A 54,883-nucleotide genomic window follows, 5' to 3' on the forward strand; every position below is an offset into this window, starting at 1 on the left:
CCGGATGGGACGATGGACGGGGTCCCTTGCTCTGGAGCGGGCTCGATCACCCAAGGCCTGCGCGGGCTCCCGTCCACCTCCAGCCTCGCCGTCTCAGGCCGTGACGGCAAGGGGAAGATACAAGGCCCTCAGGCCTTTGGTGGGTGGGGGTCCGGGGGAAGGCAAAGCCCTCCACCGCGCGCCCTCACCCCGCGACTTCCACCCCTGCCTCCAGCCCCAGCACCGCTGCCAGCGCCTCCACGCGCCGCAGCACGCTTTCGCCCGCGAAGACGCCGGTGCCTTCGACCAGGCGCAGCATCAGGCGGCCGCCGCGGCGTTCGATTTCGGTGCCGGCCAGCAGTTCCGGGGTGCCGCCGGACAGTGTGTAGGCCAGGCGCAGTGCGGCGCCGAGGGTTTCGGCCCGGCGCACGGCCGCCACATCGAGCAGCACGCGCGCGGCCTGGATGTAGCTGGCATCGGCGGCCGCTTCGTAGCGCAGCGCGACCGCCAGCGCGAGGAAGGCGCGGGCGTGGTGGTCGAGCCCGACGCCCGGCTGGCGCAGCACGCGGAAGTAGGAATGTTCGGCGCGGTAGTCCGGGTGGTCGTGGCTGCCGATGTCGGAGGTCCAGCACGCGGCAATGCGCAGTGCGGCGTCGGCGGGGGATTCGGTTTCGAACAGCCCGTTGGTCCAGCGGGCCAGGGCGGCGGGCAGGCGCGGGTCGCGGCCGAAGCGGGCGGCAAGTTCCTGTGCCGCGGCCGGCAGCGGGTCGGCCTGGCGGGCTTCCGGCGGCAAGCGGCGGGCGTACCAGCCCTCGCGCAATCCATTGGCCGAGAACACCACGCGGCGTGCGCCCGAGGCACGCAGCAGGCGCCGCAGCACCACGGCGGCCCAGGGCAGGTCCACCACCCGCTTGGTGGGCGCGCCGGGCATGCGTTCCAGCGTGCGGCGGGTGGCGGCCATCACCACGCCGGCCAGGTCGCGCGCTTCCTCGCGCATCAGCACGTAGTGATGCACGATCGACAGCGGATACGCGGTCTGGGCGATGTGCATGCGCGCCAGGGCGCGCCAGGCGCCGCCCACCAGGTACAGGTCGCGGCCGGTCGCTTCGGGCAACCAGGGGATCCGGGCGAATTCCTCGTCGGCCAAGGCGCGGCCGCGCTGGACCTCGCCGCCGGCGCGTTCGGCCAGGCGGATGGCGCCGAGCGGCAGGCTGGCGACGCGCCCGGCGCGGCCATGCGCCAGTTCCACCAGTTCGAGCGACCCGCCGCCGATGTCGCCCAGCACGCCGTCGGCATCCGGGAAGCCGAGCAGCACGCCGTCGGCGGACAGGTGGCCTTCCTCGTCGCCGGTGAGCACGCGGATGCGCAGGTCGGGCAGCCGGTCGCGCAGCGCGGCGATGAAGCTGGCGCCGTTGGCGGCATCGCGCACCGCCGCCGTGGCCAGCACCTCGATCGGGTCGGCGCCCATGGCGCGCGCGACGGTGTGGTAGCGCACCATGACGGTCAGCGCCTGGTCGACCGCTTCCTCGTTCAGCCGCCCGGTGGCGACCAGGCCGCGGCCCAGGCCGAGCACCGCCTTCTCGTTGAAGATCGCGAGCGGGTTGCGGCCATGGCCTTCAAAGACCACCAGCCGCACGGAATTGGACCCCAGGTCCACCACGGCGGAGCGTGCGGCGCGGTGCGGCGCGCCGGCCAGCCCGGCCGGTTCGGTCATGGTGCTGTCCATCGGTTCAGTCCTGCACCACGCGGTCCTGCCGCGGCCGCCGCGGCGTGCCCTTGAGCGCGCTGCCGCGGCCCGAGAGCGACGGGTTGGTCATGAAGTATTCGTGCGCCGACACGCCGTTCTCGCCGGCCTTCAGCCGTGTCCAGCCGCCATCGGGGCGCAACTGCCAGGACTGCATGGTGTCCTTCAGGTTCACCACCATGATCTGGTCGAGGATCTGCGCGTGCACGGTGGGGTTCTCGACCGGCACCATCGTCTCGACGCGCCAGTCCATGTTGCGCGCCATCCAGTCCGCGCTGCTGATGAACACCCGCGCGCGGCGCGAGGGCAGCCGGTGGCCATTGCCGAAGACGCAGATGCGCGAATGTTCCAGGAAGCGGCCCACGATCGACTTCACGCGGATGTTGTCGGACAGGCCCTTCACGCCGGGGCGCAGGCAGCAGATGCCGCGGATCACGGCCTCCACCTTCACGCCGGCGCGCGATGCGGCATAGAGCGCGTCGATCAAGGTCTCGTCGACCAGCGAGTTCATCTTGATCCAGATGGCGGCCGGCTTGCCTTCCTTGGCGAAGGCGATCTCCCGTTCGATCAGCGCCAGCAGCGTCGGGCGGATGGTCAGCGGCGCGAAGGCGAGCTTGTCCATCGTCTCGGGCCGGGCATAGCCGGTCATGTAGTTGAACAGCTTGGCGGCATCGCGCGTGAGTGACGGGTCGGCGGTGAAATACGACAGGTCGGTGTAGATGCGCGCGGTGACCGGGTGGTAGTTGCCGGTGCCGAAATGCGCATACGAGCGCAGCTGCGCGCCCTCGCGCCGCACCACCAGGCTGACCTTGGCGTGGGTCTTCAGCTCGACGAAGCCATAGACCACCTGCACGCCGGCGGCTTCCAGTTCACGCGCCAGGGCGATGTTGCGTTCCTCGTCGAAGCGCGCCTTCAGCTCGACGATGCCGGTGACCGACTTGCCGGCCTCGGCGGCCTCGATCAATGCCTTGGCGATCGGGCTGTCGCGGGTGGTGCGGTACAGCGTCTGCTTGATGGCCACCACGTTCGGGTCGCGCGCCGCCTGGCGCAGGAACTGCACCACCACGTCGAAGGATTCGTAGGGGTGGTGGACGACGATGTCCTTCGCCTTGATCGCCGCGAAGCAATCCCCGCCGAAATCCAGGATGCGTTCGGGAAAGCGCGGCGTATAGGGCGTGAACAGCAGGTCCGGCCGGTCGTCCACGATCATCTGCGTGAGGTCCGACAGGCCGAGCAGCCCGTCCACGATGAACACCTCGCTGCGCTGCGCCTCCAGTTCCTCGGCCACGAAGTCGAGCATGTCGACCGGCGTGGCGGCGGTGACCGACAGGCGGATCGGCCGGCCGCGGCGGCGGCGCTTCAGCGCGGTCTCGTAGGATCGGACCAGGTCCTCGGCCTCTTCCTCGAATTCCACGTCGGTGTCGCGGATCACGCGGAACAGGCCGGTCTCGGCGGGGATGAAGCCGGGGAACAGGCGGTCGAGGAACAGCAGGATCAGGTCTTCGAGCTGCACGAAGCGGATGGCCGGCGCGCCGTCGCGGCCCGGCAGCCGGATGAAGCGCTGCACCTGCGGCGACAGCGGCAGCAGCGCGCGCATGGTGCCGCCATCCTCCTCGCGCACCAGCTTCAGCACCATGCACAGCGACAGGTTCGAGATGAACGGGAAGGGATGCGCCGGATCCACCGCGAGCGGCGTGAGCACCGGAAAGACCCGGTCCATGAACCAGCCTTCCAGCCAGTCGCGATCGGCGGCGTCCAGTTCCGCCGGTTCGCACAGCGTCACGCCGGAGGCGCGCATCAGCCGGCACAGCTCCTGCCAGGCATCCTGCTGGGCGCGGATCAGCGCCTGCGCCTGGTCGTGGATGGCCGCGAGCTGCTGCGCCGGCGTCTTGCCGTCGTGGCTGAACTTGCCGATGCCCGCGCGGTCCTGCCCGACCAGCCCCGCCACGCGCACCGAATAGAATTCATCGAGGTTGGAGGCGGAGATCGCCACGAAGCGCAGCCGTTCCAGCAGCGGGTGGCGCGGATTGGCGGCTTCCTCCAGCACACGCTGGTTGAAGGCGAGCCATGACAGCTCGCGGTTGATATAGCGCGCGGGGCTGCCCAGCAGCGCATCGGCGGCCTCGGGCGCGGTGGCGGCAAGCTGGTCCATGCCGCCAGACTACAGCAGCACGGGTGCGGGCGGGGAGGGCGCGGCGGAAAATGTCTGCGGTCCGTCATCGCCCGGCGTGTCGCCGAAGCCCTCCCACCCGGCCAGGGCGGCGCGCGCCAGCGGGCGGCTGACCGGCGCGCGCGCGATCAGCGCGGCGCGATCGAGCCGTGCCACCGCCTCGGCCAGCGCGGCGGCCTCCCGCGGGAGGCGCGCCAGCAGCCAGGCCTGGACATCCGGCGCCACCCGCAGTTGCCGGTCGGCGAACAGCTTCGCCAGCAGCGCCGCCAGCAGCCCGTCGCCCGGCGGGGCGATGCCGATCGCGGTGATGGCGCGCAGCCGGCTGGCCAGGTCGGGCAACACGACGGGCCAGCGCGACGGCGCCTCGCGCGCCAGCAGCAGCAGGCCCTCCCCGCGTTCGGCGCACAGGTTCACAAGGTGCAGCAGGGCGGTCGGCTGCGGCACCGCATCGGCGTCGTCCAGCACGGTGCCGCCGGCGGCGGGCGGCGGCAGGCCGCGCAGCGCGGGGCCGTCGATCCGCCGCCAGCCGCGCGCCGCGGCGAAGGCGCGCCCCAGATGGGACTTGCCCACCCCCTCCGGCCCGAACAGCGCGAGCCGCCCGGCGGGCCAGCCGTCGGGCCGGTCGAGCCAGGCCAGCGCCGCGGCATTCGACCCATCCTCGAGGATATCGGCGCGATCGCAGGAAGCGACCAGCGGCAGCGGCAGGATGAACTGCCGCGGCGCGCGGGGGGGCGGGGGCATCGGCGCCTCCTACATCCCGGTCCGCGGCGGGTCGAGGTAGAGCGGGCTTTCAAGGTAGCGCCGCAGCCAATAGCGCGCCACCACGCCCAGCGCGGCGGCCATCGGCACCGCCAGCAGCACGCCCAGGAAGCCGAAGGCCACGCCGCCCGCGAACAGCGCGAAGATCACCCAGACCGCGTGCAATTCGACCCGGTCGCCCAACAGGTAGGGGTAGATGACGTAGCCCTCGATGGTCTGGCCGACGATGAAGATCGCGACCACCAGCATCACCTCGTTCCAGGTGCCGAACTGGCCCATCGCCAGCAGCACGGCCGAGGCGAAGCCGGTCAGCGACCCGACATAGGGGATGAAGGTCAGGATGCCCGACATCAGCCCGATGGTCAGGCCGAGTTCCAGCCCCACCAGCTGCAGCGCCACCGCATAGAACACACCGAGCGCCGCGCAGCACAGCAACTGCCCACGCAGCCAGGCCGACAGCACGCGGTCGGTGTCCCGCGCCAATTGCCGCAGCACCGCGGCATTCTTGCGCGGCAGCCAGGATTCGATGCGCCCCAGCATGGCCGGCCAGTCGCGCAGCAGGTAGAAGGCCACCACCGGCACCACCACCACCAGCGTGAACACCTGGAACAGCGCGAAGCCGCCGCCGATCAGCCGCGTCGCGGCGGTCACCACCCAGGACAGCATCGCGCCCGCCTGGTTCACCGCCATGTCGCGCAGGCGCTGGTCGACCATGTCGGGGCCCAGCGTCTCCTCCAGCCGTTGCAGCCCGTCGCGCAGCAGCGTGCCCAGGCCCGCGGCGTAGGTCGGCAGCCGCTGCACCAGGATGCCGATCTGCGCCAGGATCAGCGGGTAGAGCAGCAGCATCGCCACCAGCCCGAGCGCCATCAGCAGGAAGATCAGCGCGAAGGCGCCCATGCTGCGCCGGATGCCGACGCGCGTCAGGCGCGTGGCCAGCGGATCGAGGAAATACGCGATCACCATGGCCAGCACGAAGGGCGTCAGGATGCCCTGGAACAGCCACAGGCTGAACAGCAGCGCGGCGCCGAAGCCCACCAGCAGGCCGGTGCGCTGCGCCTTGGTCGCGGTGCGCGGTGCGGACGGTGCGGGGAAGCGCCCGGCGGCGGGTGGCGCGGCGCGCGGCGGGTCGGTTCGCGCGGGCGGCGCGCCTTCGGCCCGCGTGGGCGGCGTGCCGCTCATGCGCCGCCCCCCGCCGTCAGCCGTGCCGCCTGCACCACATAGGCCGCGCCGGAGGCCAGCGTGGTCACCGCCACCACCACGATCATGCCCTCCAGCAGCCAGGGCGCCGAAAGGTCGAACCCCGCCAGCAGCAGCGCCAGCGCGGCCAGCGCGATCTGCGCGAAGGTATTGGCCTTGCTGACCATCAGCGGGCGGATGCGCGCCGGCATCCCCAGCATCCACAGCGTGATGACGCCGCCCACGATCAGCAGGTCGCGGAACACCACCAGGATCGCCAGCCAGTCCGGCAGCACGCCGATCGCCGCCAGCGTCACATAGACCGAGACCAGCAGCGCCTTGTCGGCGATCGGGTCGAGCAGCGCGCCGACCGCCGATCGCGCATTCCACACCCGCGCCAGCCAGCCATCCACCGCATCCGAGATGCCGGCCCCCACGAAGACCAGGAAGGCGATGTCGAGCCGGTGGCGCAGCATCAGCCAGACCGCCGCCGGCACCGCGCACAGCCGCGCGAGCGTGATGAGGTTCGGCACGGTGAGCAGCCAGGCGCCATGGTCGGCCGGGCCGGCCCCGTCCGGGCGCCCCCCCGGGTCAGGAGCGTCCGCCAAGGCCCACGCGCCAGGCATCGCCGGGCGCTCCGGAGCCGGGGCTCATGGTCAGGCCCTGGCGGGCGAGTTCCTCGGCGGCCACCGCCGGCGGCGCGCGCAGCCCCAGCCGCAGCCGCGCGCGGTCGGTCGAGATCGCCACCACCTCCAGCCGCGCCGTATTGGCCACCAGGCGCCGGCGGATTTCGAGCCATTCGTTGAGCGAACCGTACAGCGCCACGGCCTCGATGGTGGCGGCGGCGGGCCCGGCGGCGACCGGGCGCGGCGGCGGGTCGCCCGGGGCACCGGGAGCGCCGGGCGCGGCCGGCGTGCCGCCCTCCGCGGTGGCGCTGCCGCCGGTGATGGCGCGCACCCGGCCCGGGTTGAAGTTCACCGTGATGCGGCCGGTGTAGCGGGTGGGCGAGGTGCGCTCTTCCTCGATGATGATGGAGGTCACCATCGATTCGATCTGCTGGTCGGACAGCGACCGCGTGACCCCGGCGGCCGAGGCGATGCGATCCCAGGCCGCGCGGCGGCCGGCCACGAAGGCGCGTTCGCGGGCGATCACGCCGTTCTCGGCGGTGGCTTCGGCCGGCACGCCGCGCTGGCTGTAGGACACCGCGGCCGGCGCCTCCTGCGCATGGGGGGCGGCCGGCAGCGCGCAGGCCAGCATCACGGTTGCGAGGATCGCCGCCGCATGGTTCTTTCCGCGCGCCCGCGCGGGGCGGGTCCTGACCGGCATGACCTTCATCATTCCTCATCGACGGCCGGTCGATGGCCGTCCGCATTCCACTCAACAGGCGGCCCAAGGCCGCCCTGCGCCGCGCCGACGCGGCGCCACTGCCCTGCCAGATACCCGATCGGAGGCCGCCCTGACCAGTTCCCCGTCCGCCCCCCCCACCGGCCTGACCTACCGTTCCGCGGGCGTCGACATCGAGGCCGGCGACGCGCTGGTCGATGCCATCAAGCCGCTGGCGAAGTCGACCGACCGGCCGGGCACCATGGGCGGCCTGGGCGGCTTCGGCGCGCTGTTCGACCTGAAGGCGGCCGGCTTCACCGACCCGGTGCTGGTGTCTTCCACGGATGGCGTGGGCACCAAGCTGCGCGTGGCCATCGATGCCGGGCTGCATGCCACGGTCGGCATCGACCTGGTGGCGATGTGCGTCAACGACCTGGTGGTGCAGGGCGCCGAGCCGCTGTTCTTCCTGGATTACTTCGCGACCGGCGCGCTCGATGTCGCCTCGGCCAGGCAGGTGGTGGCGGGCATCGCCGAGGGCTGCCGCATCGCCGGCTGCGCGCTGGTGGGCGGCGAGACCGCCGAGATGCCCGGCATGTATGCCAAGGGCGACTACGACCTGGCCGGCTTCTCGGTGGGTGCCGCGGAACGCGGCGCGCTGTTGCCGCGGGGCGATGTCGGGCCGGGCGACGTGGTGCTGGGCCTGCTGTCGTCGGGCGTGCATTCCAATGGCTTCTCGCTGGTGCGGCGCATCCTGGAGCGCGGCGGTGCCGGCATGGGCGCCCCTGCGCCCTTCGCCGCGGGCCGCACGCTGGGCGAGGCGCTGCTGGAGCCGACCCGGATCTATGTGAAGCCGCTGCTGGCGCTGCATCGCGCCGGGCTGGTCAAGGCGGCGGCGCATATCACCGGCGGCGGCCTGCCGGGCAACCTGCCGCGCGTGCTGCCCGAGGGCACCGTCGCCGTGCTCGATGCCGGCGCCTGGGCGCCGCCGCCGGTCTTCGCCTGGCTGGCCCGCGCCGGTGGGGTCGCGGCCGAGGAAATGCTGCGCGTGTTCAACTGCGGCATCGGGATGGCGCTGGTGGTCGAGGCCGGGAATGCCGAGGCCGCCACGGCGCTGCTGGAAGCCGCGGGCGAGACGGTGCGCCGCATCGGCGTGATCGCGGCGGCGCCCGGCGCGGCGGCCGTGCGGATCGACAACCTGCGCGCCGGCTGGCCGGCGTGACACCAGCCGGCGCGGCGGGCCGCGCGCGTGTGGCGGTGCTGATCTCCGGGCGCGGATCCAACATGGCGGCGCTGCTGGCCGCCGCCGCCGCGCCCGACTACCCCGCCGAGATCGCCCTGGTGCTGTCCAACCGCGCCGATGCGGCGGGCCTGGCCCATGCCGCCGCCCGGGGCGTGCCGACCGTGGTGGTGGAAAGCCGCGCCTTCCGCGGCGACCGCGCCGGGTTCGAGGCGGCGATGGAGGCCGAACTGGCGCGCGCCGGCGCCACCATCATCGCGCTGGCCGGCTTCATGCGGGTGCTGACCGAAGGCTTCGTGGCGCGCTGGGACGGGCGGCTGATCAATGTCCACCCTTCCCTGCTGCCGGCCTTCCCGGGGCTCGACACCCATGCCCGGGCGCTGGCGGCCGGGGTGCGCCTGCATGGCTGCACCGTCCACCTGGTCAGCGCCGGCGTCGATGAAGGCCCGATCCTGGCCCAGGCCGCCGTGGCGGTCCTGCCCGACGACACCGAGGCCAGCCTGGCCGCCCGCGTGCTGGCCGAGGAGCATCGCCTGTATCCCGCCGCCCTGGCCTGGCTGGCGGCAGGACAGGTGCGTGTTTCCGGCGGCATCGCGCGGGTGGATGGGGCGGCTGCGGCGGGCGGCAGCCTCGTGAACCCCTTGCCGGCGGCGCCGGGGCTTTCTAAAGGCTGATGCAGCATCGCGTGGTTGGGGGCGTAGCCGTGGCCGAACAGCAGACCTATGAATTCGTCGAAGTGAAGGCTGGCGACATCCTGGCCGAGCGGCAGGCCGAATGGGCCGGGTTCACGACCTTCATGACCTGGGCGGTCGGCGTGATCGTCGTGTTGCTGGTGCTTCTGTACCTGATCTGGGGCTGAACGCGCCGCTGGCGGCGCGGCGCGCGCCGGTCAGGGCCTGAAGGCACCGGGGCGGCCCAGCAGCCAGCCCTGCAGCGCATCGACCCGCGCATCGCGCAGCGCCCGCATCTGATCGGCCGTTTCGACCGCCTCGGCCACCGTGATCGCGCCAAGGGCATGTGCCATGTCGACCACCGCGCCGACCAGGGCGCGGGAGCGCTCCGCGCCGGGGTCGGTGCCGTCGAGCCCCGCGGTCAAGGCGGGATCGAGCTTCACCGCCGCGAAGGGAATGTCGCGCAGCACCCGCGCCGACCCATGCGCGCCACCGAAATCGTCGATCGCAAGGCTGAGCCCGAGCCCGCGCAACGCCGCGGCGAGCCGGCAGGCCCCCGCCAGGTCCTGGGTGACCGCCGCCTCGGGCAGTTCGAGCGACAGGCCGCGCGGATCGACGCCGGTCGCCTCGATGGCGGCCCTGACCATCGGCGCCGCATGGCCGGTCAGGACGCCGGCCATGGAGACGTTGAGCGCGAGGTACGGCCCGCCGCGCGGCCAGCCCGCGCGCAGCCGGAAGCCATGCACCAGCACCCAGGCATCGAGCGCCACGCCGCGGCCCACCGCCTCGGCCGCCGCGAGTGTCTCGCGTGGCGGGATGGGGCCGAATTCGGGGTGGTCCCAGCGCAGCAGCGCCTCGTAGCCGACCGGGTCCAGCGTGGCGGCGGCGCAGATCGGCTGCAGGTCCAGCCGCAGGCCCGCCCCGCCCGCCGCCAGCGCATCGGCCAGGCGCGCCCCGAGATCCTCGGCCGCGACCCGCTGCGATGCCGCCTGGGGCAGGATGCCGTCCATGCCGTTCCTCCTGGTGCCAGAGCATCAACCGTTCAGACGGAGTCATCTGAACGGGCAAGGATGCTCGCAAAAACAATGCTCTAGAGCCGTTGCCGTGAGCCACAGCGAACGGCGACGGCTCCAGGCCGGCCATCAGGCACCGGGGCGCGTTAACGGCCCGTCAGCGCCGGAATGCACGGACGCGTGCACCAGATCATGGCGCGGCCGCGCGCCGTCGTGCGGGATGGCCCGGCGGGCACGCAGGCCCGCCAGGCAGGAGACCGACATGGCGATCATCAACGGCATCGTGCGTGGCATCATCACCGGCACGATGGACCCGACGCGGGGCGGGCGGATCTTCGTGCAACTGCCCTCGCTGGGCAGCGGCGGCGCCTGGGCCGCGGTCTGCCGGCCGGTGGGCGGGGGCGGTGGGCGCGGCGGCACGCCCGCCGGCGCCCCTGTGGGCGGCGCCGTCTGGGTGGCCTTCGAGAATGGCGACCCGGACCGCCCGGTGGTGCTGGGCCACGCGGACTGACCGCGCGGGCCGACCGCGCGCGGCACGGCCGTGGCCGCGGCGCCGGCGCACAGGCCGGGCCGCGGCGGCGCGTCAGCCGACCAGTTCGGTGCCGGCGAAGAAGTAGGCGATCTCGGCGGCGGCGTTCTCGGCGCTGTCGGAGCCGTGCACGGAATTCGCCTCGATGCTTTCGGCGAACAGCTTGCGGATGGTGCCCTCGGCCGCCTGGGCGGGGTTGGTGGCGCCCATCAGCTCGCGGTTCCTGGCCACCGCGTTCTCGCCTTCCAGCACCTGTACCACGACCGGGCCGGAGACCATGAAGTCCACCAGGTCGTTGTAGAACGGGCGCGCCGCATGCACCTCGTAGAACTTCTTGGCATGGGCGCGCGACATCCACACGCGCTTCTGCGCGATGATGGCCAGGCCGTTCTTCTCGAAGATCGCGTTGATCGCGCCCGTGAGGTTCCGCCGCGTGGCGTCCGGCTTGATGATGGAGAAGGTGCGTTCGATGGCCATGGCGGCTGTCCTCGGGGGTTCTGGAGTCGGGCCGCCGGATAGAAGGGATGGCGGGCGCGCGCAACCCCCGCCACCGGCCGGATGCGGGACCGCCTCGCATCCGGGCCGCGTCAGGCGGCCTGCTGCATCGCCGCCATGTTGATCTCGCGGGCCGCCTTGGTCAGCTTGCCGTCGGCCGCCTTCTCCTCGGCCAGGTTGGCCTCCAGCAGCGCCACGATCTCCGGCTTGCGGCCGGCGCGCGCCCAGGCGATCAGCGCGCCGTAGCGCGCCATCTCGTAGTGCTCGACCGCCTGGGCGCAGGCGATGAGCCCGGCGTCGCGCACGCTGCCGGCCTCGGGCGTGTCGTCCACCAGTTCCACGCATTCCTCGATCAGGCCCTTGATCGCCTCGCAGGTCACGCCCTGCGCGCGGCGGCCGAGCGCGTCGAACACCTGCTGCAGGCGCTCGATCTGGCCCTGCGTCTCGTCGCGATGCGCCAACAGGTCGTCGCGCAGCGCCTCGCTCTCGGCCGCCTTGGCCATCCGCGGCAGCGCCTTCAGGATCTGCCGCTCGGCGAAGTAGATGTCCTTGAGCGTGTGCAGGAACAGGTCGTCGAGAGTCTTCATGGCGGCCATGGGGGGCGCTCCTCGGGGAAGGGTGATGGACGCCGGTGCAACGCCCCGCGCCGGGCCGGGTTGCCTCGGCGGCGGCCGCCATGCGCGCCTGACAAGCCCGGGCCGAGGCGGTAGAAGGCCGCAGCCATGACCGTCCTCGCCATCCGCGACCTGACCATCCGCATCGCCGGCCGCGCGCTGCTGGACGGCGCGAACCTGCAGATCGACATCGGCCGCAAGGTCGGCCTGGTCGGGCGCAACGGCGCGGGCAAGTCGACCCTGCTGCGCGCCATCACCGGCGACTTGCAGCCCGATGGCGGGGAGATCCGCCTGGCGCAGCGCGCCCGCATGGGCCATGTCGCGCAGGAAGCGCCGGGCGGGGATGACAGCCTGCTCGACATCGTGCTCGCCGCCGATACGGAACGTGCGTCGCTGCTGGCCGAGGCCGAGCACACGCCCGACCCGGCGCGCCTGGCGGAGATCCATGACCGCCTGATCGCCATCCGCGCCGACAGCGCGCCGGCGCGCGCGGGGGCCATCCTGTCGGGCCTGGGCTTCGATGCGGCGGCGCAGGCGCGCGCCTCGCGCGAATTCTCCGGCGGCTGGCGGATGCGCGTGGCGCTGGCGCGCGCGCTGTTCACCGAGCCCGACCTGCTGCTGCTGGACGAACCGACCAACCACCTCGACCTCGAAGCGACCATGTGGCTGGAGGCCTGGCTGCAACGCTTCCCCGGCGCCGCCATCGTGGTCAGCCATGACCGCGGGCTGCTGGAACGCTGCGTCGATTCCATCGCGCATCTCGATCAGCAGAAGATCACGCTGTACCAGGGCAACTTCGCCGATTTCGTGCGCATGCGCGCCGAACGCCAGGCGCAGCAGGCCGCCACCAACGCGCGCCTCAGCGCCGAACGCGCGCATATCCAGTCCTTCGTCGATCGCTTCCGCTACAAGGCGTCGAAGGCGCGCCAGGCGCAGTCGCGCCTGAAGGCGCTGGAACGCATGCCGGCGATCGAGGCGGTGGTCGAGGACCACCCGGTCCGCTTCGCCTTCCCCGCGCCCGAGGAGCTCGCGCCCCCCATCCTGTCGCTGACGGGGTGTTCGGTCGGCTATGGCGGGCCGCCGATCCTGCGCGGGCTGAACCTGCGGCTGGACCAGGACGACCGGATCGCATTGCTGGGTGCCAACGGCAACGGCAAGTCCACGCTGGCCAAGCTGATCGCCGGGCGGCTGCAGCCCGAGGGCGGCACCTATTTCCGCACGCGCGCGCTGCGCGTCGGCTATTTCGCGCAGCACCAGGCGGAGGAACTCGACCTCCAGGGCACGCCGCTGACCCACATGCAGGCCGCCCTGCCCAAGGCCACCGAGACCGCCTGCCGGTCGCAGCTCGCGCGCTTCGGCCTCGATGCCAATCGCGCCGATACCCGCGTGGCCGCGCTGTCGGGCGGCGAGAAGGCGCGGCTGCTGCTGGCGCTCACCACGCGCGACGCGCCGCAGCTGCTGATCCTCGACGAACCGACCAACCACCTGGACATCGATGCGCGCGACGCGCTGGTGAAGGCGCTGGCGGATTTCCCCGGCGCCGTCGTGCTGATCACCCACGACCCGCATCTGGTGGAGCTGGTGGCCGACCGCCTGTGGCTGGTGGCCGATGGCGCGGTGACGCCCTTCGACGGCGACCTGGATGACTACCGGGCGCTGCTGGCCGACCGTGCCCGCGGCGGCGCGCGCAACGAGCCCGGCGGGCAGAAGGCCGGCGCGCGGCGCGACCGTGCCGAGACCCGCATCGCGACCGCCCCGCTGCGCGCCCGGGTCAAGGAGGTCGAGGCCGCGCTCGACAAGCTGTCGCGCGAGGACGCGCTGATCAGCAAGCGACTCGCCGACCCCGAGACCTATGCCCGCTTCAAGCCCGAGGACATCACCTGGGCCACCACGCGCCGCGCCGCCATCGCGCATACCGTCGCGCAGCTCGAGGAAGAATGGCTCGACCTCTCGGCGCGCCTCGACGCGGCGTGAGCGGGCCGGCGCGACGTGCCGGGGCCGCCCTCCGCCGCGCCGGTGCTCAGGCGCCGCGCGGCGTCTGCGCGGTGGCGCTGGCGACGATGTGCTCGTCCAGCGTGCGGCGCATGAAGGTCGGCCAGAGCGCCCGCCCGGTGGCGGGTTCGGCCGGCAGGCGGTCCTGCGGGGCCGGGAGTCCGGAGGCCTGGGCGGCCATCCGGGGCGGGTCGATGTGGTCCATCACGCCCTCCATCCAGTCGCAACCTGGACGCTAGCCAAGACTCGCGCCGCGACACAACGAACGCTTGTGTGAGCCCCGCGCAACCGCCGCGCGAATCGGCGTGCGCCACTGCCGGGCGGCAGGTTTCCCCCCGCCGCAATTCCTGCCAGATGGTCGCAGCCCACCGCTGATCTCTCCCGGGAGGAGACCGCCATGATCCGCCGCCGCGCCCTGTTCGCGACCCCGATGCTGGCGCTGCCCGCGGCCGCGCGCGCCCAGGCCTGGCCGGCGCGCCCCGTGCGCATCGTGCTCGCCTACCCGCCCGGCGGGTCGACCGACGTGCTGGCCCGCACCCTGGCGGCCGCGCTGGCCGAGGCGATCCCCGGCGGCACCTTCGTGGTCGACAACCGCCCCGGCGGCGCCGCGGTGGTCGGCACCCAGGCGGTCGCGCAGGCCGCCGCCGACGGCTACACGCTGTCGCTCGGCAACAACCAGACCCATGCCGCCAATGCGGCGATGCTGCCCTCCCTGCCCTTCGACCCGATCGCGGATTTCGCGCCGATCGCGCGCCTGGCCGCCGTGCACCACGCGCTGGTGGTGCCGGCCAACGGCCCGCGCAGCCTGGCCGAGCTGGCCGCGAAGGGCAGGAATGGCGGGCGCGTGACCTACGCTTCCTCGGGCGCGGGGTCCGCCAGCCACGTGATCGCCGAGACCTTCGTGCGCCGCGAAGGCCTGGACGCCACGCACGTGCCCTATCGCGGCGGCGCGCAGGCCACCACGGATACCGTCTCCGGCACGGTGGATTTCTTCGTCTCCACCTGGCCGCAGGTGGTCGCGCTGGTGCGCGACGGGCGGCTGCGCGCGCTGGGCATCGGTGCCCCCGCCCGCCTGCCCGAGACACCGGACGTGCCGACCTTCGGCGAACTCAACGCGCAGGACCTGGCGGTCGATGCCTGGTTCGGCCTGTGGGCGCCCGCGCGCACCGATGCGGCGATCGTGGCCCGGCTGTCGGATACGCTGGTGGGCATCCTGACCCAGCCCGCCATGCGCGAAAGGCTGACCAGCCAGGGCTTCGTGGCGGCGCCGATGCCGGCCGGCCCGTTTGCCGCCTTCCAGCGCGACGAGCTCGCCCGCTGGCGGCGGATGGTGGAGATCACGGGGATACGGCTGCAAGGGTAGCGGCTTCCGCGGAGGGGGCGTCGGCCCCCTCCGGACCTCCCCCGCCAGGGGGCTACGGCCCCCTGGACCGCGGGGATTGCACAACGGCGCAGTCCCGTGCGGGCGGGTCCATCCGCAGGCGCGCGAGCGCGGCGCGCGCGGCGTCGAGCGCAGCGCCGCCGGTGACGCGGGGGCGGCAGGCTTCGGGGCTCGCGCCAGGCGCGGCGCCGAAATCCGCGTGCAGCATGGCCACGGCGCCGGCATTCGCGAAGGCGTGGCGGTTGCCCATGTCGAGGTAGGATTCGCTCGCCGCGCCTTCCGAGACCAGCAGGTCGTGCGCGTCCAGTTCCACGTGGAACCAGGTGACGCGCCCGCGCGCCGGCAGGCGGATGACATGCGTGCCATCGACCAGCAGCCCCGCGGCGACCAGCACGCCGTCCACCAGCAGCCCGTGCTCCGGCGAAACCCGCAGCGGCCTGTGCGGCACGCCGGCGCCCAGCGCACCCGGCAGCACCAGGATCGGCGAGACCTCCAGCGGGCGCGGATGGCTGTCGAGGTCGACGCTGCGATGACCGACCCAGCGCACCGGCTTGACCGGCGCGCCCTGCCCGCCCGCGGTGACCACCAGGTCGCCGGCGCGCAGCGTCTCGACCGCGCGCTCGCCATCGGGCGTCATGATCATCGTGCCCTCGCCGAAGCAGACGATGGGGATGATGTCGCCGTCCTCGAAATACGCGTTCCCGTTGACATTGTTGAAGTACATATCGAAGCCAGCGCCGCTGATGCGGAAATTGTAAGGCAGGTTCTGCCCGCCGATGTTGACCGTATTCGCACCTTCCACGGTGGAGTAGTAGGTTTCGTAATTTCCATCGACGAAAATGGAGTCGACACCACCGCCGGTTCCGTCGAAATACTGTCGACCATTGTTCGGGATATCGAGGAAAATGTCGTTGCCGGCGCCGCCCGACATCAGGTTGTCGCCGCTGCCGGCCGAGATCGTGTCGTTCCCCGCGCCGCCCATGATGGTATCGGCGACCGACCCGCCCAGCAGCAGGTCGCCATCCTCGCCGCCGTCGAGGACATTCTCGTCGGTCCCGCCGACCAGCGTATCGGCGCCGGCACCGCCCACCAGGCTGTCGTCGTCCGACCCGCCGAGCAGCGAATCATTGCCCTCGTTGCCGATCAGCGTGTCGTCGGCGGACCGGCCGCTGATGGTGTCGCTGCCGCCGATGCCGTCGACCCGGTCGGCGACGCCGTCGACGGGCACGGTGTAGAGGTCGTCGAACGGCGTGAGGATGGTGTCGACCATGGCGATACGCCTGCTCCCCTGAACGTCGGGCCGGCGGCGCAGGGCCGGCTCTCGATGGCGCGCGCACCGGGTTCGGCGGGACTTGGCCTGCGACTTGCCCTGTCCGGTACGCTGTCGAACCTACATGATGCGCGCGGCGCGATGAACGCACTATGACGCGATGCCAGGATGGCCGGCGCGCGCCGGGTCGGCGTCAGCCCCGCTTCTCCCACCCCGCCTGGCCCTGCTGCCAATAGGTCAGGGCATGGCCAGCCGCCTTGGCCTTCGACCAGCGCGCCCGCGCGGCCGCCACCGCCGCCTCGTCCCCGCCATCGAACAGGTCGAGCACGCGGTCGTACTCGGCCAGCCTGGCGCTCTCGGCGCCGTCCACCAGCAGCAGGAAGCGCGCGCCATTGCCGGGCGGGGCATCGGCGGTGCCCAGCAGGATCGGCTGGAGCGCGTCGTGCTCGCCGCCCGCCAGGCCATGCGGCAGCCAGTCGGGATCGGTGGCGGTCCATAGCGCGGCGTCGAGCGCGGCGACGCGCTCGGCCTCGCTGGACAGCACGAAGGCGCGCCCGCCGCTGGCCAGGACGCGGCCCAGCAGGCGCGGCAGGGCCTGCACCAGGGGCGTGCGGGTCAGGTGGTAGAAGCCGATCCGGGTCACGGCTCGGCCTCGAAGCGCAGCGCCACCAGGCGGTCGAGCAGCCTGGCGCCGAAGCCGGTCGGCCCCGCCGGGCCGAGCGCATGCGCCTCCTCCGCGCTGTCCACCCCGGCGATGTCCAGGTGCGCCCAGGGCGTGGTGCCGGCGAATTCCCGCAGGAACGCCGCGGCGTGGCAGGCATCGGGCAGGAAGCGCCCGCCCCAGGCGCCCGACCCGGCAGGCGCGCATTGCCGCAGGTCGGCGATGTCGGAGTCGAGCGCCTCGCGATGCGTCGGTCCGATCGGCATGGGCCAGAGCGGCTCCCCGACCGCTTCGCCCGCCGCGGCGGCGCTGGCCAGCAGTGCAGCGTCGCTGCCGAAGATCCCGGCGCGGTGGTGACCCAGCGCGGTGACGATGGCCCCGGTCAGCGTCGCAAGGTCGATCACCGCGCGCGGGCGGAAGGCGGCGATGGCGTGGTGTAGCGCATCGGCCAGCACCAGCCGGCCCTCGGCATCGGTGTCGATCACCTCGACCGTGCGGCGCGATGCCGTGCGGATCACGTCGCCGGGGCGGTAGGCGGCCGCGCCGGTGGCGTTCTCGGCAATGGCGAGCACGGCGACGGCGGGCGCGGGCGAACGCCGCCGCGCCAGCGCCAGCATCGCGCCCGCGCAGGCCGCCGCGCCGGCCATGTCGGCGCGCATCGCCTCCATCCCGGTGGCCGGCTTGATCGAGATGCCGCCGGTGTCGAACACCAGCCCCTTGCCCACGAAGGCCACGGGGGGCAGCGGCAGCGCGCCGCGCCAGCGCAGCACCGCCAGGCGCGGCGGGTCCGCCGCCCCGCCGCCGACCGCGAGCAGCGCGCCGAAGCCGTGGCGCTCAAGCCATTTGCGGCCGTGGATGGTGACCTCGATCCCGTCCTCGGCCAGCGCCTCCAGCCGTTCGGCGAAGCGGCGCGTGGTCAGGTGGTTGGCGGGTTCGGCCACCAGGTCGCGGGCCAGCAGGCAGCCGCCGATGCCGGGCGCGCGGTGCGCGAAGGCGGCCTCGGCTTCGTCGGGCGAGTCGCAGTGCACCACCAGGCGACGGATGCGCCGGGGCAGGTCCCGCGCGCGGTGCCGGTCGAAGGCCCAGGCGCCGAGCGCGATGCCGGCCGCCACCGCCGCGAGCTGCCCGGCCGCCAGCCCGGCGCCGGCCAGCGCGACCTCCTCGCTCGCCCCTGCCGCCAGGGCGGCGGCGGCGCCGGCGCCTTCGCAGGCCAGCGCATCGGGCGCGGTGCCGAGGCCCACCACGAGGCGCCGCGGCGTGCCCGGCAGGTCCACCACCTGCCGCGCCGCGCCGGTGAAGCGCGCCGCGGCGAGTGCCGGCGCCAGCGCGCGCGGCGCCGCGGCGATCGCGTCCAGCGGGACGATGCAGGGCAGGTCCGGCCGCGGCGCGCCGCGGCGGAAGCGGACCGCGATCACGCCCGCGCTCTCAGCCCTCGTAGTGCTCCGCCACCAGGCGGTCGAGCATCCGCACGCCATAGGCGGTGGCGCCCTTGGGCGTGGTGGCGGTGTCCTTGCTGGACCAGGCGGTGCCGGCGATGTCCAGGTGCGCCCAGGGCCGGCCCTGCACGAAGCGCTGGATGAACTGCGCCGCGGTGATCGACCCACCGGGGCGCCCGCCGACGTTCTTCATGTCGGCGATGTCGGACTTCATCTGCTTGTCATAGGCGTCGCCGAGCGGCATGCGCCACGCCGTCTCACCCGTCGCGCGGCCGGCGGCCTCGATGCGGCTCGCCAGCGTGTCGTCGTTGCTGAACAGCCCGGCATGCTCGTGGCCCAGCGCGATGATGATGGCGCCGGTCAGCGTGGCCAGGTCGACCATGAAGCGCGGGTCGAACTTCTCGATGCAGTAGTGGATCACGTCGGCCAGAACCAGGCGGCCTTCGGCGTCGGTGTTGATGACCTCGATGGTCTGGCCCGAGGCCGAGGTCACGACATCGCCTGGCCGCTGCGCGGTGCCCGAGGGCATGTTCTCGACCAGCCCGACGATGCCGACCACGTCGGCCTTCGCCTTGCGTCCGGCCAGCGCGGCCATCAGGCCGATCACGGTGCCGGCGCCGGCCATGTCCCACTTCATGTCCTCCATGCCGCCGGCCGGCTTGATGGAGATGCCGCCGGTGTCGAAGGTGACGCCCTTGCCGATGAAGGCCAGCGGCTTGCCCTTCTTGCCCTTGGGCGCGCCCATCCACTTCATCACCACCATGCGCGGTTCCTGCGCGGAGCCCTGCGCCACGCCCAGCAGCGCGCCGAAGCCGAGCTTCTTCATCTCCTTCGGGCCGAGGATCTCGACCTCGACCCCGAGCTTCGCCAGCGCCCTGCAGCGATCCGCGCAATCGGTGGGCGTCAGCACGTTGGGCGGCTCGCTGACCAGGTCGCGGGTGAGGAAGACGCCATCCGCCACCGCCTGCAGCGGCGCGAAGGCGGCCTTGGCCTTGGCGGTATCCGCGACGGCGACGGCGACGCGCTCGATCTTCGGCTTGTCCTCCTCCTTCTCCATCGTGCGGTAGCGGTCGAAGCGGTAGGATTTCAGCGCCACGCCCATCGCCAGCGAGGCCGCCAGCGCCGGCGCCAGGCCATCGGCGGCGACCATCGCCTCGCGTTCCTGCGCGATGGCGCCGGCCGTGGCGCCGCCGGCGGCCTCGGCACCGGTCGCCATCAGCTCCGCCGCCTTGCCCAGGCCGATCGCCACCACCTTCGACAGCCCGGCGCCGGGCGCCCAGAGCGTCGTGGCCTGGCCCTTGCGGCCCTTGAACTTGGCCGCCTCCAGCCCGCGCGAGATGGCGCCGCCGGTCGCCTCGTCGGCCTGCTTCGCGAGGCCGGCGAGCGGGGCTTCCTCGGCCAGCGGCAGCACGAGGGCGCCGCTGCGCGGCAGGGCGGGTTTCACGAAGGCGATGTCGGGCATGGGAACTCCGGGCGGGCGTCAGCGATATGCGTCACACCTTAGGGTCGGCGTCGCGCCCCGGCCAGGGGCGCGCCCGACAAGGCCGCCCCGGCCAGGGGCGCGCCGGACAAGGCCGCCCCGGCCAGGGGCGCGCCCGACAAGGCCGCCCCGGCCAGGGGCGCGCCCGACAAGGCCGCCCCGGCCAGCGGGGCCCGGGGCTTGCGGCCCCGCCCGGCCGGCGCCACACCGCCGCCATGGATGACGATGCCCTGCTGGCCCTTGCCACCCGCCTGGCCACCGAGGCCGCCGCCGCGATCAACGCCGTGCGCGCCGCCGGCTTCGCGGTCGCGCGCAAGGCCGACCATTCCCCGGTGACCGAGGCCGACCGCATCGCGGAAGCCCTGATCGTCGAGGGCCTGCGCGCCGCCGCCCCCCACATCCCGGTGATTGCCGAGGAGGAGATCGAGGCCGGCACCGCCCCCACCGGCCCCGGGCCCCGCTTCTGGCTGGTCGACCCACTGGACGGCACGCGCGAATTCGCCGCCGGGCGCGACAATTTCACGGTGAATGTCGGGCTGGTGGCGCAGGGCCGGCCGGTGCTCGGCGCGGTCGCCCTCCCGGCGACCGGCGAGGTGTTCTGGGGCCGCGCCGGCGCCGGGGCCTTCAAGCGCGACGCGGCGGGCACGCGCGCGATTTCCGTGCGCAGGATCCCGGACGAAGGGCTGACCGTGATGGGCAGCCACCACTACCAGGACGACCCGCGCATGACGCGCTTCCTGGAGGGGCGGCACGTCGCGCGCATCGTCAATATCGGCTCGGCCGAGAAGTTCTGCCGCGTGGCGGAAGGCAGCGCCGACCTCTACCCCCGCTTCGGGCGCACCATGGAATGGGACACCGCGGCGCCGCAGGCCGTGCTGGAGGCCGCCGGCGGGACCATCCGGCTGCTGCACGGCGGCGGCGCGCTGGGCTACGGCAAGCCGGGCTGGGCGAATCCGGCCTTCGTCTGCGAGGGCCGCGCGTGACGCTGCTGCTGCCCGCACACGACATCGAGCACGCCGCCGCCCTGCTGCGCGACGGCGCGCTGGTCGCCTTCCCGACCGAGACGGTCTACGGCCTCGGCGCCGATGCGCGGAACGGGCGCGCCGTCGCCGCCGTGTTCGAGGCCAAGGGGCGGCCGCATTTCAACCCGCTGATCTGCCACGTCCCCGATGCCGCCGCCGCCTTCGACGAAGCCCTGCCCGACGACCGCGCCCGCGCCCTGGCCGAGGCCTTCTGGCCCGGCCCACTGACGCTTGTGCTGCCGCGCCGCCCGACCTGTCGCGTCGACCTGCTGGCGGGTGCCGGGCTCGACACGCTGGCGCTGCGCGTGCCGGCGCATCCGCTCGCACTCGCGCTGCTGCGCGCCGCGGCGGTGCCGGTGGCCGGGCCCTCTGCCAACCGCTCGGGCCAGGTCAGCCCGACCACCGCGCAGCATGTTCTGGACGGGCTGTCGGGCCGCATCGCCGCCGTGCTCGATGGCGGGGCCTGTGCGGTCGGCGTCGAGAGCACCGTGCTCGACCTCGCGGCCGGCGGTGCGGCGCTGCTGCGCCCCGGCGGCGTGCCGGTCGAGGCGATCGAGGCGGTGATCGGCCCGGTCGCGCGGCCCATCCCGCTCGCTTCCGCGGCGGCGACGCGCACGCTGCGCAGCCCTGGGATGCTGCTGTCGCACTACGCCCCCGCCCTGCCGGTGCGCCTGGACGCCACCGCGGTCGCGCCCGACGAGGCGCTGCTCGCCTTCGGCCCGCCGCTGCCGGGCGCGGGCGCGGTGTGGCAGCTCTCGGCCACGCGCGACCTGCGGGAGGGCGCGTCGCGGCTGTTCGCCGGGCTGCGCTGGCTCGATGCCGAGGGCGCCAGGCTGGGGCTGTCGCGGATCGCGGCGATGGCCGTGCCGCCGGAGGGGCTGGGCGCGGCGATCGACGACCGGCTGCGCCGCGCCGCCGCGCCACGCGGCTGAACGGGGCGCCGCAACTCCGGCGCCGCGCGGGCGTTCGACCAGCGCCGCCCCCGCCCGCCGGAGTTCCCATGCGTTTCAGGATCGGTTGCCGCCTGGCCTACCAGACGGAATCGCCCGTGCCGTTCGTCTTCAACATCGAGGCCCAGTCCTTTCCCGGCCAGGCCATCGAGAGCGAGAGCCTGGTGCTGTCGCCCGATGTCCCGATCGAACGCTGGACGCGCGAGGATCTCGGCAACCGCACCTTCCGCATCATTCCCCCGACGGGGCTGGTGACGGTCGACTACAGCGCGATCGTGGAGATCACGCCGAGCCTGGGCGACGCCGGCGCGGTGCGGGAGATCCCGCCCGGCGCATTGCCGCTGGCGGTGCTGCCGGACCTGTTTCCCAGCCGCTATTGCCAGTCCGACCGGCTGCAACGCTTCGCCATGACCACCTTCGGCGACATCCCGCCGGGCTATGCGCGGGTCAATGCCATCTGCAACTGGATCCACGACTACGTCACCTACGAAGGCGGCGTGTCGGACGCCATGACATCGGCCTTCGACATCGTGACCATGCGGGCGGGGGTGTGCCGGGACTTCGCGCATCTGGGCATCTCGCTGTGCCGCGCGCTGGGCATCCCGGCGCGGTATGTCAGCGCCTATGCGCACCGGCTCGACCCGCCGGATTTCCATGCAGTGTTCGAAGCCTTCCTGGAAGGGCCGGACGGGCCTGCCTGGTACCTGTTCGACCCGACCCGCATGGCGGATGCCGCCGGCCTGGTGCGGATCGGGGTCGGGCGCGACGCGGCCGAGGTCGCGTTCTGCAACGCCTTCGGGGCGATGGAGGCAGGGAAGCCGGAAGTCTGGATCAGCGCGATGGAGGATGCGGGGGACGCGACGGTGCAGGCCGTGAGAGCGGAGGCGTAAGGCCGGGGGGCATGCGTGCCCCCCGGACCCCGCGGGGACTACAGGGCGCGCAAGGCAAGCCAGTCCTGGACCAAACCCGCCACGACATCCGAATTGCGGTCCATCTGGATCATGTGGCTGTTGCCCAGGATGCCCTGCGCGGGCAGGTCCACCACATCGACGGACCCGCCGGCGGCACGCACCGCCGCGGCGAACTCCAGGCCGCGCGCGCGGATCGCCGGCCAGCGCGCATCGCCGGCGATGAAGTCGCCATAGATCATCAGCACCGGCACCCGTGCCAGCGCCGCCACCTTCTCCATCAACCCGGTGGAGGCCGGTTCCACCAACACCAGCGCGCGCACCTTCTCCGGCCATTCCTGCGCGGCGCGCCAGCCGAAGAACCCACCCTGGCTGTGCGCCACCACCACCGACGGCCCGACCCGCGCCAGCAGCGCGCCATACCCCGCCAGCGTCAGCGCATCGGTGGTGGTGAAGCGCGGCACGCAGCCCAGGATGAAATTGCGCCAGGACACGGCATCGGCAGGGAATTGCTGGCCGGGAAACACCCGGCCTTCCTGCGGCGTGCCGGGGCCGATGCGGAACCGCTCCCACGGATTTTCGAGCGTCAGGGTCACCGGCACGCCGCCGGTCTCCTCGGGGATTCGCATCCAGCCTGACCGGCCGCGCTCCACGGCATCGCTGACCACGACCTCCCAGCCGCGGCGCAGGAAGAAGTGCTGCCAACCCTCGCGCCCATCCGGCGTGGTCTCCCAGCAGGCGCCGGTCAGCCCGCCGCCATGCCACAGCATCAGCGGCACCGGCCCGCGCCGCGGCGCGGGTTCCATCACCTGCGCGTAGACGCCGCCGACCAGGTAGGTGCCGTTCGGGTCGATCAGCGCCGGCGCGCTGCCGGGGGTGAAGGTGACCTCGCGCGGCGCCTGGCCGGCCACCACCACCTCCCGCCCGCCGACATGGAAGGACGCCCAGCGCGCGAGGGTGATCGGGGGTGTGTCGGTCATCGTGGTCGCGATCCCTTCGGCGGCAGGGCGAGCATGGCCGGCGCGGCGCGGCCGCTCAACCCGCCCCGGCCCGGCGCGGCGGCCTCCGGCGCCGGCCGCCCCCGCGTGACGCCGCCGCGCCGGCACGCCATGATCGGCGGGCGAAGAACAAACCTCGGGAGACGTTCCATGATGAGCCGCCGCCCGCTGCTGGCCATGCCGCTTGCCGCCCTTGCGGCGCCGCGCCTGGCCGCCGCGCAGTCCCAGCCCGCCGGTGCCTGGCCGAACCGGCCGCTGCGCATGGTGATCCCGTGGCCGCCGGGGCAGCAGACCGACGTCGCCGGGCGGCTGGTCGCGCAGATGCTGACCGAACGCCTCGGCCAGCCGGTGGTGCCGGACAACCGGCCCGGCGCTGGCGGGCAGATCGGCACCAACATCGTCGCCAAGGGCACGCCCGATGGCTACACGCTGCTGGCCGGGTCGCTCGGCCCGATCACCTTCGGCCCGCTGGTCAGCCGGCCGCCCTATGACGTGGAGCGCGAGCTCGCCCCGGTCGCGCTGTACGGCGAGGCGCCCTTCGTGGTGCTGGTGAAGCCGGACAGCCCGGCACGCGACCTGGCCGGGCTGATCGCCATGCTGAAGGCGCGGCCGGGGCACTACACCTATAATTCCTCGGGCGTCGCGGGGGCGCAGCACCTGGTGGCCGCGCTGTTCCTGGCCAAGGCGGGGCTTGAGGCGCTGCACGTGCCCTTCCAGGGCAGCGGGCCCGCGCTGGCGGCGCTGCTCGGCGGCCAGGTGGATTTCGGCTTCGACACGCCGGCGGCGTCGGGGCGGCTGATCAGCGCAGGGCAGCTGCGCGCGCTGGCGGTCACCACCTCGCGCCCCTCCCCGTTGGTGCCCGGCGTGCCGCCCATCGCGCAGGCCGGCGGGCCGACCGACTACCATGTCGATTCGTGGTCGTCCGTGATGGTGCAGACCGGCACGCCGCGGCCGATCATCGACCGGCTGCATGCCGCCATCGTCGAAGGCTTCGGCGGGCCGGATCTGCGCGACCGCTTCGCCAATATCGGCATGGCGGTGACGGGCGTGAGCGGGCCGGATGCATTCGCCGCGCGCCTGCGCCGCGACTGGGCGACCTTCCGCCCGGTCATCGAGCAGCTCGGCATCCGCGCCGAGTGAAGCGTCGGGGCGGGGAGCGATCCCCGCCCCGTGCGTGTCGTGCCGAGGCCGCGAATGCGGCCCGCCGGTGGTCCGGCGAAGCCAAGGAAACCGGATGTTTCCGCCCGGCGATTGAGGGTCTGCAAACGCAGATATCCGCGGTCGACGCAGGCGGCCGTTGATATCAGGGCAGCGTCGCGAGGAAGCGCGCCAGCTCGTCGCGCCAGAACCGCGCATTGCCGGTGGTGCCATGGCCCAGCGTCTCGGCGCTGGCGGGGATCAGCAGCAGCCGGGCGTTCGGGATGCGCGCGAGGGCACGTTCGGTGATGCCGGTCTCGGGCGGGTTGCGTTCGTCATCGGCGGCATTGATCAGCAGCACGCGGGCGCGGATGCGGTCGAGCTTCGGCTCCGGGTCGTAGTCGCGGCTGGCATCCCATTGCCAGATGAAGTCGTTGGCATCGCGCGGCGGCGGCGCACCGAGGCGCTGGTCGACAAGCCGGTCGGCGGCCTCCCGCGTGGGGGCCTGGCGCTGCAGGTTCAGCGTGCCGCCATTGGTGCCGGTGCCGTACATGACATTGGCGATGCGCAGCGATGGCGGCTGGGTGGTGTAGTTGCCCTGCATGTAGGCGGGGTCCTGGCGCACCGTCTCGATCATCAGCCGGCGCATCATCCAGTTGCGCGACGCCATGGCGGTGGGCTGCGACGCCATGGGCACGATCGCGTCCATCGCCTCGGGGAAGTTGGTGGCCCAGCTCCAGGCCATCATCCCGCCCATCGAATTGCCGAGGATCAGCCGCAGCCGCCGGATGCCGAGACCCTCGGTCACCAGCCGGTGCTGGGCGGCGACCATGTCGTCGTAGGTGTAGCGCGGGAAGCCGGCGCGCAGGCCGTCGGAGGGCTTCGACGACGCCCCGGTGCCGATCGAATCCGGGATGATGATGAAGAACCGCGTTGCATCGAGCGGCTGGCCAGGGCCGAACAACTGCCCGCCGAAATTGGCGCCGAGCATCCCGCGCGCCGTGCCGTTGGTGCCGTGCAGGATCAGCACCGCCGGGTTGGTGGGCTCGCCGAGCGTGATGTAGCCCTGGCGCAGGTCCATGGTCTGGCCGGTGTGGAAGCGGAAGCCGGCGGCGGTCCAGCTGGCCTCGCGCGGGGTGGGTTGCGCGGCGGCGGGCAGGGCGGCGAGCAGCAGGGGCAGCAGCAATGCCGCGCGGCGGAGCAGGCGCATGGGTCGGTTCCTCCGGGTTGTCCTTGCCGCCCAGGCTACGCCGGCATCCGACCGGATCGCACCATCCGATCGGATGCCGGCGCGCGCGGCGGGCTCAATCCTTGAAGGGATCGAACTCGCCCGCGCCTGCCATCGCCACGGCGAAGGGCCGCAGCCGGTGCAGCACGCGCACCGTGCCGGCGTGGTGCGCGATCACCTCCGGCAGGCGGCGATAGGCCATCGGGCTTTCATCGAGGTCGCCACCCGACAGCAGCACGCCCCGCCCGCGCAGCCAGTCCTCCATCTGCGCGCGGGAGAAGCGGCGATGCGCCTCGCGGCGACTGGTGACGCGCCCGGCGCCATGGACGGTGGAATGGAACGCGGCGCGCGCGGCCTCGCTTTCCACTCCCTCCAGGATCACCGCGTCGTCGCCCATCGACCCGCCGACGAAGCCGCGCTGGCCCGGGAAGGCCGGCGTGGCACCCTTGCGCACCACCCAGACCGCGCGCCCGCCGTGCACCTCCTTCCACGCGTAGTTGTGGTGGTTGTGGACGCTGTCGGTCACGGCACCGCCGATGATGGCGCGCACGCGCTCCACCACCCATTCGCGGCCCGCATAGGCGTAGCGCCCCGCGAGCTCCATCGCCGCCAGGTAGCGGATGCCGAGCTCCGATGCCTCATCGACCACGGCGGGCGGGACATGCATGCCGTCCTTGCCGCCGGCGGCCTTCAGGTAGCGCGTGGCACTGGTATGCCCGAGCCCGCGCGAGCCGAAATGCACGCCGATCCACACGAGCCCGGCCTCGTCCTCGAACAGGTCCACGTAGTGGTTGCCCGAACCGACCGTGCCGAGCTGCGCGGCCGCCTTCTGCCGGTAGTCCTCCATGCCCGACGCATGCCACGCGTCAGCGTCGTCGAGCAGCGCGTGCTCGACGCGCTCGGCATTGGCGCGCCCGACACCGAAGGAGATCACGCGGCGGATGTCGGCCAGGATCTCCGGCACGCGGTCGCGCACCGCCGCGAAGGGCGTGTCGAGCCGCACCGCCATGTTGCCGCAGCCGATGTCGAAGCCGACGCCGCTGACGCTGACCTGCCCCGCATAGGCGATCACGCCGCCCACCGGCTGCGCGTAGCCCAGGTGCCCGTCCGCGCACAGCACGCCGCCCACCACCGCGCCCACGCGCATGCAGTTGCGCATCTGCGCGATGGTGCCTTCGTCATGCGCGCCGAACACGCTCAGCGGCGCGTCGCGGTAGCCCTCGGGCTGCTCGCCCAGGATGGCGCCGGCGCGCGCCGCGTCCTCGACCTGCTTCGCCGCGAGCGCAGGCGCGCGGAAGCCGGTCCAGGCCGGCATGGTCTTGTCGGGCTTGGCCGGGTTCGGGATGCGGCTGTCGGGATCGAGGCCGGCGGCGATGCACAGCTCGCGCGCACGCGCCTCCAGCGGGTCGGAGGGACGCATCGGATGCACTCCAGGTTTTCAGTCGGGTCGCGGGTGGCGCCCAGGGGCGCCGGGTGTGTCAGGCGAAGGCTATGGATGGCCTGCGTGAGCCGAAGCCGGGCAGGCGCAGCGCCGCTTTCCGTCCGGGGTCTGTCCCGGGCGGTTGGCAGGCGACGGCGCGGAGCACGGTCGACGGCATGGGTGACACACGTTCAACGCGACAGGGTGGATCCCCGCCGCGGGCGCCGCTGATACGCGCGGCGATCGTCGCGAAGCAAGAAAAAAGCGCGGCGGCGGTCAGAGACCGTTTGAGAATGCGCCGAGCGGCGCATTCTGCAGTCCGGCACCGGCCCGCTCAAACGGTCGCTCAGATCATCGCCATGCCGCCATTGACGTGCAGCGTCTGCCCCGTCACCCAGCCCGCCTCGGCGGAAGCGAGGAACACCACCGCCGCCGCGATATCCTCCGGCGTGCCCATGCGCTGCGTCGGGATGCGCGACAGCAGCGCGGTCTTCTGCGCCTCGCCCAGCGCATCGGTCATCGCGGTCTTGACGAAGCCGGGTGCGACCACGTTCACGGTCACGCCGCGCGTGGCGACTTCCTGCGCCAGCGACTTGCTCATGCCGATCAGCCCGGCCTTGGCGGCGGCGTAGTTCGCCTGCCCCGCATTGCCGGTGACGCCCACGATCGAGGCGATCGACACGATCCGCCCGGACCGCTTCTTCATCATCCCGCGCAGTGCTGCGCGCGCCAGGCGGAAGGGGGCGGTCAGGTCGACCTCCAGCACCGCGTTCCAGTCGGCATCGCCCATGCGCAGCGCGAGCATGTCGCGCGTGAACCCCGCATTGTTGACCAGGATGTCGAGCCCACCGGCCGCGGTCTCGATCTTCTCGACCAGCGCGGCGGGCGCGGCGGGGTCGGCCAGGTCGGCGGGGGCCACGATCACCCGCGCGCCGCCGAGCGCCTCCGCCACGCGCGCCAATTCGGCCTCGCGCCGGCCGGTGATCGCGACGGTCGCACCCTGGCGGTGCAGCGCGCTCGCGATCGCCTCGCCGATGCCGCCGGTGGCGCCGGTGACGAGGGCGGTCTTGCCGGTCAGGTCGAACATGCAGGAACTCCGCTCAGGGTGTGTGGACCAGTCGAACGTGCGAAGGCGTGCCCGCGGGCAAGCTGGCGCTTCATGCTGCCCTGTCTGCGCTGTCCGGCATGGCTGCGCAAACCCTCAGGGGTTGAAGCCGCGGGCATTGGGGTCGAAGGACGCCGCGGTGGTCAGGTCGAACCACAGCCGCGCATTGCGCTCCCCCATGCCGTTCAGCGCCGGATGCCGGCCGAGGCCGGGCAGGTAGATCTGGTCCATGAACAGATGCGGCGCTTCCTGCGCGATGGTGTAGGTGCTGCCGCCCGCCGATGCGGTGCGCCCCGGCCCCGCATGGGCGGCCAGCACCACGCCGCGGTTCAGCCGCGCGCGCACGATGATGTCGCAATCCGTCCAGTCCTCGGGCAGGGCCAGCTGGCGGCGCGCGGTATCCACCAGCCGCGAGCCCGTCGCCCGCGCGCGCGACAGCAGGAGCGCCATGCGGTCGTCGTTCATCCACCAGGGCGAATTGAGCAGCGGCAGCAGCGCCTGCGGCCCGGTGCCGAGGTAGCGCGCCGCCGCGAAGCGATAGAGCATGTCGCTCTGCAGCACGAGGCGGCGCTTGATGATCAGGCCGCCGGTCCGCACGTAGTGGAAGCCGCCCGGCGCGGCCGCGTCGGGTGCCGTGACCAGGGTGCGGCGCGGGCCGTGATTGGCGTTGCGCCACTGATAGCCCTCGGCTTCCTGCCGCAGCGTGCTGTTGGTCCACCAGGCTTCGTTCACCGTGGTCATGGCATCCGTGCTCCTTGCTCCGGCCGCACGGTACGCGCGGGGATGCGCGCGCGGCGGTGCCGTGGGTCACGGGCAGGATTAGCGAAGGCGGCGGCGCGCCGCGGTGAAGGATTTCCGACACGCGGCATCAGACCGCCTTCAGGAAGGCCTCGACATCCGCCGGCGTGCCGACCGACAGCGCGCTCGCCTCCGGCGCGTTGCGCTTCATCAGCCCGGTCAGCACGCGGCCCGCGCCCACCTCCACGAAGCGGTCGCAGCCCATCGCGGCCATGGCGGCGACGCATTCGCGCCAGCGCACCGTGCCGGTCACCTGCTTGACCAGCAGGTCGCGGATGGCGGCCGGGTCGGTAGCCTTGGCGGCGGTCACGTTGGCCACCACCGGCACCAGCGGCGCGCGCATCGTGGCACCGGCCAGCGCCTCGGCCATCGCATCTGCTGCCGGGGCCATCAGCGCACAATGGAAGGGGGCGGAGACCGGCAGCAGCATGGCGCGCTTCACGCCGCGTTCCTTGGCGATCTCGATGGCCCGCTCGACCGCGGCCTTCGCACCGGAGATCACCACCTGGCCGCCGCCATTGTCGTTGGCGGCTTCCACCACGGCGCGCTCGTGGGTCTCGGGGTCGGGTGCCGCGGCCTCGCAGATCTCGCGCGCCAGGTCGATCTCGGCGCCCAGCAGCGCGGCCATGGCACCGGTGCCGGGCGGGGTCGCGGCCTGCATGGCATCGCCGCGCAGGCGCAGCAGGCGCGCCGCGGTCGCGACATCGAAGGCGCCGGCGGCGGTCAGGGCGGAATATTCGCCGAGCGAATGGCCGGCCACGAGCGCCACGCGCTGCGCCAGCACGAAGCCGCCCTCGGATTCGAGCGCGCGCACCACCGCCAGCGAATGCGCCATCAGCGCGGGCTGCGCGTTGGCGGTGAGGGTGAGGTCCTCGGGCTGGCCTTCCCACATCAGCTTCGAGAGCTTCTGCGAGAGCGCGTCGTCCACTTCCTGGAAGACATGGCGGGCGGCGGGGAAGGCCTCGGCCAGGTCGCGGCCCATGCCGACGGCCTGGCTGCCCTGCCCGGGGAAGACGAAGGCGAGCGACATTCTGCGGCGTTTCCGTTCGCTTTGGTTCGATGCAGCGGCGCGAATGGGCCGCCCGCCCGCCCGTGTCAATCCGGCAGGCGGCCCGGCGCGGCGATGGCGAGCATGACCTGGCCGATCACGCGCTCGGCGCAGGTGGCGGCGTCGGCGCCTTCGAAGATGCCCGGGCGCATGCCCCACTGGTGGATCGAGAAGATGATGTCGGTGGCGTCGCGGCGCGAGATGCGGCGGAATTCGCCCTGCGCGATGCCTTCGTCGACCACCGCCATCACGACATCCCAGAAGATGGCGAGGTCGGCGGCGTATTCGCGCTCGGTCTCCGGCGGCCAGGACCAGGACAGGCCGGTGATGGCGGCGTACATGCGCGGCTCCGCCAGGTCGCATTCCGCCCAGGTGTGCAGGATGCCGGCCAGGCGTTCGGTCGGCGTGCCGGGGCGCGAGGCCGCCATGCGCGTCGCGGCCAGCTGCTGGTCGTTGAAGTTGCGCAGCACGGCGTACAGCAGGCCCGCCTTGCCGAGGAAATGCGCGTTGATCAGCGACGGCGCGACGCCGGCCTCGGCGGCGATGTCGGTCGAGCTGGTCGCTTCGTAGCCGCGCTCGCGGATCAGCTTCTCGGCGGCTTCGACCAGGCGGGCCATGGTCCGGGTGCGTTGTTCGGCACGCTTGGCGGTGGAACGGCGCCGCGGTGCAGGCGGTATCGACATGGCAGCGTGATGCCTCGGGCAAGTTCGGGGCGCAAGTTTGTTGCCAAGAGTCGTTAATTTCTCTTATTGAATACCCTCAATGAAACACGAATATTTGATTCCTTGACATCGAGAACACGCCGCACTGCGCGCAAACGCGACGCCGGCAGACCGATGCCCCGCCCCGCAGCGCAGGCAGGGGCTGCGTGGCAGAAGCGCGTCGGGGCGCCAAGCCGGGCCACCGCAGCGACGAATCCGATGTTCGGGCTTGCGGGCAACTTCATTGTTGCGTTACATCGAAAATATTCGATGAATTTGCCATCTTCGCCAGATTCGTTTGCCCCGCTCGGAGCCGTTGACGATGCGCGACAAATCCGACCCTGCAACGCTCGCGCGCAGCGTCGCCTTCGCCAAGACGGTGGCCGAGGAACTGCGCGCCCTCGCTGCCGGCGAGAAGACCTGCGGCGAGGGCCTGGTCTGGATGCTCGCGGTGCTCACGACGCGCCATCCCGACCTTGAGCATGCCGTGGCGGTGCGGCGCCTGGTCGCGGCGCTGCTGGTCGAAAGCGGGCCGATGGTCTGGCAGCACGTCCGCGATGGGGCCGGCAGCGTCAGTTGAGCTGTATGCCGGCGTCGGTCACCACCTGGCGCCAGCGCGCCAGTTCGGTCGAGATGGTCTGCCCCAGTTCCGCCGGGGTGCTGGCATCGATGGTGAAGCCGGCGGCGGTCAGGCGCTGCGTCACCTCCGGCAGGCGCAGGGCGGCGGCGATGGTCTCGTGCAGCCGCGCGATCGCCGGCGCCGGGGTGCCCGCCGGTGCCAGGAACGCCGACCACGATGCCGAGACCACCTGCGGGAAGCCGGCCTCGGCCATGGTCGGCACTTCCGGCAGGGGCGCGAAGCGGCGCGGCATGGCGATGGCGATGCCGCGCAGCGCGCCGGAGGCGACATGCGGGCGCACCGTCGCGGCGTTCAGGATCGAGCACTGCACCGTGCCCTGGATCATGGCGGTGACCGCCGGCGCGCCGCCCGAGAACGGCACATGCGTGGCCTGGGTGCCGGTGGCGCGCAGGAACAGCTCCATGCCGAGCTGCTCGGTGGAACCCACGCCGCCGGAGGAATAGGCGGCGCGGCCGGCCTCGCGCTTCAGCCAGTCGATCGTCTCGGCGACGGTGCGCGCGGGGACGTCCTTGTGGACCACCAGCATGTTGGGCACCGACATCGCCAGCGTGACCGGGGCGAAGTCCTTCTCAGGGTCGTAGCCGGGTTGGCGCATGACCGCGGGGTTGATGGTCATGGTGCCGGAGGCAGCGACGATCAGCGTGTGGCCATCGGCCGGCTGCGCCACCACATGGCGCGCGGCGATGGCGCCGGTCGCACCCGGGCGGTTCTCGACCACCACGTTCTGCCCGAGCACCTGTTGCAGGTGCGGCGCCACCAGGCGCGCCACCACGTCGTTCGGCCCACCGGGGGCGAAGGGCACCACCAGCACGATCGGGCGGGTCGGCGCCCAGGCCGCCTGGGCCAGGGCCAGGCGCGGCGCGCCCAGGGCGGCGATCGGCAGGATCATGGCGCGGCGGCGGTTCATGCGTGGTCTCCCGGTGGATGTCCGCGCGATAGCAGCATGAAGCGTGCCGGCGCGCATCCCCGCCGCCGTCGCCGCGCCACGGCAGGCCTTGCGCCCGCCCCCCCACCCGTGCTTTACGCCCCGCTCCCCTGCCGGGCGCGAGGCAATCGCCCGGCTATGCCCGTTTGCGCGCCCCGTCCCGGGGCCAGGGCTGAGCCAGCCAAAGGGAGCTCCCATGCCACTGTACGAATGCGTGTTCATCGCGCGCAATGACATCACCCAGCAGCAGGTCGAGGCGATCGCCGAGCAGGTCGCCGGCCTCATCACCGAAGGCGGTGGCGAGGTGAAGAAGCGCGAATACTGGGGCCTGCGCGGCCTCGCCTACAAGGTGAAGAAGAACCGCAAGGGGCACTACATGCTCCTCGGTATCGACGCGCCGGGCACCGCGCTGCCGGAAGTCGAGCGCCAGCTCGGCCTGAACGAGGACGTGCTGCGCTCCCTGATGATCAAGGTCGAGGCGATCGACGAGGCGCCCTCCGCCGTCCTGGCGAAGCGTGGCGACGACCGCGAGCGCGACCGCGGCTTCCGTGGCCCGCGCCCGGCCGGCCGCTTCGGCTCCGGCCGCACCGGCGGTGGCCGCGAGCGCGGCGACGACCGCGAGGAATTCCGCGCGCGTCCGCGCGACGAGATGGACGGCCCTGGCGGGCACGAGGAGTAAGCCATCATGTCCGATTCCAACGACCTGACCCCCGCCGGCCGCCGCCCCGCCGTTGGCGCGCGCCGCCCCTTCTACCGCCGCAAGAAGTCCTGCCCCTTCTCCGGGCCGCAGGCGCCGAAGATCGACTACAAGGACGTCCGGCTGCTGTCGCGCTTCCTGAGCGAGCGCGGCAAGATCGTCCCGTCCCGCATCACGGCGGTGTCCGGCAAGAAGCAGCGCGAACTGGCCCAGGCCATAAAGCGCGCCCGCTTCCTGGCGCTGCTGCCCTACGTCATCAACGACTGACCAGGCCATGGGCGGCGTGCTGAGCAATCCGCGCGGGCTCGCGGCGATGGCAGGGGGCCTCGCGGCCGCCGTGCTGTCGCTGTGGGCGATGCGCGGGCTACCGCTCGGCTTCGCCGCCTTCTGGCTGACGCCGCTGCCGCTGTTCGCCACGGGGCTGGGCTTCGGCCCGGCGGCCGCGGCGGGTGCGGCGGGGATCGCCGCGGTCATTCACCTCGCCGTCGCGGACATCCTGCCGGCGGCGGTCTTCCTGGTCGCCTTCGGCATCCCGGCGGTGCTGATCGTCGCCACCGGCTTCCGCGAGGGGCGGCTTGACCCGTCGCTGCCGCTGGCCGTCCTTGGCCTGTGGCCGGCGGTGGTCATCATCGGCTGCGGCGTGGCCTTCGCCGGCCTGCCTGGCGGGCTGGAGGGCGCGATGCGCGAGGCGGTCGAACAGGGGCTGCGGCGGATGGGCTCCAGCCCGGCGCAGGTCCCGGTCGACCAGCTGGTGCAGGTGATGGCGGCGGCGCTCGGCTTCTGGGCGGCGGTGTCGCATTCGGTGAATGGCGCGGCGGCGCAGTCGGCCCTTGCGCGCACGGGCTGGGCGCTCGCGCCCTCCCCGCGCTGGAGCGAGGTGCGGCTGCCCGCCTGGTACCCGCCGCTGACCGTGCTCGGCGCCGCGGCCTGGCTCGCCTTCGGGCGCGACGGGGACGTGGTGCTGCTGTCGGTAGTGCTGGTGCTGCTGCTGCCGGTGTTCCTGCAGGGGATCGCCGCGGTGCATCGACGCTCGGCCGGTCGGCCGGGCCGCAACTTCATGCTCGGCGTGTTCTACACCGGGCTGATCATTCTCAGCGTGCCGGCCGCGATCGCGGTGACGGCCTTCGGTTTCTACGAGCAATGGGGGCGGCCCTCGAGCCCGCCCGGAGGCACAACATGATCGAACTCATCCTGATGCAGCGCGTCGACAAGCTCGGCCAGATGGGCGAGCTGGTGAAGGTGAAGCCGGGCTACGCGCGCAACCACCTGATCCCGACCGGCAAGGCGATCCGCGCCAACAAGGACAACCTCGCGCGCTTCGAGCGCGAGCGCGCCCAGCTGGAAGCGCAGAACATCAAGCGCCGCGGCGAGGCCGAGCGCACCGCCGAGCGCGTGGCGGGCCTGTCCATCGTGATCATCCGCCAGGCGGGCGAGAGCGGCGCGCTGTACGGGTCGGTCTCGACCCGCGACATCGCCGATGGCTGCAAGGCCTCGGGCCTGTCGGTGGACCGCGAGCAGGTGATGCTCGGCCAGCCGATCAAGTCGGTCGGCCTGACCACGGTGCAGGTCGCGCTGCACCCCGAAGTCGCCATCCCGGTGGTGGTGAACGTGGCGCGCAGCCCCGAGGAAGCCGAGAAGCAGGCGCGCGGCGAGCGTGTCGAAGCCGAGGACGAGGCCGAGGCCGCGTCGCTCGAAGCCGAGCTGGCCGCCGAACTGGCCGCCGGCCAGGCCGAAGGCGCCTGACGCGCGCGGCGCGGAGGCCGGTCCTCCGCGCCGACCGTGCCGCGCACCGCGCCGGCCCGGCGCGCCCCGCGGCGGTGCGGGCACGACCTTGCCGACCCGCCTTCGCGGGGCTGGCGACCGGCCCGGATCGTCCCGGCGCCCGTGCCCTTGCTGCCAGGCGCGCGCGGTCAGGGCACACCGCCTCATTCGGCCGAACGGTACGATCCGGGTGGATCCGTCCCAGCCTGCCGCCCTGCCCCGTCGTCGGAACCGCATGCGCCTCACCGCCATCGCCATGATCCGCAACGAGGCGGACATCCTTCCCGACTTCCTCGGCCATTGCGCGGCGCTGTTCGACGAGGTGCTGGTGGTCGACCATGCCTCGACCGACGGCACCACCGAGATCCTGGCCGCGGCGGCGGTGCGCATGCCGCTGGTGGTGCGCCGCTACGCCCAGCGCCCCTATGTGCAGTCGCAGCTGGTGACGGCGCTGGCGCAGGAGGCCTTCGCGCGCGGCGCCGACTGGGTGTTTCCCCTCGATGCCGATGAATTCCCGATGGTGGCGGGGCGCGACGACCTGCTGGCGCGCCTGCCGGCCGATGCGGCGGCGGTGCTGTGGCGCTGGCGCAATCTGTGGCCGCTGGGCGACCACGGCTTCGCGGCCTTCGACGCAGCGCGCGACTACGAGAGCCTGCCGCCCGACATCGGCACCACCGTCAAGATCGCCATCGCGCGCCAGGTGCCGGTGCTGCTGCCCGGCTTCGCCATCGGCCAGGGCAGCCACAACGTGGCCGGCCTGCGCGATCGCGCGGGCATGCCCGCCGAGGTCGGGCGGCTCGCGCATATCCCGATCCGCAGCCGCGAACGCTTCGTGATGAAGGCCACCGCCGGCATGAAGGCGGTGGCCGAGACGCCCGCCCTGCCGGCCGGTTCGGCCACCCAGTGGCGCCGCGCGGCCAACCGGCCGGAACGCTTCGACGGCACCGATGGGCTGGCGCGGCTGCGCCGCAGCGCGCTCGCGTATCCGGCCGCGATGGATCCGGCCGCCATCGCCGAGCCCGTCGTGTTCAAGCCCGCCGACCGGCTCCAGGGGCTGCCCGCCGCGCTGCCAGATGCCGCCGCGGTGCTGGCGCGCGAGGCCGCATTGGCCTGGCAGCCGGTGCCCGGGGAACCCTGGCGGATCGCGCTGCGCGACGATGCGCTGGTGCTCGTGCCACGCTGACACCGGCGGCGCGGCGCGGCGCATCGCCGCGGATGCATCCCCGTCATCCCCGCTTTCCACAGGCCGCGCGCGGCGCAGCGCGCCGGTCTAGGATGGCGCCATGAACGAGATCGATCCCGCGGGCAGTTCGCTGCTGGGCCTGTCGCAGCGGCTGCCGCCATCCAACCTGGCGGCGGAGCAGGCGCTGCTCGGCGCGCTGCTGGCCAACAACAAGGCCTATGAGCGGGTCAGCGAGTTCCTCGCCCCCGAACATTTCGCCGACCCGATCCATGGCCGCATCTTCCAGGCCATCCAGCGGCGCGTCGAGGCCGGGCAGCTTGCCGATGTGGTGACGCTGCGGGCGGAATTCGAACATTCCGGGCTGCTGGATGAGGTCGGCGGGCCGGCCTACCTGGCGCAGCTTCTGTCGGCCATGGTCGGCATCATCAATGCCGGCGAATACGGCCGCGTGGTGTTCGATGCCTGGCTGCGGCGGCAATTGATCGACCTCGGCGAAGTGGTGGTGAACCGTGCCTTCGGCGCCGAGGCGGAGCTCGATGCCACGCAGCAGCTGGAAGCGGCCGAGCAGGCGCTGTTCGACCTCGCGAAGGATGGCGCCGCTGGCGAGGGCGGCATGGTCACCTTCGACCGCGCGCTGGCGACGGCGGTGGAGGCCGCGGCCAAGGCCTTCTCCACCCCAGGCGGCGTCTCGGGGCTGAGCACCGGGCTGCGCGACCTGGATGCCAAGATGGGCGGGCTGCACAAGTCGGACCTGATGATCGTCGCGGGGCGGCCGGGCATGGGCAAGACCGCGCTCGCCACCAAGATCGGCTTCGGCGCGGCGAAGGCGATCCTGCGCGAGGCGCGCGATGCCGATCCCAATGCGGTGCCCAAGGGCGGTGTCGCGATCTTCTCACTGGAAATGAGCGCCGACCAGCTGGCGACCCGCCTGCTGTCGGAGGAAGCGCGGATTTCCGGCGACCGCATCCGCCGCGGCGAGATCGGCCAGCGCGACTTCGACCGCTTCGTGGAAGTCAGCCGCGATATCTCGTCGCTGCCGATCTATATCGACGACACGCCGGCCATCACGATCAGCGCGTTGCGGACGCGCTGCCGGCGCCTCAAGCGCACGCGCGGGCTCGATCTTGTCATCGTCGACTACCTGCAGCTGATGCGCCCGGCGGCCGGCACGCGGCCGGAGAACCGCGTGCTGGAGATCAGCATGATCACGCAGGGGCTGAAGGCGATCGCGAAGGAGCTCGCGGTGCCGGTGATCGCGCTGTCGCAGCTCTCGCGCGCGGTGGAATCGCGCGAGGACAAGCGCCCGCAGCTGTCCGACCTGCGTGAATCCGGGTCGATCGAGCAGGACGCCGACTCGGTCATGTTCGTCTATCGCGACGACTACTACCTGATGCAGCGCGCGCCCAAGGAGCTGGCCTTCGACAACAACGACAAGTTCCACGAGGCGGTCGACAAGTGGCAGAAGGACATGGAGCTGGCGCACAACAAGGCGGAACTCATCATCGCCAAGCAGCGCCACGGCCCGACCGGCACGATCAAGCTGTTCTTCGAGGCCGAGTTCACCCGCTTCGGCGACCTCGATACCCATCACGAGGACTCCATGCGTGACTGACGCCCTGGCCATCCGCCCCGCACGGCCCGAGGATTTCGACGCCTGGCTTCCATTATGGGCGGGCTACAACGCCTTCTACGAGCGCACCGGGCCGACCGCCGTGAGCGAGGCGCAGACGCGCACCACCTGGGCGCGCTTCCTCGACGGCCACGAACCCATGGAGGCGCTGGTCGCCGAGCATGACGGCGCGCTGGTCGGCTTCGTGCACATCATCTTCCATCGCAACACCACGATGATGGGCCCGACCTGCTACCTGCAGGACCTGTTCGCCGCGCCGGCACTGCGCGGCAAGGGCGTCGGTCGGGCGCTGATCGAAGCGGCGGCGGCGCGCGCGACGCAGGCCGGCGCGGCGCGGCTGTACTGGCAGACGCAGCAGGGCAATGCGACGGCGCGCCTGCTCTATGATCGCATCGCGCAGAATTCCGGCTTCATCGTGTACCGCATGGACCTGGCGTGAGCCCGCAGACCGGCCAGCCGGTCCTGACCATCGACCTGCCGGCGATCGCGGCGAATTGGCGCGACCTGGCGGCGCGCGGCGCACCCGGCGCGGTGGCGGGCGTGGTGAAGGCGGATGGCTACGGCCTCGGCGCCATCGAGGTGGCGCGCGCGCTGCGCGGCGCCGGCTGCCGTCACTTCTTCGTGGCCTGCCTGGCCGAGGGGCTGGCGCTGCGCGCCGCACTCGGCGCGGGTCCGATGGTCGCGGTGCTGGAAGGCTTCGCGCCGGGCGAGGATGGCGACGCGGGCCTGGTGCCGGTGCTGAACGCGCTGTCGGACGTGGCGGCCCATGCGGCGGCAGGCCGCGCGGCCGGCGTGGCGCGGCGCGCCATCCTGCACCTGGATACCGGCATGGCGCGGCTTGGCCTGGATGCGGGGGAACAGGCGCGGGTCATGCAGGACCACGGGATCCTGGCCGGTCTCGACCTGATCTATGCGATGACGCACCTGGCCTGCGCGGATGAACCGCAGCATCCGATGAACGCGGCCCAGGCGGCGCGCTTCACGGCCGCCTGCGCGGGGTTGCCGGCGATGCGCCGGTCGCTGGCCAATTCATCGGGGATGTTCCTCGGGCCGGGCTTCGGCAGCGACCTCGCGCGGCCGGGCTGCGCGCTCTATGGCATCAATCCCACGCCGGGCGCGCCGAACCCGATGCGCCAGGTGATGCGGCTTGATGCGCCGGTGCTGCAGGTCCGCGATATCCCGGCCGGTGCTTCGGTCGGCTACGGCGCCTCCTGGGTCGCGCAGCGCGCCTCGCGCATCGCCACGGTTGCGGTGGGCTATGCGGATGGCTACCTGAGAAGCCTGTCGGGCCGGGCCATGGGCGAATTCCAGGGCCGGCCCGTTCCCCTCGTGGCACGGGTGTCCATGGATTTGACGACCTTCGACGTGACCGACCTGCCCGACATCGCCGTGGGCCGCCGCATCACCGTGCTGGGTGGCGCGCGCTGCACGCCGGACGAGGCGGCCGCGCGCGCGGGCACCATCGGCTACGAGATGCTGACCGGCCTCGGTGCGCGCTACCACCGCGACTACCTGCGGGGCTGAGGGCTTGAACCTGGTGCTGAACCCCCTGGCCGCGGTCGGGCGCGGCGTGATCGGCGGCTGCCGCAGCGTGGGCGCCGTCGCCCTGTTCGCGCTGGCCGGCGTGTCGCACCTGCTGCGGCCGCCCTTCTACGGCCGGCTGTTCCTGCGTCACCTGGCGGAGATCGCATACTTCTCCCTGCCCGTTGTCGCGCTGACGGCGGTGTTCACCGGCATGGTGCTGGCGTTGCAATCCTATACCGGCTTCGCGCGCTTCAACGCGGAAGGCGCGGTGGCGAACGTGGTCGTGCTGTCCATCACGCGCGAACTGGGTCCCGTGCTGGCCGGGCTGATGGTGGCCGGGCGCATCGGCGCCGCCTTCGCCGCCGAGATCGGCACCATGCGCGTGACCGACCAGATCGACGCGCTGACCACGCTGTCGACCAACCCGATGAAGTACCTGGTGGCGCCGCGGCTGCTGGCGGGCGTGGTGGCGCTGCCCTTCCTGGTGGTGGTGGCCGACATCCTGGGCGTGATGGGCGGTTGGCTGATCGGCACCACGCAGCTCGGCTTCGGCTCGGCGGCGTATCTCAAGGCCACGATGGATTTCCTGCAGGTGTCGGATGTCGTCTCGGGGCTGGTGAAGGCGGCCGTGTTCGGCTTCGTGATCACGCTGATGGGCTGCTGGTGCGGCTACCATTCGCGCGGCGGCGCGCAGGGCGTGGGCGCGGCGACCACGGCGGCGGTGGTGTCGTCGTCGATCCTGATCCTGGCCCTCGACTACCTGCTGACCGCGATGTTCTTCGCGACATGACCGACGCACCACCGAAGATCCGCCTGCGCGGCCTGTGCAAGGCGTTTGGCGACAAGCGCGTGCTGGATGGCGTGGACCTCGATATCCGCGCCGGGCATGGCATGGTGATCCTGGGCGGGTCGGGTTCCGGCAAGTCGGTCACCATCAAGTGCATCCTGGGGCTGGTGCAGCCCGATGCCGGCACCATCGAGGTCGATGGCCGCGACCTGCTGTCGATGCCGCGGCGCGATCGCGAGGCGCTGGCCGACCGCATCGGCATGCTGTTCCAGAACGGCGCGCTGTTCGACAGCCTGCCGGTCTGGGAGAACGTGTGTTTCAAGCTGCTGGCGCAGAAGCGCATCACGCGCGGCGCGGCGCGCGACAAGGCGGCGGAGGTGCTGGCGCAGGTCGGCCTGGCGGCGTCGGTGGGCGACCTGTCGCCGTCCGAACTCTCGGGCGGGATGCAGAAGCGCGTGGGCCTGGCGCGCGCGATCGCGGCCGAACCGGACATCATCTTCTTCGACGAACCGACCACGGGGCTGGACCCGATCATGGGCGCGGTGATCGACGGGCTGATCGTGGATTGCGTGAAGCGCCTCGGCGCCACCGCCGTGTCCATCACGCACGACATGGCGAGCGCGCGGCGCATCGGCGACGACGCGGCCATGCTGCACAAGGGGCGCATCGTCTGGACCGGCGCGGCGGCGGCGCTGGGGGAGACCGGCAATGCGGTGGTGGATCAGTTCGCACGCGGGGAGCGCGACGGGCCGATCCAGATGGAGTTGCGGCGGTAGCGCAGGCGGTCGGCCCCGCGCGCCTGCGCGGCACGCCTCGTGACCCGCGCGCCTGCCCGGCGCGACCCCTTGACCCGCGCGCCTGCCCGGCGCGACCCCTTGACCCGCGCGCCTGCCCGGCGCGACCCCTTGACCCGCGCGCCTGCCCGGCGCGACCCTCCCCTCACGAAGCCCGGCCGCGCCGGCGGAACGGGCCGCATCCGAGGAACGCCGCCCATGACGCTCACGCTCAAGCCGCTCCATCCGCTGTTCGTCGCCGAGGCCACCGGCATCGACCTGCGCGCCCCCATCGGCCCCGACCTCGCCGCCGAGATCCACCACGCCATGGACCGCTACAGCGTGCTGGTCTTCCCCGGCCAGCCGCTGGACGACGAACAGCAGATGGATGTCGGCCGCGCGCTGGGCACGCTGGAAGCCACGCGCGGCGTGGTGGACGCGCACAAGCACCGCCTCAAGCACCAGGAGATGAACGACATCTCCAACCTCGACACTGACGGCAAGCTGCTCGCCGCCGACGACCGGCGGCGGATGTTCGCGCTCGGCAACCGGCTCTGGCACAGCGATTCGTCGTTCAAGCCGACACCGGCGATGTATTCCATGCTGCACGCCCGCGTGATCCCGCCCGATGGCGGCGAGACCGAATTCGCCGACATGCGCGCCGCCTGGGATGCCCTGCCCGAACGCACCAAGGCGAAGATCAAGGGCATGACCACCTGGCATTCGCTGATCTATTCGCGCGCGCAGCTCGGCTTCGACGAATACACGGCGGAGGAGAAGATCGCCTTCGCCCCGGTGCCGCAACGCCTGGTGCGCCGGCATCCGGGGTCGGGGCGCACCTCGCTCTACCTGTCCGCGCATATCGGGCGCATCGAAGGCATGCCCACGCCCGAAGGCATGGCGATGATCCGCGACCTGACGGAACACGCGACGCAACGGGAATTCGTCCACCGCCACCACTGGACCCAGAACGACCTGGTGATGTGGGACAACCGCTGCACCCTGCACCGCGCCCGGCCCTTCGAAGACAGCGTCCACCCCCGCGACATGCGCCGCGTCACGCTGACCGACGTGGCGCCGACACTGGAACAGCAGGCGGCGTGACGACGCGGCGAGGGAGGGCTTTGCCCTCCCCCGGACCCCCACCCACCAAGGGCTTAAGGCCCTTGGAACCCTCGACTTGATCGGAGAGTTTGGGGAAGGGCATCGTCAGTGCCACCGACGCGGCGGTCACGCCATGCCCCTCCCCAAACTCTCCGAATAAGAATCCGCGGTCCAGGGGGCCGTAGCCCCCTGGTGGGGGAGGTCCGGAGGGGGGCAAAGCCCCTCTCCGGCGTTGCCTGCCTTCCCGCCCGCCCCCAGCGGTGCGACATAGCGTCATCGCGAATGGAGGCCAGCCATGGAACGCTACGACCTGATCCTGAGGGGCGGCCATGTCGTCACCCCCTGGGGTGTCGAGGCGGCCGATGTCGCCGTGCGCGACGGCCGCATCGCCACGCTGGGCCACCTGCGCGGCGCCGAAGCAGCCGAGACGATCGACTGCGCCGGCCTGCATGTACTGCCTGGCCTGATCGACCCGCATGTGCATCTGCGCGACCCCGGCGACCCGTCGGTGGAATGCATCGAGACCGGCACCAAGGCCGCGATCCTGGGCGGCCTGGCGGCGGTGTTCGACATGCCGAACACTGCGAAGTCGGTCGTCAGCCGCGACATCCTGGATGACAAGCGCGCCTTCCTCGAAGGCCGCGCCTGGTGCGATGTCGGCCTTTATGTCGGTGCGTCGAAGAAGAACATCGGCGAGTTGGCGGAACTGGAACTGCAGCCGAATGTCTGCGCGGTGAAGGTCTTCGCCGGTTCCTCCACCGGCGACCTGCTGGTCGAAGACGATGCCAGCCTGGAAGCCGTGATGCGCGCCGGCCGCCGGCGCATCTGCTACCACTCGGAAGACGAGTATCGCTTGCAGGAACGCAAGCCGATGTTCACCGTCGGCATGCCGCACCGCAACCACATGGAATGGCGCGATGTGGAAACCGCCATGCTCGGCACCAAGCGGCTGATGGCGATCGCCCGCAAGACCGGCCGCGCCGCGCATATCCTGCATGTCTCGACCGCCGAGGAACTCGCCTACCTGCGCGACTTCCGCGATGTCTGCACGGTCGAGGTGCTGCTCAACCACCTGACCCAAACGGACGAGGCCTATGACCGCCTCGGCGGCTATGCGGTGATGAACCCGCCGATCCGCGACCAGCGCCACCTCGATGCCGCCTGGGCGGCGGTGGCTGATGGCACGGTGGACTGCATCGGGTCGGACCACGCGCCGCATTCGCGCGAGGCGAAGGAACGCCCCTGGCCGAACACCGCCGCGGGCCTCACGGGCGTCCAGACGCTGGTGCCGCTGATGCTGGACCACGTCACCAGCGGCCGGCTGTCGATCTCGCGCCTGGTGGACCTGATGTGCGCGGGGCCGGCGCGCGTCTATGGCGCGCTGGGCAAGGGGCGGCTGGCCGCCGGCTACGATGCGGACTTCACGCTGGTCGACCTCAAGCGCCAGCGCATGATCCGCAACGACTGGCTGGCCACCCCCGCCGGCTGGACGCCTTTCGACGGCACGGTCTGCACCGGCTGGCCGGTCGCCACCATCATCCGCGGCCGCGCGGTGATGCGCGAGGACGAGGTGCTCGGCGCGCCCGCCGGCAAGCCCGTATCCTTCGCCGAGACGCATCGGTGACCGCCGAGGAGGCAATCGCGTCCCGCCGGTCGATCCGCGCCTTCCTGCCCACGCCGGTGCCGCGCGATGTGGTCGAGCGCATCCTCGACATCGCCGCGCGCGCGCCCTCGGGCACCAACATGCAACCCTGGCGCGCCCATGCGCTGGCGGGCGCGCCGTTGCGCGCGCTGGCCGATGCGCTGGTGGCGCAAGCCGCCGCCAAGGTCGAGGCCGAATACCGCTACTACCCGGCGGAGTTCTTCGAACCCTACCTGTCGCGCCGCCGCAAGGTGGGTTGGGACCTCTACGGCCTGCTCGGCATCGCGCGCGGCGAGAGCGGGAAGATGCAGCGCCAGCACGCGAAGAACCTGACCTTCTTCGGCGCGCCGGTCGGGATCATCTTCACCATCGACCGGCGGCTTGAGATCGGCTCCTGGCTCGACACCGGCATGTTCCTCGGCAATGTCATGGCGCTGGCGCGCGCGCAGGGTCTCGACACCTGCCCGCAGGCGGCCTTCGCGCCGCATCACGCGACCATCCGCGCGATGATCGGCATCCCGGAAACCGAGGTGGTGGTCTGCGGCATGGCGCTCGGCCATGCCGACCCGGCCGCGCCGGAAAACACCCTGGTGACCGACCGCGCGCCGGCCGCCGAATTCTGTTCTTTCGCCGGCTGGGACGACCGGTAGTGCACCCGCCGCACCGCGGCACGCGCACGCGGAGATGAGCCCCGCGCACATCCCGGACCCTGTGCGGGAGCTCGGCGGCGCCGGGGTCGGCGCCGCGCAACGGTGCCGGCCAGGTGCTGCGCGGCGAACTCGCCGCCCTTCCGACCCCGCCATGACCGCCGGCGCATGACGTCGCTGACCGGCTCCGCGCTGTGGCTGCGCCTGATCACCATCAGCGCGCTGTGGGGCGCCGCCTTCCCGCTGATCCGCTACCTCGCCGCGCATATGCCGCCCTTCGCCGTCGCCGGCGTGCGCGGCGTGCTGGCGGCCGCCGCGGTCTTCGCCTTCCTGTGGTTCCGCCGCGAGCTCGGCCGGCTGCCGCGCAGCGTGCTGGTCACCGCGCTGGTGCTCGGCGTGCTGAGCGGGGTGATCCCGAACACGCTGATCCCGCTGGCGCTGCAACGGATGGAGGCGGCGCCGGCCTCGCTGGTGCAGGCGGCGGGGCCGCTGATCCTGACGCTGCTGGCCGGCTTGCTGCTGCAGGGCGAACGGCCCACGCCGAGGATGCTGCTGGGCATCGGCACCGGCTTCCTCGGCATCGCGCTGGTGGTGGGATCGGGCGGGCTCGGCGGCGGCAGCCTGTCGGGGGCGCTGCTGGTGCTGGGGGCGACCTTCTCCTACGCGCTCAGCACCATCTGGGTGCGGCGGGCGGATCGCGGGCCGGCGGCGGCGCTGGCGCTTGGCCAGCAGGTGGTGTCCGGCGTGATTTCCGGCAGCCTGGCGCTCAGCGTGGATGGCGCGGGGGCGCTGGTGCAGCCGCCGGAGGTCTGGCTGGTCGCGGCGATTCTCGCGATCTTCGCGACCGCGGTGCCGCTGACCTTGTTCCTGAGCCTCGCGACCCGCGCGCGCGCGGCGGATTCCGCCATGGTCGGCTATATCCAGCCGGTCTTCTCCACCGCCATCGCGGCGGCCTGGCTGGGCGAGGTGCCGACCTGGCATGTCGCGGCCGGCGGGGTGATCGTGCTGGCCTCGGTGTGGCTGGTCACCAGCCGGCGCTGAAGCCTGACGGAACCCGGCGGCGTGGCGGCGCGACCGGCACCAGGCGACAGCGCGGCGGGCGCCGTTTCCGCCCGCCTCGGCGCGCTGCAATGGCGCCAGACCATGGTTCTTTGCGCGCATCCTTACCCGTCCAAACGACTCCGTTTGAACCGATGAAGCCGCAGCCCCCGGGTTTCACCAGCATCTTCGCCCGATGAGGCGATCCCACGCGATCGGGATCTCCTCTCGCCCCTCGCTTTCGCGACCACCTTCACCCGACCAGATGATTCGATCGGATCGGATCTGCCCTAAGAACCGACCGTTTCGCCGGCCGCCCGCCCCTTGGCCGGCATGCGCCCGAAAATCCAGGCCGTCAGCGCCGGCGGCAGGCCCCCCACCAGCCGCGCCATCGCATAGGTCGGCCAGGGATAGGCGATCCGCACCCGCCCGCGCGCGATGCCCGCCAGCGTGCGCCGCGCCGCTTCCTCGGCATCCATCAGGAAGGGCATGGGGAAGGCGTTCAGCGCCGTCATCGGCGTGCGGACATAGCCCGGGCAGACCGCATGGAGGCGGATGCCGCGCTGGCGCTCCGTCGCGTCCAGCGCCTCCGCCCAGCGCTGCACCGCGGCCTTGGTCGCGCAATAGGCCGGCGCGCCCGGCGCCGCCACGAAGGCGGCCAACGAGGCGATGACCGCGACCCGCCCGCGCACCCCGTCGCGCCCGGGCGCCTGCGCCGCCATGGCCTCGATCGCCGGCAGGGCGGTGTTGAGCACGCCGGTCACATTGGTCTCGAAGATCGCGCGCGCCTGCGCCGCGGGTTCGGTGGCGCCGCCGGTGCCCGCCGAGATCCCGGCATTGGCGACCACCAGGTCGAGCCGCCCGGCCCCGCCGATCCACCCCGCCATCGCCGCCGCATCGGTCACGTCCAGCACCGCCGGGCACACCTGCGCGCCCTTGGCCCGGCAGGCCGCGGCGGCGCCCTCCAGCCGGGCCGCATCGCGGCCGGACAGGTGCAGCACCACCCCTGGCCGCGCGCAGGCCTCCGCCAAGGCCCGCCCCAGCCCGGACGATGCCCCGGTGATCAGCACGGCGTCCCAGGCGGCTTGCATCCTGATCCTTCCGGGGGGAGAAGCGGCGCCATGGCCGCACACCCCCTCTCCTCCATGACCGGCTTCGCCCGCGAGGGCGGGGCGCTGCCCGACGGATCCTCCTTCATCTGGGAATTGCGCTCCGTCAACGGCCGCGGCCTCGATGTGCGCCTGCGCCTGCCCAATGGCTTCGACGCGCTGGAATCCGCGCTGAAGGAAGCGGCGGGGCGGGCGCTCAAGCGCGGCAATGTCTCGGCGACGCTGACCGTGAAGCGGGAGGAACGTGCCGGTGCGCGCCTCACGCCCGACCCGGCGGCGCTCGACCAGGCGCTGCGCATCGCTCTCGACCTGGCGGCGCGCATCCCCGGCTGCCCGCCGCCGCGCGCCGAGGCATTGCTGACGCTGCCCGGCGTGCTGCGCGCCGAAAGCGTGGAACCGGACGAGGCGGAGGAGGAGGCGAAGCGCGCCACTATCGCCGCCGCCTTCGCCCGCGTGCTGGAGGGGCTGGTGGCGTCGCGCCGCGCCGAGGGCGCGAAGCTCGCCGAGATCCTGGGCGTGCTGCTGGACGAAGTGGTGGCACTGCGCGACCTGGCGGCGACCGAGGCCGCCGGCCAGCCCGCCCTGCACGCCGCCCGCCTGCGCGACAGCCTCGCCGCCCTGCTGGAGGGCGAGCGCCGCGTCTCCGAGGACCGCCTGGCGCAGGAGGTCGCGCTGCTGGCGACGAAGTCCGACGTGCGCGAGGAGCTCGACCGCCTCTCGGCCCATATCGCCGAGGCGCGGCGGCTGCTGGCCTCGGGCGAGGCGATCGGCCGCAAGCTCGATTTCCTCACGCAGGAATTCGTGCGCGAGGCGAATACCCTGTGCAGCAAGTCGGCCAGCACGGCGCTGACCCGCATCGGGCTCGAGCTGAAGGCGGCGATCGAACGACTGAAGGAGCAGTCGGCCAATGTCGAATGACGCCGCGGCGGCGGATCAGTCCTCCGGCAGGCGCAGCGGCAGCGACGGGTCGCGGTCGACCAGGATGGCGGCAGCCACCTGCAGGGCCACCAGCGCGGTCAGGATGATGGCAAGCGTCGGGTACAGCATCGTGAAGCCTCCTGTGCTGCGTTCCTCCCCAACCCACTCCGGCATCTGGATTGCTGCGACGCACAATACAAGGCGCCCGGCGTCGTGATCGCGCGGCGCGGCCTGTGCCTGGTGCTCGCGGCGGCACCCGGGGCGGGCAAGACCTCGGTATCGCGCGCCCTGCTGCAGACCGAGCCCGACCTCTCGCTGTCGGTCAGCGCCACCACCCGCGCGCCCCGCCCGCGCGAGGAGGAGGGCGTCCATTATTTCTTCAAGTCGCCGGAAGCCTTCGACGCGATGGCCGCCGCCGGCGAATTCCTGGAGCATGCCCGCTTCCTTGGCCGTGCCTACGGCACGCCGCGCGGGCCGGTCGAAGCCGCGCTGGCATCCGGGCGCGACGTGCTGTTCGACATCGAATGGCAGGGCCACCGCCAGATGAAGGCCGTGCTGCCCGAGGATGTGGTCGGCATCTTCCTGCTGCCGCCCTCCCTGCCCGACCTGGAAGCCCGGCTGCGCGGCCGCGGCCAGGACAGCGAGGTCGAGATCGCGCGGCGCATGGCCGCGGCGCGTGAGGAAATCACCCACTGGGATGAATTCGACCACGTGGTGGTCAACCGGGACTTCGACGCGACGGTGGCGCAGGTACGCGCCATCCTGCACGCCGCGCGCACCGAGCGCCGGCGCCAGCCCGGCATGGCCGGCTTCATCGCCGGGCTGCTGGCCGGCTAGGGCAGGTCCCGATCCGATGGACTCAGCCGGTTGGGTGAAGATGGTCGTGACGACAGGCGCCAGGGACGTTGCCGTGGGCCATCGCGACCGGACAGGGCGCTAGCGCGTGGCGATCATCATCGAGATCGTCGCGCCGGTCTTCGCGATCATCGCGCTGGGCTGGGGCGCGGCGGCCTGGAAATGGGTGGACGAGGCCGGCTTCCGCACGCTGATCTGGTTCACCTTCACCTTCGCCTCGCCGGCGCTGCTGTTTGCCGGCGGCACCTCGGGCAATACCGGCGGCGGGCCGGCCGCCTTCGTGTTCTTCCTGGCCGCGCTGGTGGTCTATGGCGCGGCGCTGTGGCTGGCGCTGCGGCATCTGTCGCTGAACCTGGCCGAGGGCGGGCTGTTCGCGCTCAACTGCACCTTCGGCAATACCGTGATGATGGGCATTCCGCTGACCGCGGCGGCCTATGGGCAGTCGGGCCTGGCCATCCTGCTGGCGTTGATCGCGCTGCATTCGATGGTGCTGCTCAGCCTCGGCACCGTGGTGGCGGAGCTTGGCCTGCACCGCCATGCGCCGTTGGGGCGGGTGCTGCGGGCGACGCTCGGCGGCGTGCTGCGCAACCCGATCGTGATGGCGGTGGTGGTGGCGCTGGCCTGGAGCACGCTCGGCCTGCCGGTGCCCTCCGCGATGCGGCGCACGCTGGAGCTGATCGGCGCGTCGAGCCCGCCGCTGGCGCTGTTCTGCCTGGGTGGGTCGCTGGCGTCGTTCCGCCTGGCGGGGTCGCTCGGCGACGTGGCGTGGTCGCTGGTGCTGAAGCTCGCGGTGCTGCCGCTGCTGGTCTGGGGGCTGTGCATCGCCTTCGGGCTCGGTGCGCTGGAGACCGCGGTGGCGGTGACCACGGCGGCGCTGCCCACGGGGGCCAATGCCTTCATGCTGGCGCGGCGCTACGCGGTGGGGGCGGAGCGGTCGGGCGCCACGGTGCTGGTGTCGACCATCGTGTCGGTGTTCACGCTGGCGGCGGTTCTGGCCTGGTTCAGGGGGTGACGCCGTGCTGACGCTGTTCCTCGCCCCCGGGGCGAGTTCCATGGCGCCGCACATCGCGCTGCACGAACTCGGCGCCGCCTTCGATATCCGCGCGGTCTCCCTCGCGCGGCGCGAGCAGCGTGAACCCGCTTTCCTCGCGCTCAACCCCGAAGGCCGCGTGCCCGTGCTGCTGGTCGACGGGCGCCCGCTGACCGAGGTGGCGGGCATCCTGTTCTACCTCGCGCGGCGCCACCCCGAGGCCGGGCTGCTGCCGGAGGGCGGCGCGGAAGCCGAGGCGCATGTCGTCGCCTGGATGTCCTTCCTGGCCGCGACCGTGCATCCGGCGCGGCGGCAGGGGATCGAGGCTGCGCGCGCCGCCTGGGCGATCGCGCAGGCGCGCCTGGCCGGCCGCGCCTGGGCCGTGGGCGATCGCATGAGCATCGCCGACATCCACCTGTTCCGCTTGTTCTGGCGCTTCCGTGGCGGCGCGCCGGAGGCCGCCGCGGGTTTCCCGGCGCTGGCGGCGCACTACGCCCGGATGATGGCGCGCCCCGCCGTGCAGCGGACCATCGCCGTCGAATCCGCGATCGGCTACGAATTGCCGGCGTGACGCACGGCGCGGGCGTCAGCCCGCCGGGGACCGCGCGGCCACCAGCCGCGCCAGCGTGTCGAACTCCGCGACGCTCAGCGTCTCCGCCCGCCGCGCGCCGTCGATGCCCGCCGCCGCCAGCAGCCCCGGCGCGTCACCGAGCGCCTTCAGCGACCCGCGCAGCATCTTGCGGCGCTGGCCGAAGGCCGCCGCCGTGGTGCGCTCCATCGCCGCAAACAGCGCCGGGCCGGGATCCTCGGCATGCGGCACGAAGCCCACCACCGCCGACCACACCTTGGGCGGCGGGCTGAAGGCGCCGGGCGGCAGGCGCAGCAGCAATTCGCAGCGGCACCGCCACTGCGCGAGCACCGCGAGCCGCCCATAGGCCGGCGTGTCCGGCGCGGCGCAGATGCGTTCCGCCACCTCCTGCTGGAACATCAGGGTCATGCCCTCGATCGCCGCGGCGGCGCGCAGCCAGCCGACCAGCAGGGGCGAGGCGATGTTGTAGGGCAGGTTCGCCACGATGCGCCGCGGCGCCGCCAGCAGCGCGGGCGGATCGATGCGCAGCGCATCGCCCTCGACCACGCTGAGCCGGCCTGGATGCGCGGCCTCCAGCGCCGCCAGCGCGGCCACCGCGCGGCGATCGAGCTCCACCGCCACCACGCGCGCCGCGCCGGTCGCGAGCAGCGCGCGCGTCAGCCCGCCCGGGCCGGGGCCGATCTCCAGCACCTGCCGCCCATCGAGGTCGCCGGCCAGCGCCGCGATCCGCCCGCAGACCGCGGGGTCCAGCAGGAAATGCTGGCCGAGCGCCTTGCGCGCATCCAGGCCGTGCCGCGCGACCGTCTCGCGCAGGCTGGGCAGGCCGTCGTCGGTCAAACGATCAGCCGCGCCGCTGGGGCGGCGTGCCGGCGGCGGGCGGCGTGGTGGCGGCGGGGGCCTGGTTGCGGATGTCGATCTGCGCGCGGCGCTGCAGGTCGCGCAGCACCTGGCGGGAGATCAGTTCGACGCGTTCGCGCAACAGCCGGTCGCGTGCCTGTTCGGGGGTGAATTCCGCCAGGTTGCGGGTCTCCCGCGCGCAGACCGCGATGATCAGCACGCCATCGGGCGAGATGATCGGCTGGGTCGGGCGGCCGATCGGCAGGCTGGCCAGCAATTCGCGGAGTTCGGGCGGGTTGATGGTGTCCTGGCGCACCTGGCCGGGGTCGGCCGGGCGTGGCCCGCCGCGCGCCGCCGCCTCCACCTGGTCGCAGCTGCGCGCGGTCTCCGACAGGCGCTGCCCGGCCTCGACCTGGCGCAGCTGCTGGGCGGTGGGCGCGGCCGGGTTCACCTGGCCCTCGAAGGGGAAGAAGGCTTGGCGGAGCGACAGCATGGTGGCGATGTCGCGCCCCGCCGTGCGCTTCTGGCGCAGCTGCGCGATCACGAAGCCGCCGGGCACGCGGATCGGGTTGGAGACCGCGCCCTCGGGCATCTGGCGCACCACCGCGGCCACTTCGGGGTCGAGCCGTTCCGGCTGCACCCAGCCGAGGTCGCCACCCAGCAGCGCGGTCTGCGCCTGGCTGAACTGGGTCGCGACCATCGGGAAGGGCGCGCCCTGGCGCAGGCGCGCGATCACGTCGTCGGCGAAGCGGCGGACCTCGGCCTCCTGGGCCGGGTTGGAGACGGGGATGTAGATCTCGGAGACCAGGAATTCGGGCTGTCCGGTGCGCGCGCGCCCGGCGGCGACATAGTCGTTGATCTCGGCTTCCGAGATCTGCGCCTGATTGCCGAGCTGGCCGCGCAGCAGCCGGTTCCAGCCGATCTGCGCGCGGATCTGGTCGTACAGCACGCGTGGGTCGATGCCCGCGCGGCGCAGGTTCTCCCGCAGGCCGCCGGGCGGCAGGCCGTTGCGGTTCTCGATGTCGCCGACCGTGCCGGCGATGTCGGCATCGGTGACCGGGATGCGGCGGCGCGCGACCTCCTGCGTGCGCAGGCGCTCATCGACCAGCAGGCGCAGGATCTGGTCGTTGGCGCGGCCGGGCGCGTCGCCGGTCATGCCCGCGGTGAGCGCCAGCAGGCGACGGCGGCTCGCGACCTCGTTCGCGGTGATGACATCGCCGTTCACCACCGCGGCGACGCGATTGGCCTGGGCCCGCGCCGGCGCGACCGGGGCGGACAGGCTGATCACCGCCGCGCCCAGCAGGGCCAGGAGCGGTGTGCGGAGGGAGGGGTGCATCGCGACTGTCATGACGCTGCCTTCATACGACCCGGGGCAGGCGCGGGGAAGCGCGCTGCGGCCGGGATGGCGACCCTGCCGCCGGGGCGGGCAGGGCCGGGCGAAACATTTCAGCCGCCCCGGTCAGATGGCCCGGAAGCCCACATCGCCGATGGTCTTGAGGCCGATGCGGAACAGCAGGACCGTATTGGCCGGATACAGGTTGTTGGTCGCCGGATCCTCGGCGAAGCGCTTGAGGAAGCGGGCTTCGAACAGGAAGCACTCGTCCTCGTAGGCGATCGATGCGGTGGCGACGACCGGGCGGTTGATCTCGATGTCGTAGCGGCCGAAGGCGCCGATCCGCCAATTGCCCCATTGCTGCTGGATGCCGAAGGCGACTTCGTTGCGATCCTGCACAGGCGTCAGATAGGGCACCGCGGGCGTATAGAGGTAGCCGGCGGTGAGTGTCGTGCGCGTCTCGAAGCTCACATTGGTCGCGAGGTCCATGAAGCGCAGGTCGCCATTCTCGTTGGCGAAGCGCCCGCGGCCCAGGAATTCCAGCCATGGCGTCGGCATCACCCGCGCCCGCGCCACGTAGTCCGAGGCGCGGTTCTCGACCCCGCTGCCGGCATAGAAAGGCCCGCCATCGCGCTGCGTGCGATACGACGCGCCGGCCAGCCCTTCGATCATGCCGCCATTGGGGAAGTACCAGGCGCCGCGCAGCGCGTAGTCGATGCGCGTGCCGCCTTCCTGGCGGTCGCGGCCATAGAAGCGGTTCAGGCTGAACAGGTTGGCGTCGGTGAATTCGAAGTCGATGCTGTCCTCGTTCGGCACCGAGGACTGGTTGCCGGTGAGCGGCCCGCCGACCACCTGCAGCATGGGTTCGATCACCTGGTGGCCATAGGCGCCGGCCGGGCGGATGAAGGGCATGCGCCAGGCGAGTGCGGCGCGGATATTGGCGCGCGCCGCGGTGCCGTCATTCGCCGTGGTGGAATTGTTCGGCGCGAGCGCGAGGTCGGTGAAGGCATAGGAGGCGATGTCGGACTGCGCCCGCACCGTCCAGATGCCGCCGAGGCGGTCGTTCATCGGCAATTCGTAGCCCAGGCGGAAGGCGCCGCGCTGCGTGTTGGTGCCCTGGCTGCGGAACACCGCGAAGTTCCAGGTGTCGAAGGTCAGCGTGCCGCCCAGCGCATCCACCGGGGCACGCCAATCGAGGTAGATGTTCGGCCCGACCGTCGGGATCAGGCTGGTGTCGTCCGACGGGCGCAACCCCTGGAAGATGCGCGCATCGACGCGCGCATAGGCATCCGAGCCCCAGAACCCCTCGGTGAACACGCTGGAATCGAGCCGCCGGCGCGCGCCGTAGCGATAGATCCGCAGGTAGTCCTCGCTGCTGGCGCGGTTGAAGTCGAAGCCCGCGCGCCAGGTTTCGTCCAACGCGAAGCGCCCGCGCGAGAAGATGTGCCCGGCGAAGCCCTCGGGCGTGTCGTCATCCCCGTTCAGGTAGCCCAGCGAGCCTTCCGCCTCGATCTCGCCGAAGTTGAAGCGGCGGCGATACTCCAGGCCGAGGTTGGGCACCTGCCGCGTCGCGAATTGCGGCCGCAGCACCAGTTCCTGCGTCGGATCGATCGCCCAGTAGTAGGGGGTCTCGACGAAGCCGCCCAGGAAGTTGGTTATGCCGAAGGTCGGGCTGAGGAAGCCCGATTGCCGCGGCGCATCGCCCGCGGGGTGCTGCAGGTAGGGCGTCCAGAAGGTCGGGATGCCGGCGAATTCCACCACCGCGTCGCGGTATCGCGCTTGGCGCCCGGCCTGGTCCAGCGTGGCCGTGCGTGCGCGCACCTGCCACAGGGGCGGCGCGAGCGGATCCTCCTGGCAGGGATCGCAGGAGGAATAGACCACGCGCGAAAGGTCGAAGATGGACCCGCCGGTGCGCCGCGCGCTGTTCGCCGCGACGCGCCCGTTCTGCGCGAGCAGCCCGCGCAAGCCTTCGATCACGCCGTCGCGGAACTGGTTTTCCAGCACCACGCTGTCGGCGAAGATGACCTGGCCGTCGGCCTCGATCAGCTGGACATTGCCGCGCGCGGTGGCGATGCCGGTGTTGCGGTCATAGGTGAATTCATCGGCGCGCACGACGCGGTTGCCCTGCCAGGCCTCGACCCGCCCGCGGGCGATGACCAGGGCGCGATTCTGGTCGTATTCGACTTCCTCGGCGGTGAAGGTGACGGGCTGGTCCTGGGCGGGCGGCGCGGCAGCGGCCGGCGCGGGGGCCGGCTGGCCGGGCAGCACAGGGGCGACATTCTGCGGCGCCACGATCGGCGGCAGCGCGCCCTGCTGGGCCAGCGCCGGCGCCGCGGCGGTGGCCAGCAGGATAACCAGGGCGCCCCGGCGGAACATCACGGTCAGCCATCCTCCAGGTGCAGCAACAGCGCGGTGGCCAGCAGGAAGCCCGCCCCGGCCGGGGCCCAGGCGGCGAAGATCACGGGCAGCGTGCCGGCCTCGCCGAATTCGCCGGTGATCTTGTCCACCACGAACAGCGCGAAGCCGGCGGCCACGCCGCCGCCGATCATCTGCGCCACGCCGCCGCGGCGCGACGAGCGCATGGAAAACCCCGCCGCCAGCAGCGCCATCGCGGCC

The 54,883-nt window shown here is 72.5% G+C and carries 56 protein-coding genes (1 of these 56 cut by a window edge); 29 read left to right on the forward strand and 27 right to left on the reverse strand.

Translation table 11 applies throughout. The features are described 5' to 3' along the window. Positions 1–184: 184 nt before the first annotated feature. From LQ222_RS15780 to LQ222_RS15805, 6 genes are read right to left on the reverse strand one after another with little or no spacing between them, the layout of a single operon-like run. Entirely contained in the window at positions 185–1,705 is a 1,521-nt protein-coding gene (locus LQ222_RS15780) for a Ppx/GppA family phosphatase (RefSeq protein WP_230167787.1), read from the reverse strand. A 4-nt stretch (positions 1,706–1,709) separates the two neighbouring features. Then, positions 1,710–3,875: an RNA degradosome polyphosphate kinase gene (locus LQ222_RS15785; protein ID WP_230167788.1), complete on the reverse strand. Its 2,166-nt coding sequence runs from the start codon at positions 3,873–3,875 to the stop codon at positions 1,710–1,712. Positions 3,876–3,884: 9 nt separating this feature from the next. Further along, a complete protein-coding gene (locus LQ222_RS15790) occupies positions 3,885–4,634 on the reverse strand; it encodes an HdaA/DnaA family protein (protein WP_230167789.1) in 750 nt (249 codons plus the stop codon). Between the two features lie 9 nt (positions 4,635–4,643). Beyond that, entirely contained in the window at positions 4,644–5,831 is a 1,188-nt protein-coding gene (locus LQ222_RS15795; protein ID WP_230167790.1) for an AI-2E family transporter, read from the reverse strand. Next, positions 5,828–6,436 carry a CDP-alcohol phosphatidyltransferase family protein gene (locus LQ222_RS15800; RefSeq protein ID WP_230167791.1) on the reverse strand — a complete coding sequence of 203 codons (609 nt, stop codon included), beginning with the start codon at positions 6,434–6,436 and terminating at the stop codon, positions 5,828–5,830. The genes LQ222_RS15795 and LQ222_RS15800 overlap by 4 nt, the downstream gene beginning before the upstream one ends. Beyond that, positions 6,420–7,154 carry a hypothetical protein gene (locus tag LQ222_RS15805; RefSeq protein ID WP_230167792.1) on the reverse strand — a complete coding sequence of 245 codons (735 nt, stop codon included), beginning with the start codon at positions 7,152–7,154 and terminating at the stop codon, positions 6,420–6,422. Before LQ222_RS15805 ends, LQ222_RS15800 begins: the two co-directional genes overlap by 17 nt. Before the next feature lie 130 nt (positions 7,155–7,284). Between LQ222_RS15805 and purM the strand changes: the two genes are divergently transcribed. From purM to LQ222_RS15820, 3 genes are all read left to right on the forward strand, one after another. Continuing rightward, positions 7,285–8,370 (forward strand): phosphoribosylformylglycinamidine cyclo-ligase, encoded by a 1,086-nt coding sequence (gene purM / locus LQ222_RS15810; protein ID WP_230167862.1) that lies wholly within the window; start codon positions 7,285–7,287, stop codon positions 8,368–8,370. A gap of 62 nt (positions 8,371–8,432) precedes the next feature. Beyond that, positions 8,433–9,062 carry a phosphoribosylglycinamide formyltransferase gene (purN, locus tag LQ222_RS15815; protein ID WP_230167863.1) on the forward strand — a complete coding sequence of 210 codons (630 nt, stop codon included), beginning with the start codon at positions 8,433–8,435 and terminating at the stop codon, positions 9,060–9,062. Between the two features lie 11 nt (positions 9,063–9,073). Beyond that, complete coding sequence (locus tag LQ222_RS15820; protein ID WP_230167793.1) at positions 9,074–9,247, forward strand: preprotein translocase subunit SecE; 174 nt, start codon at positions 9,074–9,076, stop codon at positions 9,245–9,247. A gap of 30 nt (positions 9,248–9,277) precedes the next feature. Here LQ222_RS15820 and LQ222_RS15825 read toward each other — a convergent pair whose 3' ends face one another. Beyond that, entirely contained in the window at positions 9,278–10,069 is a 792-nt protein-coding gene (locus LQ222_RS15825; protein WP_230167794.1) for an EAL domain-containing protein, read from the reverse strand. 265 nt (positions 10,070–10,334) lie between these two features. Here LQ222_RS15825 and LQ222_RS15830 point away from each other — a divergent pair, with 265 nt between their 5' ends. Next, positions 10,335–10,583 (forward strand): phage baseplate assembly protein V, encoded by a 249-nt coding sequence (locus LQ222_RS15830; RefSeq protein ID WP_230167795.1) that lies wholly within the window; start codon positions 10,335–10,337, stop codon positions 10,581–10,583. A gap of 72 nt (positions 10,584–10,655) precedes the next feature. On the opposite strand, the gene ndk is transcribed toward LQ222_RS15830, so the two are convergent. Beyond that, complete coding sequence (gene ndk / locus LQ222_RS15835) at positions 10,656–11,078, reverse strand: nucleoside-diphosphate kinase (protein ID WP_230167796.1); 423 nt, start codon at positions 11,076–11,078, stop codon at positions 10,656–10,658. Between the two features lie 110 nt (positions 11,079–11,188). Continuing rightward, positions 11,189–11,692 carry a ferritin-like domain-containing protein gene (locus tag LQ222_RS15840; protein WP_230167797.1) on the reverse strand — a complete coding sequence of 168 codons (504 nt, stop codon included), beginning with the start codon at positions 11,690–11,692 and terminating at the stop codon, positions 11,189–11,191. Positions 11,693–11,818: 126 nt separating this feature from the next. On the opposite strand from LQ222_RS15840, the gene LQ222_RS15845 reads away from it, so the two are divergent. After that, positions 11,819–13,684 carry an ABC-F family ATP-binding cassette domain-containing protein gene (locus LQ222_RS15845; RefSeq protein WP_230167798.1) on the forward strand — a complete coding sequence of 622 codons (1,866 nt, stop codon included), beginning with the start codon at positions 11,819–11,821 and terminating at the stop codon, positions 13,682–13,684. A 46-nt stretch (positions 13,685–13,730) separates the two neighbouring features. Here the strand turns inward: LQ222_RS15845 and LQ222_RS15850 are convergent, their stop codons facing one another. Continuing rightward, positions 13,731–13,907, reverse strand: coding sequence for a hypothetical protein (locus LQ222_RS15850; protein ID WP_230167799.1), 177 nt, complete (start codon positions 13,905–13,907; stop codon positions 13,731–13,733). Between the two features lie 192 nt (positions 13,908–14,099). Here LQ222_RS15850 and LQ222_RS15855 point away from each other — a divergent pair, with 192 nt between their 5' ends. Then, positions 14,100–15,065, forward strand: a complete 966-nt coding sequence (locus LQ222_RS15855) for a tripartite tricarboxylate transporter substrate binding protein (RefSeq protein WP_230167800.1) — start codon at positions 14,100–14,102, stop codon at positions 15,063–15,065. Positions 15,066–15,117: 52 nt separating this feature from the next. Here LQ222_RS15855 and LQ222_RS15860 read toward each other — a convergent pair whose 3' ends face one another. The 4 genes from LQ222_RS15860 to LQ222_RS15875 all read right to left on the reverse strand — a co-directional run bounded on the left by LQ222_RS15860 (position 15,118) and on the right by LQ222_RS15875 (position 19,912). Continuing rightward, complete coding sequence (locus tag LQ222_RS15860) at positions 15,118–16,353, reverse strand: Hint domain-containing protein (protein WP_230167801.1); 1,236 nt, start codon at positions 16,351–16,353, stop codon at positions 15,118–15,120. A 193-nt stretch (positions 16,354–16,546) separates the two neighbouring features. Beyond that, on the reverse strand, positions 16,547–16,996 hold the full coding sequence (locus LQ222_RS15865; RefSeq protein ID WP_230167802.1) for a DNA polymerase III subunit chi: 450 nt from the start codon (positions 16,994–16,996) through the stop codon (positions 16,547–16,549). Continuing rightward, complete coding sequence (locus tag LQ222_RS15870; protein ID WP_230167803.1) at positions 16,993–18,429, reverse strand: M17 family metallopeptidase; 1,437 nt, start codon at positions 18,427–18,429, stop codon at positions 16,993–16,995. The genes LQ222_RS15865 and LQ222_RS15870 overlap by 4 nt, the downstream gene beginning before the upstream one ends. 10 nt (positions 18,430–18,439) lie before the next feature. After that, a complete protein-coding gene (locus LQ222_RS15875) occupies positions 18,440–19,912 on the reverse strand; it encodes a leucyl aminopeptidase (RefSeq protein WP_230167804.1) in 1,473 nt (490 codons plus the stop codon). Between the two features lie 233 nt (positions 19,913–20,145). On the opposite strand from LQ222_RS15875, the gene cysQ reads away from it, so the two are divergent. From cysQ to LQ222_RS15890, 3 genes are all read left to right on the forward strand, one after another. Then, on the forward strand, positions 20,146–20,913 hold the full coding sequence (gene cysQ / locus LQ222_RS15880) for a 3'(2'),5'-bisphosphate nucleotidase CysQ (RefSeq protein ID WP_230167805.1): 768 nt from the start codon (positions 20,146–20,148) through the stop codon (positions 20,911–20,913). Continuing rightward, on the forward strand, positions 20,910–21,884 hold the full coding sequence (locus LQ222_RS15885) for an L-threonylcarbamoyladenylate synthase (RefSeq protein WP_230167806.1): 975 nt from the start codon (positions 20,910–20,912) through the stop codon (positions 21,882–21,884). Before cysQ ends, LQ222_RS15885 begins: the two co-directional genes overlap by 4 nt. 68 nt (positions 21,885–21,952) lie before the next feature. After that, positions 21,953–22,792 (forward strand): transglutaminase family protein, encoded by an 840-nt coding sequence (locus LQ222_RS15890; protein ID WP_230167807.1) that lies wholly within the window; start codon positions 21,953–21,955, stop codon positions 22,790–22,792. A 38-nt stretch (positions 22,793–22,830) separates the two neighbouring features. On the opposite strand, the gene LQ222_RS15895 is transcribed toward LQ222_RS15890, so the two are convergent. Beyond that, complete coding sequence (locus LQ222_RS15895) at positions 22,831–23,790, reverse strand: alpha/beta fold hydrolase (RefSeq protein ID WP_230167808.1); 960 nt, start codon at positions 23,788–23,790, stop codon at positions 22,831–22,833. Positions 23,791–23,958: 168 nt separating this feature from the next. On the opposite strand from LQ222_RS15895, the gene LQ222_RS15900 reads away from it, so the two are divergent. Then, positions 23,959–24,948, forward strand: coding sequence for a tripartite tricarboxylate transporter substrate binding protein (locus LQ222_RS15900; protein WP_230167809.1), 990 nt, complete (start codon positions 23,959–23,961; stop codon positions 24,946–24,948). Positions 24,949–25,111: 163 nt separating this feature from the next. On the opposite strand, the gene LQ222_RS15905 is transcribed toward LQ222_RS15900, so the two are convergent. From LQ222_RS15905 to LQ222_RS15930, 6 genes are all read right to left on the reverse strand, one after another. Further along, positions 25,112–26,155, reverse strand: coding sequence for an alpha/beta fold hydrolase (locus tag LQ222_RS15905; RefSeq protein ID WP_230167810.1), 1,044 nt, complete (start codon positions 26,153–26,155; stop codon positions 25,112–25,114). Between the two features lie 94 nt (positions 26,156–26,249). Further along, positions 26,250–27,593, reverse strand: coding sequence for an RtcB family protein (locus LQ222_RS15910; protein ID WP_230167811.1), 1,344 nt, complete (start codon positions 27,591–27,593; stop codon positions 26,250–26,252). Between the two features lie 346 nt (positions 27,594–27,939). Then, complete coding sequence (gene fabG / locus LQ222_RS15915) at positions 27,940–28,680, reverse strand: 3-oxoacyl-[acyl-carrier-protein] reductase (RefSeq protein WP_230167812.1); 741 nt, start codon at positions 28,678–28,680, stop codon at positions 27,940–27,942. 114 nt (positions 28,681–28,794) lie between these two features. Next, positions 28,795–29,439, reverse strand: a complete 645-nt coding sequence (locus tag LQ222_RS15920; RefSeq protein ID WP_230167813.1) for a hypothetical protein — start codon at positions 29,437–29,439, stop codon at positions 28,795–28,797. 127 nt (positions 29,440–29,566) lie between these two features. Beyond that, complete coding sequence (gene fabD, locus LQ222_RS15925) at positions 29,567–30,526, reverse strand: ACP S-malonyltransferase (RefSeq protein WP_230167814.1); 960 nt, start codon at positions 30,524–30,526, stop codon at positions 29,567–29,569. Positions 30,527–30,591: 65 nt separating this feature from the next. Further along, entirely contained in the window at positions 30,592–31,161 is a 570-nt protein-coding gene (locus LQ222_RS15930; protein WP_230167815.1) for a TetR/AcrR family transcriptional regulator, read from the reverse strand. A gap of 406 nt (positions 31,162–31,567) precedes the next feature. On the opposite strand from LQ222_RS15930, the gene LQ222_RS15935 reads away from it, so the two are divergent. Further along, the gene (locus LQ222_RS15935; protein ID WP_230167816.1) at positions 31,568–31,825 is read left to right on the forward strand and encodes a hypothetical protein; all 258 of its coding nucleotides are present in this window, start codon (positions 31,568–31,570) and stop codon (positions 31,823–31,825) included. On the opposite strand, the gene LQ222_RS15940 is transcribed toward LQ222_RS15935, so the two are convergent. Continuing rightward, complete coding sequence (locus LQ222_RS15940) at positions 31,818–32,792, reverse strand: tripartite tricarboxylate transporter substrate binding protein (RefSeq protein ID WP_230167817.1); 975 nt, start codon at positions 32,790–32,792, stop codon at positions 31,818–31,820. The two genes, LQ222_RS15935 and LQ222_RS15940, sit on opposite strands and share 8 nt — an antisense overlap. Before the next feature lie 214 nt (positions 32,793–33,006). On the opposite strand from LQ222_RS15940, the gene rpsF reads away from it, so the two are divergent. From rpsF to LQ222_RS26310, 14 genes are all read left to right on the forward strand, one after another. Next, on the forward strand, positions 33,007–33,489 hold the full coding sequence (gene rpsF / locus LQ222_RS15945) for a 30S ribosomal protein S6 (RefSeq protein ID WP_230167818.1): 483 nt from the start codon (positions 33,007–33,009) through the stop codon (positions 33,487–33,489). Positions 33,490–33,495: 6 nt separating this feature from the next. Then, the gene (gene rpsR / locus LQ222_RS15950; protein WP_230167819.1) at positions 33,496–33,774 is read left to right on the forward strand and encodes a 30S ribosomal protein S18; all 279 of its coding nucleotides are present in this window, start codon (positions 33,496–33,498) and stop codon (positions 33,772–33,774) included. 7 nt (positions 33,775–33,781) lie between these two features. Next, a complete protein-coding gene (locus LQ222_RS15955) occupies positions 33,782–34,687 on the forward strand; it encodes a DUF2232 domain-containing protein (protein WP_230167820.1) in 906 nt (301 codons plus the stop codon). Then, positions 34,684–35,250: a 50S ribosomal protein L9 gene (gene rplI / locus LQ222_RS15960; RefSeq protein ID WP_230167821.1), complete on the forward strand. Its 567-nt coding sequence runs from the start codon at positions 34,684–34,686 to the stop codon at positions 35,248–35,250. Before LQ222_RS15955 ends, rplI begins: the two co-directional genes overlap by 4 nt. 253 nt (positions 35,251–35,503) lie before the next feature. Next, positions 35,504–36,451 carry a glycosyltransferase family 2 protein gene (locus tag LQ222_RS15965; RefSeq protein ID WP_230167822.1) on the forward strand — a complete coding sequence of 316 codons (948 nt, stop codon included), beginning with the start codon at positions 35,504–35,506 and terminating at the stop codon, positions 36,449–36,451. 100 nt (positions 36,452–36,551) lie between these two features. After that, a complete protein-coding gene (locus LQ222_RS15970) occupies positions 36,552–38,063 on the forward strand; it encodes a replicative DNA helicase (RefSeq protein WP_230167823.1) in 1,512 nt (503 codons plus the stop codon). Beyond that, positions 38,056–38,520 carry a GNAT family N-acetyltransferase gene (locus LQ222_RS15975; RefSeq protein WP_230167824.1) on the forward strand — a complete coding sequence of 155 codons (465 nt, stop codon included), beginning with the start codon at positions 38,056–38,058 and terminating at the stop codon, positions 38,518–38,520. The genes LQ222_RS15970 and LQ222_RS15975 overlap by 8 nt, the downstream gene beginning before the upstream one ends. Then, complete coding sequence (gene alr, locus LQ222_RS15980) at positions 38,517–39,605, forward strand: alanine racemase (protein WP_230167825.1); 1,089 nt, start codon at positions 38,517–38,519, stop codon at positions 39,603–39,605. The genes LQ222_RS15975 and alr overlap by 4 nt, the downstream gene beginning before the upstream one ends. A gap of 4 nt (positions 39,606–39,609) precedes the next feature. Further along, positions 39,610–40,395, forward strand: coding sequence for an ABC transporter permease (locus tag LQ222_RS15985; RefSeq protein WP_230167826.1), 786 nt, complete (start codon positions 39,610–39,612; stop codon positions 40,393–40,395). Beyond that, a complete protein-coding gene (locus LQ222_RS15990) occupies positions 40,392–41,168 on the forward strand; it encodes an ABC transporter ATP-binding protein (RefSeq protein ID WP_230167827.1) in 777 nt (258 codons plus the stop codon). The genes LQ222_RS15985 and LQ222_RS15990 overlap by 4 nt, the downstream gene beginning before the upstream one ends. 216 nt (positions 41,169–41,384) lie before the next feature. Next, a complete protein-coding gene (locus tag LQ222_RS15995) occupies positions 41,385–42,269 on the forward strand; it encodes a TauD/TfdA family dioxygenase (protein ID WP_230167828.1) in 885 nt (294 codons plus the stop codon). A 295-nt stretch (positions 42,270–42,564) separates the two neighbouring features. Continuing rightward, positions 42,565–43,893, forward strand: a complete 1,329-nt coding sequence (locus tag LQ222_RS16000) for a dihydroorotase (protein WP_230167829.1) — start codon at positions 42,565–42,567, stop codon at positions 43,891–43,893. Further along, entirely contained in the window at positions 43,890–44,561 is a 672-nt protein-coding gene (locus tag LQ222_RS16005; RefSeq protein WP_230167830.1) for a nitroreductase, read from the forward strand. The genes LQ222_RS16000 and LQ222_RS16005 overlap by 4 nt, the downstream gene beginning before the upstream one ends. A gap of 165 nt (positions 44,562–44,726) precedes the next feature. Then, entirely contained in the window at positions 44,727–45,599 is an 873-nt protein-coding gene (locus LQ222_RS26310; RefSeq protein ID WP_305800022.1) for a DMT family transporter, read from the forward strand. A gap of 287 nt (positions 45,600–45,886) precedes the next feature. Here LQ222_RS26310 and LQ222_RS16020 read toward each other — a convergent pair whose 3' ends face one another. After that, positions 45,887–46,687, reverse strand: a complete 801-nt coding sequence (locus LQ222_RS16020; RefSeq protein WP_230167831.1) for an SDR family NAD(P)-dependent oxidoreductase — start codon at positions 46,685–46,687, stop codon at positions 45,887–45,889. Positions 46,688–46,717: 30 nt separating this feature from the next. Between LQ222_RS16020 and LQ222_RS16025 the strand changes: the two genes are divergently transcribed. The 4 genes from LQ222_RS16025 to LQ222_RS16040 all read left to right on the forward strand — a co-directional run bounded on the left by LQ222_RS16025 (position 46,718) and on the right by LQ222_RS16040 (position 50,079). Next, entirely contained in the window at positions 46,718–47,623 is a 906-nt protein-coding gene (locus LQ222_RS16025) for a YicC/YloC family endoribonuclease (protein ID WP_230167832.1), read from the forward strand. A 213-nt stretch (positions 47,624–47,836) separates the two neighbouring features. Beyond that, positions 47,837–48,460 carry a guanylate kinase gene (gene gmk, locus LQ222_RS16030; protein WP_230167833.1) on the forward strand — a complete coding sequence of 208 codons (624 nt, stop codon included), beginning with the start codon at positions 47,837–47,839 and terminating at the stop codon, positions 48,458–48,460. 106 nt (positions 48,461–48,566) lie between these two features. Further along, positions 48,567–49,490: an AEC family transporter gene (locus LQ222_RS16035; RefSeq protein ID WP_230167834.1), complete on the forward strand. Its 924-nt coding sequence runs from the start codon at positions 48,567–48,569 to the stop codon at positions 49,488–49,490. Between the two features lie 4 nt (positions 49,491–49,494). Continuing rightward, positions 49,495–50,079 (forward strand): glutathione S-transferase family protein, encoded by a 585-nt coding sequence (locus LQ222_RS16040; protein WP_230167835.1) that lies wholly within the window; start codon positions 49,495–49,497, stop codon positions 50,077–50,079. A gap of 15 nt (positions 50,080–50,094) precedes the next feature. Here LQ222_RS16040 and rsmA read toward each other — a convergent pair whose 3' ends face one another. The 4 genes from rsmA to lptG all read right to left on the reverse strand — a co-directional run. Further along, entirely contained in the window at positions 50,095–50,934 is an 840-nt protein-coding gene (rsmA, locus tag LQ222_RS16045) for a 16S rRNA (adenine(1518)-N(6)/adenine(1519)-N(6))-dimethyltransferase RsmA (RefSeq protein ID WP_230167836.1), read from the reverse strand. Between the two features lie 4 nt (positions 50,935–50,938). Then, entirely contained in the window at positions 50,939–52,282 is a 1,344-nt protein-coding gene (locus LQ222_RS16050) for a peptidylprolyl isomerase (RefSeq protein WP_230167837.1), read from the reverse strand. A gap of 111 nt (positions 52,283–52,393) precedes the next feature. Continuing rightward, complete coding sequence (locus LQ222_RS16055) at positions 52,394–54,643, reverse strand: LPS-assembly protein LptD (protein ID WP_230167838.1); 2,250 nt, start codon at positions 54,641–54,643, stop codon at positions 52,394–52,396. 5 nt (positions 54,644–54,648) lie between these two features. Beyond that, on the reverse strand, positions 54,649–54,883 hold the final stretch of the coding sequence (gene lptG, locus LQ222_RS16060) for an LPS export ABC transporter permease LptG (RefSeq protein WP_230167839.1). It continues 890 nt past the right edge of the window; only the last 235 of its 1,125 coding nucleotides appear in the window; the start codon falls outside the window, past its right edge; its stop codon occupies positions 54,649–54,651.

Origin of the sequence: Roseomonas sp. CECT 9278, from assembly GCF_918698155.1 — a bacterium.
Taxonomy (GTDB): domain Bacteria; phylum Pseudomonadota; class Alphaproteobacteria; order Acetobacterales; family Acetobacteraceae; genus Neoroseomonas.

What these genes read in the sequence shown, in the direction of transcription:
- LQ222_RS16000 (WP_230167829.1), top strand. Translation starts at nt 42,565, where the DNA reads ATGGAACGCTACGACCTGATCCTGAGGGGCGGCCATGTCGTCACCCCC.
- fabD (WP_230167814.1), bottom strand. Translation starts at nt 30,526, where the DNA reads ATGTCGCTCGCCTTCGTCTTCCCCGGGCAGGGCAGCCAGGCCGTCGGC.
- LQ222_RS15990 (WP_230167827.1), top strand. Translation starts at nt 40,392, where the DNA reads ATGACCGACGCACCACCGAAGATCCGCCTGCGCGGCCTGTGCAAGGCG.
- LQ222_RS15825 (WP_230167794.1), bottom strand. Translation starts at nt 10,069, where the DNA reads ATGGACGGCATCCTGCCCCAGGCGGCATCGCAGCGGGTCGCGGCCGAG.
- LQ222_RS15860 (WP_230167801.1), bottom strand. Translation starts at nt 16,353, where the DNA reads ATGGTCGACACCATCCTCACGCCGTTCGACGACCTCTACACCGTGCCC.
- rpsR (WP_230167819.1), top strand. Translation starts at nt 33,496, where the DNA reads ATGTCCGATTCCAACGACCTGACCCCCGCCGGCCGCCGCCCCGCCGTT.
- LQ222_RS16055 (WP_230167838.1), bottom strand. Translation starts at nt 54,643, where the DNA reads ATGTTCCGCCGGGGCGCCCTGGTTATCCTGCTGGCCACCGCCGCGGCG.
- LQ222_RS15830 (WP_230167795.1), top strand. Translation starts at nt 10,335, where the DNA reads ATGGCGATCATCAACGGCATCGTGCGTGGCATCATCACCGGCACGATG.
- purN (WP_230167863.1), top strand. Translation starts at nt 8,433, where the DNA reads ATGGCGGCGCTGCTGGCCGCCGCCGCCGCGCCCGACTACCCCGCCGAG.
- fabG (WP_230167812.1), bottom strand. Translation starts at nt 28,680, where the DNA reads ATGTTCGACCTGACCGGCAAGACCGCCCTCGTCACCGGCGCCACCGGC.
- ndk (WP_230167796.1), bottom strand. Translation starts at nt 11,078, where the DNA reads ATGGCCATCGAACGCACCTTCTCCATCATCAAGCCGGACGCCACGCGG.
- LQ222_RS15935 (WP_230167816.1), top strand. Translation starts at nt 31,568, where the DNA reads ATGCGCGACAAATCCGACCCTGCAACGCTCGCGCGCAGCGTCGCCTTC.
- cysQ (WP_230167805.1), top strand. Translation starts at nt 20,146, where the DNA reads ATGGATGACGATGCCCTGCTGGCCCTTGCCACCCGCCTGGCCACCGAG.
- LQ222_RS15890 (WP_230167807.1), top strand. Translation starts at nt 21,953, where the DNA reads ATGCGTTTCAGGATCGGTTGCCGCCTGGCCTACCAGACGGAATCGCCC.
- LQ222_RS15850 (WP_230167799.1), bottom strand. Translation starts at nt 13,907, where the DNA reads ATGGACCACATCGACCCGCCCCGGATGGCCGCCCAGGCCTCCGGACTC.
- LQ222_RS15970 (WP_230167823.1), top strand. Translation starts at nt 36,552, where the DNA reads ATGAACGAGATCGATCCCGCGGGCAGTTCGCTGCTGGGCCTGTCGCAG.
- LQ222_RS15930 (WP_230167815.1), bottom strand. Translation starts at nt 31,161, where the DNA reads ATGGCCCGCCTGGTCGAAGCCGCCGAGAAGCTGATCCGCGAGCGCGGC.
- LQ222_RS16050 (WP_230167837.1), bottom strand. Translation starts at nt 52,282, where the DNA reads ATGACAGTCGCGATGCACCCCTCCCTCCGCACACCGCTCCTGGCCCTG.
- LQ222_RS15955 (WP_230167820.1), top strand. Translation starts at nt 33,782, where the DNA reads ATGGGCGGCGTGCTGAGCAATCCGCGCGGGCTCGCGGCGATGGCAGGG.
- LQ222_RS15840 (WP_230167797.1), bottom strand. Translation starts at nt 11,692, where the DNA reads ATGGCCGCCATGAAGACTCTCGACGACCTGTTCCTGCACACGCTCAAG.
- rpsF (WP_230167818.1), top strand. Translation starts at nt 33,007, where the DNA reads ATGCCACTGTACGAATGCGTGTTCATCGCGCGCAATGACATCACCCAG.
- LQ222_RS15900 (WP_230167809.1), top strand. Translation starts at nt 23,959, where the DNA reads ATGATGAGCCGCCGCCCGCTGCTGGCCATGCCGCTTGCCGCCCTTGCG.
- LQ222_RS15785 (WP_230167788.1), bottom strand. Translation starts at nt 3,875, where the DNA reads ATGGACCAGCTTGCCGCCACCGCGCCCGAGGCCGCCGATGCGCTGCTG.
- LQ222_RS15920 (WP_230167813.1), bottom strand. Translation starts at nt 29,439, where the DNA reads ATGACCACGGTGAACGAAGCCTGGTGGACCAACAGCACGCTGCGGCAG.
- LQ222_RS15965 (WP_230167822.1), top strand. Translation starts at nt 35,504, where the DNA reads ATGCGCCTCACCGCCATCGCCATGATCCGCAACGAGGCGGACATCCTT.
- LQ222_RS15995 (WP_230167828.1), top strand. Translation starts at nt 41,385, where the DNA reads ATGACGCTCACGCTCAAGCCGCTCCATCCGCTGTTCGTCGCCGAGGCC.
- LQ222_RS15805 (WP_230167792.1), bottom strand. Translation starts at nt 7,154, where the DNA reads ATGCCGGTCAGGACCCGCCCCGCGCGGGCGCGCGGAAAGAACCATGCG.
- LQ222_RS16025 (WP_230167832.1), top strand. Translation starts at nt 46,718, where the DNA reads ATGGCCGCACACCCCCTCTCCTCCATGACCGGCTTCGCCCGCGAGGGC.
- LQ222_RS15895 (WP_230167808.1), bottom strand. Translation starts at nt 23,790, where the DNA reads ATGACCGACACACCCCCGATCACCCTCGCGCGCTGGGCGTCCTTCCAT.
- LQ222_RS15905 (WP_230167810.1), bottom strand. Translation starts at nt 26,155, where the DNA reads ATGCGCCTGCTCCGCCGCGCGGCATTGCTGCTGCCCCTGCTGCTCGCC.
- LQ222_RS15875 (WP_230167804.1), bottom strand. Translation starts at nt 19,912, where the DNA reads ATGCCCGACATCGCCTTCGTGAAACCCGCCCTGCCGCGCAGCGGCGCC.
- LQ222_RS15910 (WP_230167811.1), bottom strand. Translation starts at nt 27,593, where the DNA reads ATGCGTCCCTCCGACCCGCTGGAGGCGCGTGCGCGCGAGCTGTGCATC.
- LQ222_RS16020 (WP_230167831.1), bottom strand. Translation starts at nt 46,687, where the DNA reads ATGCAAGCCGCCTGGGACGCCGTGCTGATCACCGGGGCATCGTCCGGG.
- LQ222_RS15845 (WP_230167798.1), top strand. Translation starts at nt 11,819, where the DNA reads ATGACCGTCCTCGCCATCCGCGACCTGACCATCCGCATCGCCGGCCGC.
- LQ222_RS15795 (WP_230167790.1), bottom strand. Translation starts at nt 5,831, where the DNA reads ATGAGCGGCACGCCGCCCACGCGGGCCGAAGGCGCGCCGCCCGCGCGA.
- LQ222_RS15780 (WP_230167787.1), bottom strand. Translation starts at nt 1,705, where the DNA reads ATGGACAGCACCATGACCGAACCGGCCGGGCTGGCCGGCGCGCCGCAC.
- LQ222_RS15855 (WP_230167800.1), top strand. Translation starts at nt 14,100, where the DNA reads ATGATCCGCCGCCGCGCCCTGTTCGCGACCCCGATGCTGGCGCTGCCC.
- LQ222_RS15940 (WP_230167817.1), bottom strand. Translation starts at nt 32,792, where the DNA reads ATGAACCGCCGCCGCGCCATGATCCTGCCGATCGCCGCCCTGGGCGCG.
- rplI (WP_230167821.1), top strand. Translation starts at nt 34,684, where the DNA reads ATGATCGAACTCATCCTGATGCAGCGCGTCGACAAGCTCGGCCAGATG.
- LQ222_RS15790 (WP_230167789.1), bottom strand. Translation starts at nt 4,634, where the DNA reads ATGCCCCCGCCCCCCCGCGCGCCGCGGCAGTTCATCCTGCCGCTGCCG.
- LQ222_RS26310 (WP_305800022.1), top strand. Translation starts at nt 44,727, where the DNA reads ATGACGTCGCTGACCGGCTCCGCGCTGTGGCTGCGCCTGATCACCATC.